Origin of the sequence: Ensifer sp. ENS08 (assembly GCF_014852195.1) — a bacterium.
Taxonomy (GTDB): domain Bacteria; phylum Pseudomonadota; class Alphaproteobacteria; order Rhizobiales; family Rhizobiaceae; genus Ensifer; species Ensifer adhaerens.
Window position 1 is genome coordinate 1 of the sequence record NZ_JACVBF010000020.1, and the last position, 57,671, is coordinate 57,671.

Genomic DNA, 57,671 nt, shown 5'->3' on the forward strand with positions numbered 1-57,671 from the left:
TGACCCAGGGGGTATCGTCAGAGCCGGAAACCAGCCGGTAATTGATTGGAATCGTGGCCGGCTTCAAATCGGAACGGTGGCCGGATTTTGATCGGAATGCTGGCCGGCTTCAGGTCGGAATCCGCACTCTGCTTCGCGCACGCAACGCGGCGGACTGAGCTCCGGTGTGTCGATGTCGGCGATGCGGATTTTTTGACCGCGAAACCAGAAGGTGTCCCCATCTACGACGCAATTGACGCGCGGGGCGCTGGAGCAGATCGAAAACTGTGCCGAAAGGCTGTCACGCGCCGCGGCATGCGAGACTGCCGGCCCAGCCATACAGAGCAGCGTGCCCGCGATGGCCAACGAGCCTTTGAGAAAATTCATGCTTGCTTCCTATTTCATTTTTTCGAATCTGTTTTCCGCTACGCAACTTTTCATGTCTGCACGGCGAAACCAAATCGCTCGGCCGCAGCGAAGCGGCGGATTGCCAGCAGTAAATACGATCTGCTCGTCGGCTCGCATTTGCAGCACTTCGTGCGGCTGGATCAATGGTCTTGCCGCGAGTTGCTTCGAACGTGTCCGCGAGGATCCCCGTGACTGGAAACTGCGGCTCACCTGATCGATCTCGACAGTCGTCATTCCGCATCGCCGGGAAATGTAGTCGGCGGTTTCAGGATCGTTGATGGCAGCGAAACTGATCCAGCTTACACTTTCGAACCACTTGCTTGCCGCGTCGCGCCCGCCATAAGCTTCTCGCATCTGACCAATCGACTGATAGATCATCGTGAGCGTGATACCGTACTTGCGACCGGCGTCCCTTGCCGTTTCAAGAACGCGCATGTAACCGAGCCGGGACACCTCGTCGAGAAGGAACAAGGTGCGACCGTTCATCTCCCCATTGCGATTGTAGATCGCGTTGAGCAACGCGCCGATGATGACACGGGCAAGACCGGAGTGGCCTTCCAATGTTTTCAGATCCACGTTGATGAAAACGTCCGCGTGTCCGGTGGCAATCTCTCCGGTTGAGAACGTCGAGCCGGATACAAGTGCGGCGTAGTTTGAGTAGGACAGCCAATGCGTTTCCCTAACCGCGTTTGCATAGACGCCCGAAAAAGTCTCCGGCGTCATGTTCACGAAGGCCGCAACGTTCTCCTTCACGAAGTCGGAATCCGAATTGTCATAGATTGTTTGCAACCGCTCGCGAAGCTTCGGCTCCGGTTCGGAGAGGTTCTTGCGTACCTGACGCAAAGTTTGGTCCGCTTTGTCAGTGCGTCCCGACAGGCACACATCGGCGATCAGAGCCGTCAACAACTGTAGCGCTGACGCGCGAAAGAAGTCATCGCGCACGCCACGTACACCACCGCTTTCGCTCATGATCCACGAAGCGACCGACGCAATATCCTCTTCCTTCGTTCCACCAAACCGACCGACCCAATCCAACGCGTTGAATCCTGTCTCCGGGGCCATTGGATCGAGGACGAAGACGTCCCGGTCGGCGTCTCGCCTATGCTTCGAGACCATTGGCGCTACTTCTTTCGACGGATCAAGGATGACTACCGAGCCACCCCATTTGAGTGCCGTCGGGATCGTCACTGACGTCGTCTTGAAGCCGCCGGATCCGGCGAATACGATCCCGTGTGAGGAGCCGAATGACCCGTCGAAGCAAAGGAGCGGCGATTTGCCACCGGCACCCCAGGTGTCGGGACTATCCGCGCGAAACGACTGTGCTGCAGTGCTATCCTTATCGACCCGGTAAAGCTCTCCGACAACGATTCCTCCGGATTCGGGAAAAAGCCTTGCGGCCGATGCGAGCTTCATCCAGTCCGCTTCTCCATGAAGTGCCCGTCTTCCGTTGACACGCTTCGGTTCTGGACGCGCAAAAGCGGCGTTGCCGATCAACACGACCCTCAAAGCGAAAGACGCCGCCATCAGCGCGATCGCAGCGCCGAGCACTGTTGCGGGGTCAAGAGAGGCCGCCAGGTTCTTGCCTGCCGGCATCTTCCCCGCAAACGCGGCAAGACGTACCGCTTCACGCAACGCAGCGATCAGGATTGTTGCACCGCTCCCGGCAACGACACCCCAGCCGGAAAAGCGGACACTTGCCGAACCAGCAGACGCGAATAGGAAGACGACACCCACCGCCGACGCTGCAATATACGGCGCAGAAATTCCAACGCGACCAAGAGCGACCTTTGCCGCTTCCGTGTTTCCGAAGCCTTGAAGCCAAGTCTCCATTCCGGTCGTGACAAAGATGGCGGTCACCATGAGTGCGACCGGTGCGACGACCAACAGGGTCCTAGTCGCCGTCATTGCTGAAGGCCTCCGCACCGATAGCGATCAGCCTGGTTCGCTCGCCTTCATCGTATTTGAGGCGGCGAGCGAGTTCGATGAGCGCGCCCAGGATAAGCGCGCGCTTCTCGTATCGCAGACCTGCTTTGACGATCAGGTCGCCAAGTTCGATCTTGTCGCGCGTGTCCTTTTTGCGCGCCTTTGAAGTCGTAGTGCGGCGCATGCGCTCAAGCCTCGTGACCGCTCCCCGAAGTCGCGCCAGCCGAGACCGTCGCACTTTCCGTCGTGGCCGCGACGCCAACCCCTGCCCGCCCCTTTCCGTTCGATCCGACTTTGCCTCCGCGAAAGTGTTTGGCCATATCCTCGAAGGCCTTCTGAAGATCCGCCTCCTCGATCTCGATTTCACCGAGTCCGGCCTTGAGTGCGATGCGACCGATCCGTTCGGCTTCACGCGTCTCGGCGTGCTTCAGCTGCTCCTGAAGCTTGGCGATTTCTTCGCGGATCCTGGAGGAGGGCTTCTTCATTTACGGTTGTCCCTTTCTGATGTTGTTTGGATTGAACAGCATCAGGTTCCTTCAGATCGGCGTGCCGATCCACTAACAGAAGTGCGAGTTGGCGCAGCCAACGCCTTTGATCATGATCCCGGCCGTTCCGAAGGAGCGGATCCGAAGGGCGCATGAGCGATCGCGTATCTGCGAAAAAGCTCCTCTTGCCGCTCCGTTCCGAGCATCAGCAAACCGCCGGATGCGCCGAACCCCTTTCCGAGCGAAGCCGCGATAATTGTGCTGTCCCCAAGCGGGCCCTCAAGCTGGGAGCGGGCAAAGCCTTGTCCTTTATCGCCAAAGATCGAAATGCCATGCGCGTCATCGATGTAGAGGAACATGCCATATCGGCTCTGCAGCTCTTGGAGGTTTCGGATTGGCGCTGCGCCGCCCATGGAATAGACGCCATCGCAGACATAGGCGACCTTTTTGCCCGTTCGACACACGCGCTCGAGTGCTTCGATGTCGTTGTGCGCTATCGTCAGGACTTCTGTCTCAAGAGCGACCGTCGCCTTATGAAACGCCAGAGTCGCGTGCGCGAATTTGTCGAACACGACAACGGGTTTCTCTCCGTTGGTCAGATGGCCGGAGGCAAGAAGCGGCAAGGCGCCCATGTTTGCAGCGAGGACAGTCGTATAAACGATAACCCGAGCGGAAAATAGCTTTGACAGAGCGTCTTCAAGATCGAATGCGATCTTGAAATTGAGGCGTGTTCTCGCGCATGACCAGTGCAGGTTTCCATATTGTTCGAGCGCTTCGATTGCTCCGGCGACTATCCGCGGGTGGTTGTCCAGCCCGAGATACGAGCATCGAACAAAATCCACGATGTTACGGCCTGCATCGTTTGCTGATTGGAGTTCAATGCCCCGCCCCCGATTTGGGTATGCGGAGACCCCGATCAGGCCGGCCGCCTGTGCCGCCCGGAAACACTCATCGGACGACTGAATAAGCGCGGCAGTGTTCCTTCGGACAGTCTGATCGGTTCCGGCCACGAAATCCGTGAGCATCCTTGCCTCCATCAAGAGCGGTTGTTGCGCCTAAAGGTGGCATAGATCACTTTTCACTCAACGAACGGCGGCAAAAGAACGGAACAAGTTTCTGCAAATTTTCGTATGCCATGGGTGGCATTGTGCAATGATTTTACGAACAAGTTTGACGGCCCTTCTCAGTGGTAGTGCTGGACGGTTAACGGTCAGCGCAGAATCGAACATAGCGGCGTCTAAGGGCGGCGATTCGGTCGGGCGGTGTGAGTCGGAGACGAAATAGTGCCTGTGCACACGTCGAGCCCCGAAAGCCGGAAGGGCATAAGAGGTTCTCCGGTGCAAAACTTGCGGCGGCCCTAATGCGGAGAGTATGCAGGTAAGCTATTGAAAAACAGTGGGAAAATGCGCTCTATTGACTTCATGTGCTGCTGTCGATCCGCTCTGAGTTAACCCTTTGTTAACTCTATATTCCTTGTCAGACGAAAGGAACCGCACATAATAACGGTTAGGATGAGTTCCTGCATGAAAAACCGTTATTTGAGAGCTTCCTTGCAATGAACGCTAATTCGCTGTCGATGGCTCCCGCACAGCCGATGCACTTTGAGGATTTGATCCTCGAACAGGGCGATTTGATTTCAAAGAAGCTGCACCTGTTGAGCATGCAGCAGTTCCCGCCGAATGCCAAGAAACTGCTGCGCCAATTCTCGCTCTCGGAGGTCGCTGATTTCCTCGGGGTGTCCCAAAGCACGTTGAAGAAGCTCCACCTTGAGAGCAAAGGCCCCCTCCCCCAGACGTCTTCGTCGGGCCGCCGTTCCTACAGCGCCGAGCAGATGGAGGAACTGCGCCAGTACCTCGACCAGCATGGTCGCTCCGAAGCGCGCAAGTACGTGCCACGCCGGCGCGCTGGCGAGAAGCTCCAGATCATTGCGGTCGTCAACTTCAAGGGTGGATCGGGCAAGACTACCACTGCCGCTCACCTGGCGCAGTACATGGCACTGACAGGTCACAGAGTGCTCGCCGTCGACCTCGACCCGCAGGCCTCGCTGTCTTCGCTTCACGGCTTCCAGCCCGAGCTCGACATGACGCCTTCCCTTTACGAAGCGATCCGCTACGACGAGCAACGGCGATCGATCACCGATATCATCCTGCCGACCACCTTCCCCGGCCTCGACATCGTACCCGCCAACCTTGAGCTGCAGGAATTCGAGTACGATACGCCCCTCGCGATGACGAACAAGAGCTCGAACGATGGCAAGACCTTCTTCACGCGCATTTCGCGCGCGCTTGTCGAGGTCGAAGATCGCTACGACGTGGTTGTCATCGACTGCCCACCTCAACTCGGCTACCTGACGATCACCGCCCTGACCGCGGCGACAAGCGTACTTGTCACTATCCACCCCCAGATGCTTGATGTCATGTCGATGGGACAGTTCTTGCTAATGCTGGGCGGCATCTTGAAGCCGATCCGCGAAGCTGGTGCCGCCGTCAATCTCGAATGGTACCGCTACGTCATCACGCGCTACGAGCCAACGGACGGGCCACAGGCACAGATGGTAGGGTTCATGCAGACGCTGTTTCACCAGTTCGTTTTGAAGAACCAGATGCTGAAGTCGACAGCGATCTCTGACGCTGGAATTACAAAGCAGACACTTTATGAGGTCGACAAGGCCCAGATGACGCGCTCGACCTATGAACGAGCGATTGGATCCTTGAATGCGGTCAATGCCGAAATCGCTGAACTCGTGCATGCGTCCTGGGGACGTAAGGCTGCACGCTGATCACATCAACCTTCACACTCAGTCGGTTAGGTAGAACGGAGCAGGCACATGGCGAGAAAAAATCTGCTGGCGGGACTGGTAGACGCAGCGGAGATCCCGCAGGCGGATACCGCGCCAGCCTATCCCATGCGTGGTGCGTCAAAGAGCATGGTGCGTTCTCTCGACGAACTCTCTAAGCAGGCCGACAAGTTCCTCGAAGGTGAAGCCGTCGTCGAGCTCGATCCGGATACGGTTGATGGGTCCTTTGTGCTTGATCGTTTGACGGACGATAGCGAGCAGTTTGAAGAATTGAAGGCGGCAATTGCCGAACGCGGCCAGGACACGCCGATCCTCGTGCGCCCTCACCCGTCTGCATCCGGACGCTATCAGATCGTCTTTGGACATCGCCGTGTGCGTGTAGCGCGCGAACTCGGCCGTAAGGTCAAGGCAGTTGTCAAAGCAATCGATGACCGGACACACGTTATCGCTCAGGGCCAGGAAAACTCAGCCCGCGCCAACCTCTCGTTCATCGAACGTGCCAGCTTTGCTTCACGCTTGGAGGCGCTTGGTTACGACCGTGGAGTGATCGCATCAGCTCTTGCTGCGGACAAGACGGCGGTTTCGAAGATGATGAGCGTGACTGAACGGGTGCCGTTGGTAGTCATCGAGCAAATCGGTGCGGCGCCCTCGACTGGGCGCGACCGCTGGCTCGAGCTTTCGCTTCTGGTAGGCAAGGCCGCCAATGCGGAAAAGGTGAACGACATCGCCGGCGATCCGAGCTTCCAATCGCTTTCAAGCGACGAGCGGTTCAACACGCTATTCAAGGCACTGGATACGTCGGGGCGACCCGTCAAAAAGATGTCACTGAAATCCAAGGAAAGCTGGCAGACAAGCGACAAGGCAGTCTCGGCTCAGTATTCGAACTCCGGCAAGGCCTTCGAACTTTCAATGAAATCGAAGAACGCCGGTCGCTTCGGGCAGTATCTCGCTGAAAACCTGGATCGGCTCTATTCCGAATTCCTGGCGGCGAATGACGGGAAGGAAGACTGAACGCTCAAAAGAAAAAGGCCCCCAGACGGTAACCATCGTGGAAGCTCGCTTTAGCGCCTGATGAGCAAGATGGCCCCGCTGTCGTCGTGCCGACGTTATCTACGTAATTGAAAAAAAATAATAAAACTGGAAAATTGTCGGCCGGCAACTTTCTCGACCCCCGGCAAGGCTGATTTGCGCCCAGCGCATAGAGTGACCGTCAGCGCTAACCCGGTGTTAGGGTCAGCACCTCGCTGTTGGTTTTGCGCGAATCGCCGCTACGCCGATGCCGACAACCTGGAACGCCTCATTCAGTTTCGCCCCGGTTCTGCTCACCTTGATCCCGGCGCCGCCGCCGGTGACCACCCACGAGCCGGGACAACGATTGTCCAGCACATGCTCGGCAATCAGGGCAGCATCGTCCAAATGCCCATCGTCGTCTGAAAAGCCGGTGAAGCTTTCGAGTATTTCGACCGCTGGGGGTTGGTCATTGTTTCTATGGTCCAAGCGGCGTTTCCGGCGCCGAAGGTGATACGGCGGCCAATCAAAAATTCTGGCACCAAAGTGCCAACCTTCTTAAACACCGTGGCCGGATCGGCATGGAGGGGAGGGGGGAGTCGGTGCCAAAAGAACCCACCGCGGCGGATGAGGATGCAGGCGCTTGGCTGAAACTGCGAGACGGCGGCATTTACCGTCGGCCGGCGGCGCAGATCGTCAATAGCTTGGAAGACCCTGTCGGCAGAGGAAGCACGCGATCGGTCGCCTGATGAGCCGCGCCTTCAATGGCGGATGAGGCCATATCGGTGGGCTTCGTCCAGCAGGTCGCGGAGGAAGGCTGCCATTTCTTGCCGCCGCGCACAGGCCGTTCTCCCATCTGATCCAAATTGGCGGCAATGTCGCGGAGCGACAGATTGGGATCGGCAATGGCGATCGCCGCTACCAGCTTCATCAGATGGTCTTCGGGCGCACGGCGAGGGGACCGGGCCAGGAGGTCTTTTCCGCGAGCTTGTCGCGCACCAAGCGCGCTCGACGGTCCAGTCGTGACCGCGGCGATTAAGCACCCGCACGACGTTGTCCCAACTGTGGTGAGGCCGCAGTTGCCGCACCATCGGCCGCCAAGTTTGCGCGGATGCAATGAGCTCGTCGAGATAACGCTTTGCGCGTGCTTTTGAGACTGATTTGATGGCCTCCGGTGGCCGTTCTCGCAAGCCCGGGTTTCCCGGGAGCTTGCCACGCGCCTTCGCCGCCTTGATGCCGGCTTTGGTGCGTTCGGCAATCAGCGCCCGCTCGAGTTGGGCGACCGCGCCGAGAACTTGGAGGGAGAACATGCCCTGAGGCGTCGATGTATCGATCGGATCGCGGATCGAGCGGAAATGCACACCGCGCTCTTCAAGATCCTCGATCACTGCCAATAGATGGCTCACGGCTGGCCAGCCGATCGAGGCGAACGACGACGAGGATATCTCCCGCGGTGAGCTCGCCAAGCAATTTGATCAAAACTGGGCGCGCGCGCGATGCCCCAGAACCGTGCTTCTGATAGATGCGGTCGCAGCCGGCAGCTCGCAGCTCATCGATCTGGGCATGGTGGATCTGGCCGTCTGTCGAGACGCGGGCGTAGCCGATCAGCCGTCTTTGAGGCTGTTGGATGCTAACTGTTAGTCGCTTTGCCATCGCGCTTTCACCGGCCTCATCTCAAGCTGGTTTGTACAGATAAGAAATGCGTGAGGAATTGCTCAGTTGCAAGCGTGTTTTATGTACTGAATAGCGGCCCGCCAGACTCAAATCGGTGCCCGGGGCGAGAACGGTGCATCCATATAGGCAAACGCGCGTCAACGGGCTTCTGCGATGAAATGCAGTTGTCGTTATCGCCCAAACTCTGGAATGGGCGGGCAATTCGGCCCGGCGGCTCTCTGCGGGATTTGAGCGCGAGACCGGGTCGACGCTGATTGCGCTGATGCGGCACTCGCCAAGTCTCAAGGCCTTTTGAATGAATTGAGCGTTCGCATTTGGGGTAGTGGCGTAGTGTCAATAATTGCGCAATTCATGTTATTGTGCGATGCTTGTGGGCAAGCGGAAGTGTGACATGAACGTTTCCATTGGTGACCGTTGGGAAGCCTTTGTATCCAACATCGTGAAGGACGGCCGTTACGGTTCGGCCAGCGAAGTCGTGCGTGAAGGATTGCGGCTGGTCGAGGAGCGCGAGCAGAAGTTGAGGGCTCTGACCAGCCTGCTCAACAAGTCGATCGCCGATGGCGGCGAAGCATCCGGCGCAGATATTGACGCGGCGCTGGAAGCCAAGGCCGCTCAACTGACCAAGGAAGGCTTCTAAGGGTGCTGCAGCTTCGGCGTAATCGTTTACAGACCGAAGCGTGGGTTGCCTTACGGGTCAGACAGAATTGTGCTTCCACGAGCCCTCCAAGCCTTGTTGCTGTGATGTTCACTTTTTGGGCCATAATGATCGCATAATGTATCGAGTGGAATGGCCGGCCCGATGTAAGTTTAACCGGTCGATAAGTTTAAGCAGCGGTTGTTCCAACTTTGGTTGTTGCCGCAAAAGCCGCAGCTGATGTGGCGCTACAGGTTTGCTATGTGGTTGTTCAGTCGTCATTGACTGAAACGGTTTGCTGGCAGCCCGTAGGTGCCCGGCCGCAGCGCGAAGACCGCACCCTCATGTGGGTTGCGAGCAAGATGCTCGTCGCTCATCGTGAAGCGCGCCGACGTGACAAACAGGGTTTCAAATTGGGGGCCGCCAAACGCGCAGCTCGTCGGCCATGAACATGGCAGGTCGACAACGCGATCTATCCTACCATCGGGCGAAAATCGGACCACACAGCCGCCGCCTGCGACGCGGCAGTTCCAAATGAAGCCTTCAGCATCCATACAGGAGCCGTCCGGAAGACCCCGATCGAAGCCCGAAAGGATCGATCGCCTGTCGTGAAGCGCCCAGGAATTGGCATCGAGCGCATAGCTGTAGATCACATTGTCTTCCGTGTCTGCCGTGATGAGCCGGCCATTGTCGGTCCATATTAGCGTGTTTGTAATTCCGAACCGATCATCCGAAACCGAATGCAATGCCCCGTGCGAATACCGGTAGAGTCTCCCGGCTTTTGCAGTTGTCGCCTGGGGCGTGTCATCGGCTGCGATATTGTCCTGCATCGTGCCAATCCAGAAAGCCCCGTCTGGTCCGACGATGCCTTCATTCAGTCGATTGCCCGGAAACTCTGGTTCGATCTCGGTCACGACATGAAGCCCACCTCCAAATTCCCATAACGCGATTGATTTCCGCAATCCGACGATCGCGCCGCCGTCGTTGCGAAGACCGATTGAGGTGATCAGGTCGGGGAAACTCCACTTTTCATGCTTGCCCGACCTGGGGCAGAGCCGATGGATCGATTTTCCGACGATGTCGACCCAGCAAAGCTTGTTTTGCCGCTCATCCCATACGGCACTCTCTCCAACGACGTTTTCCGCCGCGAATACCACGTCAACTTCGATTTTCATAAGCCCTCCGAGCTGTTCTCAAATTGGTTCTTGACACACAGCTTGTCCATAAACTATGACTCGGTTCAATTCAACCTGTCCGACAGGTTTTATAAAACTGGGAGACGGAAATGAGTTTAACTCCAGTCGACGAAGAACAGTTTGCAGGAGGCAATCTCGTCAGCACCGCGATCGGCGCTATCACCCAGCACATTCGGGAGAACGAACTTGGTCCGGGCGATCGACTGCCGAGCGAGGCCACCCTGTCTAAGGAACTCAGCGTGTCCCGCTCGGTGGTGCGTGAGGCTTTCAGGTCGCTTGCGACCATGCGGCTGATTGATCTCAATGTCGGGAAGCGTGCCACGGTGGCTCAACTCGACCACGGCGCAATGTCCTTGATGATCGAGCATGGCGTGCATACGGCCCAGATCAACATCAACCAGGTCTATGATGTACGCCGAACCATAGAAATGCGGACATCGACGCTGGCTGCGCTTCGTCGAAGCGACGCGGAAGCCCACACCATCCTTGCCCATGCAAGAGCGATGGAGACAAATTTCGCGGATGCGGACAAGGTTATGGAGAGTGATCTCGCCTTTCACCTGGAGATTGCTCGCGCCTCCAAGAACCCGATCTTCTCGATCATTGTCGGCGCATTCCAGGGGGTCTCCCGCCAGACCTGGCCGATCGGGTGGCGCAGCCGCGCGTCCGACGCCGACCGGCACGCCATGAACCAGATACATATCGACTTGGCCGGAGCAATTCTGGCTGGCGACCCCCAAGCCGCCAGCCAGCTCATGGCCCGCCATTTCGACGAAAGCGCAAAAGCACTGCTCGCGGCTGGAATCGCATAGGGGAAAACCTGATGAAAATTACGAGACTTGAGACGGTCCGCATCGCGGAACGGCCGAACCTGCTTTGGCTGCTGGTCCATACCGACGAGGGGTTGACGGGGCTCGGAGAAACCTTCTTCGGCGCAGAAACCGTCGAGACCTACATCCACGAGTACGTCGCCCCTCGTGTCATCGGGCGAAACCCGCTGCAGATCGATCTTCTCGCATCTGATCTGGTCGGTTATCTCGGGTTTCGCTCTTCCGGCGCCGAGGTGCGTGGAAATTCGGCATTCGACATTGCGCTCTGGGATATCTTCGGAAAGGCGACGGGCCAGCCGATAGCACAGTTGCTCGGCGGCTTCAGCCGCAATGAAATCCGCACCTACAACACCTGTGCGGGCACGGAGTACATCAAGAAGGCAACCGGTCAGACGACCGCAAACTACGATCTGTCGTCCGCCGGCGCCCGCAACTACGACGACCTCAACGGCTTCCTGCATCGCGCCGACGAACTGGCACTGTCCCTCTTGGAAGAGGGCATTACGGCGATGAAGATTTGGCCGTTTGATATCGCGGCGGAAAAGTCGCGTGGTCAGTATATTTCGATGCCCGACCTGAAATCGGCGCTGGTGCCGTTCCAGAAGATCCGCGACGCCGTTGGCGATCGCATGGACATCATGGTGGAGTTCCACTCGATGTGGCAGCTCTTGCCTGCAATGCAGATTGCCAAGGCGCTCGCACCGTACCAGACGTTCTGGCACGAGGATCCCATCAAGATGGACAGCCTCTCCAGCCTCAAGCGTTATGCAGCCGTCTCGCCTGCGCCGATCTCTGCATCGGAAACATTGGGTTCGAGGTGGGCTTTCCGAGACCTCCTGGAGACCGACGCTGCTGGCGTGGTCATGCTGGATATCAGCTGGTGTGGCGGCTTGTCGGAGGCGCGCAAGATCGCAGCGATGGCGGAAGCGTGGCATCTCCCCGTGGCACCGCATGACTGCACCGGGCCGGTCGTTCTTTGCGCATCGACGCATCTGTCGCTCAACGCACCCAACGCGTTGGTCCAGGAGAGCGTGCGGGCCTTCTACAAGACTTGGTATCGCGACCTCGTTACGGCGCTTCCGGAAGTTCGAAACGGGATGATCACGGTTCCGCCAGGGGCCGGTCTCGGCATGGAGCTTAATCCCGAGCTCGAAAAGGCATTTACGGTGTCCCGTCGAACTTCGAGCGGGGGCTAAGACCGGGTTCTTTCGCAATTTTGCAGCTTAAGGAGGAGCAAGCATGCGAACAGTATTGATTGGGAGTGCATTGGGGTTGGCGCTTTTTGGTTCGACCGCGCTCGGCGCGTCGGCAGAACCGTTGAAGATCGTCTTCACGCATCACTCGTCGGCTTCAAACACATTCTGGCAAGCGGTCAAAAAAGGTTACGATGACGCATGCGAGAAGATCGGCGCAAATTGCCAGATGGTGTTTACCCAGACCGAGGGTTCGGTTGAGCAGCAACTCTCCAATATGGAAGCTGCGTTGGCGAGCAAGCCTGACGCCCTTCTGACCTCCATCGTCGATGACAAGGCGTTTGACGACGTCATCGCTCGGGCCGCCAAGGACGGCGTGGAGGTCATCGGCGTCAACGTCGACGACAGCGAGGGGGCGAAAGGAAACGCGCGGGTTGCTTTCGTCGGACAGGGTTTCCGGCGCGCCGGATACTCCCTTGGGAAGGCCATGTCCGAGAATTTTCCGAAGGAGGGACCGATCAAAGTGTTGGTCGGAATTTCCGCGCCCGGCCAGAACTGGTCGGAGGCACGCGGGCAGGGCGTCATGGATTTCCTTACGGAACTCAAGGCCGCGAACCCCGGTCGAGAAGTGTCCTGGGAACGGATCGACAGTGGCACGGACCTTGCCGTGACATCAGATCGTGTCGGCGCCTATCTCAATGCGCACCCCGACACCACCGCCTATTTCGATACCGGATTCTGGCATGCCGCAGTGGCAAGAGTTCTGAAGGATCGTGGGGTCGCGCCGGGTCAGGTGCTTCTGGGTGGCTTCGATCTGGTGCCCGAAGTCGTCCAGCAAATGCAGACGGGCTATGTTCAGGTCCAGGTCGATCAGCAGCCATACATGCAAGGCTTCATGCCTGTAATGCAGGTCTATCTCGCCAAGAATTTTGGCCTCGCCCCGGCTGACATCGATACGGGGCAAGGGATCGTCCGCCCGGCTGATGCCGACAACATCATGGACCTTTCAGCACAGGGCCTGCGGTAGACGCGTTTCTGCGAAAATCGGAGGGTTTTCGCAGAAAGAGCCTGTTGATGGAAGCATGTGCTTTGCGCGTCGAACACGGCGCGCAAAGCAATGAATTTGGCCGGCAGGCCCGCGAGATGCGCTGCCCTGCCGCACGGGAGCATGCGATGAAAAGAATGCTGAAAATCTACATGGAGAAGCCGGAACTCGCGGCGCTCCTTCTCCTCTTTCTGCTCGTAGTTCTCTTCCAGATCCGGTCTGGAGGCGTCTTCTTGAGCTTTGAAAACCTGCGAGGCTTCTTTGGGATCCTCCCGGAGATGGCGCTGGTTGCCATCGGTGTCACTATTTTGATGATCTGCGGAGAATTCGATCTTTCTGTCGGCGCCGTTTTCGCGCTGATGCCGATGACGATGGCTGTCTTGATGGCCAGTGGGATCTCGTTCCCGATGGCACTAGTCGCGGGCCTTCTCGTTTGTGTAGCGATAGGACTGCTCAACGGCTATTTGACCATCCGTTTTGCGATCCCAAGCTTTATTACCACGCTTGGCATGATGTTTGTGGCCAGATCGCTTACGGTCGTCATCTCGGGGGGCTTTCCGCCGCTCTTGCCGGCCGATCTTCCCACGTGGCTCTTCACCAGTTTTGTTGGGTCGGGCCAATTGTTTCGTATGTCGTTCATCTGGTTCCTGGTCATTGCCGTTCTGGTGTCGCTGCTCCTTAGCCGGACAAATTTCGGCAACTGGATCAGAGCGACCGGCGGTTTCCTACCGGCAGCCGATGCCCTTGGGATCCCGACTGCGCGCGTCAAAATAGCTTGCTTCATTCTTTGCTCGGTGCTGAGCGGCTTTGCCGGGCTCATTCAGGTGCTTCGCCTCGGGTCGCCACTGCCTTCGATCGGCGAGGGCATGGAACTCCAAGCGGTTGCCGCGGCTGTCATTGGTGGTACCGCGCTCAATGGTGGTGTTGGGGCCGTCTTCGGCGGCATCATTGGCGTCATTCTCATTCGCGTGATCGACAACGGTCTCATCCTCAGTCAGGTCGACGCCAATTGGTTCAAATTTGCGATCGGCTCGCTGACGATCTTCGCGGTCGTCGCCAACTCCTGGCTTCGCAAGCGGGCAAAATCGATCAAGGTGGAGGTCTGAGCCATGAACGGTCCTATCGTATCCGTCCGGAACCTGCACAAATGGTACTCAGGCGTTCATGCTCTGAGAGGCGTCTCAGTCGAATTCGCACGCAATGAGGCCGTTGGACTGATCGGCGACAACGGCGCCGGCAAGTCCACACTCATCAACATCCTTTCCGGCGTCCAGAAACAGGACGAGGGCAGTATCTTCGTCGAGGGAAAAGAGGCTGCGATATCGAGCCCGCGCGACTCCATGCGGCTCGGGATCGAGACCATCTATCAGTACAACTCCATGGTCCCGACCATGTCTATCGCGCGCAACCTGTTTATTGGTCGCGAGCCGGTGAAATATTCGCTCTTCGGCCTCGGGGTTCTGGATTTGCGCAAGATGCGCGAGGAAAGCGTCCAGGCCATCGCAGACGTCGATCTTCATCTGCGCTCACCTGACGCCTTGGTCGGCGAACTCTCAGGCGGGCAACGACAGGGGGTCGCGATCGCCCGTGCCATGCATTTCAAGTCGAAGGTGATGATCCTCGACGAACCGACGAACCACTTGTCGGTCAAGGAAACGAACAAGGTCATCGGTTTCGTTCGTTCGTTGAAGGAACAGAATGTTACCGGCATCTTCATCAGTCATAACATGCATCACGTCTTCGAATCCTGTGACCGGGTGGTCGCCATGGCGCGTGGGCAGATTGTGCTCGACAAGCGTGTCAGCGAGACGTCGATCGACGAAGTCCAGTCCGTACTTTGAGGGGAACGCAGATGAAACCACTTCAGGGAAAAGTGGCGCTTGTCACGGGCGGCCTTGGCACACTCGGTCGAGCGCAGGTCCGCAAGCTCACAGCGGAAGGCGCCACTGTCATCGTGCTCGACCGTCCTGGCCTCCAGGTAGATCTCACGGAAAATCTCGGCGAAAACGCGCGCTTTCTCGGATGCGATCTGAACGACCTCGCGAAAACCGAGGATCTCATCCGGTTGGAGGCCGAAGCCTCAGGCGGCATCGACATTCTGATCAACAATGCCGCCCTCATAATCAATAAGCCGTTCCAGGAGTTCAGCTTGGCGGAGTACGAGGACCAGATCCGCGTCAACTCGTCGGCTGCGTTTGCAGCCGTTCGAGCCTGTGCCGACCTAATGAAACGCAAAGGCCGCGGCAAGATCCTCAACTTTGCTTCCATTACGCTCAATGGCCAATGGGACGGCTATGTGCCCTATGTCGCATCGAAGGGCGCAATGATCGGGCTGACGAAATCGTTGGCCCGCGAACTTGGACCGTTCGGGATCAACGTCAACGCGATTTCACCGGGAGCGGTGGTTTCTGAAGCAGAGAACCGGGTATTTGCCAACCGGCTTCAGGAATACAACGACTGGGTCCTCGAGCGGCAATGCCTCAAAACACGTGTTAAGCCTGAGGACGTCGCGGAGCTCGTCTATTTCCTTGTCTCACCGGCTTCGGACATGATTACCGGACAGAACTTCGCCATCGACGGCGGTTGGTAGATGATTGTCGAGCGGATCAATGTCGAAAACAGCAAGGCGCACTTGCAGCTAATCCCGACGCTTGGCGGTGGTATCGCACATCTTGATGTACGGCATCCGTCCGGCGCATGGCTTCCTGTGTTCAGGCCGTGGAATGGCCGAATGGAAGATGGTCCGTTCGAACTAGGGTGTAATGTGCTTGTTCCATTCTCGAACCGCATCTCAAGAGGCGGTTTCGAATATGAAGGTGTGTTTCATCCCATTCCAGCCAACCTTGTCGGCGAGCCATTCCCCATTCACGGGGACGGCTTCCAGCGGCGCTGGCGATTGCTTGCTCGCAGCTGCGAAACCGTCGAACTCGAATGCGATGGGGAGATCGGTCCATTTCGCTATCGGGCAAGGCAGGTCTTCACTCTTGGGCCCGAAAAGCTGGAAATAAAGCTCACGGTTCAAAACTTGTCAGGCCAACCACTACCCTTCGGCATCGGGTTCCATCCCTGGTTTCCGCGAAATGCGGGCACTCGGCTGCAATTTCGCGCCACGGAGGTATGGCTGGAGGACAGGGAACACTTGCCGACAGGTCGGCGAAAGCTTTGCGAAGTCCCAGATTGGAATTTCGACCAAGGGCGGGTGTTACCTGACCAGTGGATCAACAATGCCTTCGGCGGGTGGGCTGGAGAGGCGGTCATCATGCAAGGAGAGGGAGCGGTCTCCGTTAGGATCTCGGCCTCCGACAATCTTGCTTATGCGCTGATCTATTCGCCGGACGCCAAGGCGGACTTCTTTTGTTTTGAGCCGGTTTCCCACCCAGTAGACGCACATAACCTCGTGGGCCGGCCAGGCCTGAAGATACTTGAAGACGGCCAGGAGCTGACTGGTTCAATGAATTTGGAATGGGAAGAGACAAATGGAACTCGATAGGAGCGGCGCCTTCGTCGGTCGTGTGTGGTTGTCGGAGGAGAAGGGGCCGGTCCTGGTGACAGTCAGGGCCGGCGTGGTGTTCGACATCACGACAAAAGAAGCGCCAACGATGCGTGATCTCTTGGAGATGGATGATCCTGTCGGGTTCGCCCGGGCACGAGAGGGAAGGGCGATCTGCGAGCTGGCCGAGGTTCTCGGGGCAGCTCCGAGGGTCTCCGAGGCGCCCCGGCTACTCGCGCCATGCGATCTTCAGGCAATCAAAGCCTGCGGCGTGACATTCGCCCGCTCGATGCTCGAACGGATGATCGAGGAGCGGGCCGCAGGAAACCCCGACCTCGCCTCCAAAATCCGCGAACGCGTGACGGTGCTTGTCGGGGACAGTCTGCGCAACCTCAAGGCTGGTTCGCCGGAAGCGGCCAAGGTCAAGGAAGCCTTGATCGAGGAGGGCGTCTGGTCGCAGTACCTCGAAGTCGGAATCGGTCCTGACGCCGAAGTCTTCACCAAAGGGCAGATTATGTCGGCAGTTGGGTATGGTGATGAGGTAGGGCTACACCCGATATCGAGGTGGAACAACCCGGAACCTGAGGTCGTCCTCGCCGTGGATAGCAAGGGCTGGGTAAAGGGAGCGACGCTCGGCAACGATGTGAACTTGCGCGACGTTGAAGGACGTTCGGCGCTTTTGCTTGGTAAAGCCAAGGACAATAATGCCTCCTGCGCGCTCGGGCCGTTCATTCGGCTGTTTGATGAGAGCTATTCGATCGACGATGTGCGCAATGCCGACCTCGATCTGCGGATAGAAGGCGAGGATGGCTATGTGCTGATGGGCAGGAGCTCGATGAAAGAGATCAGTCGCGATCCACTCGATCTGGTACGTCAGACCATCGGCGCCCATCACCAATACCCCGATGGCTTCATGTTGTTCATGGGCACGCTGTTTGCTCCCGTCGAAGATCGGGACGTCCCGGGCCAGGGCTTTACTCACAAGCTCGGTGATGTCGTGACAATCTCAAATGCCCAGCTGGGATCACTGGTCAACACGGTGCGATTGTCGACCGAGTGCAGTCCCTGGACTTTTGGTGCATCGCACTTGATGCGCAATCTTGCGGCGCGTCAGTTGATCTGAATGGAACCGACCATGACTTTGCACCAGAACCTGATAGCCGGCGAATGGGTCGGCGGTGACGGGGTTGCCAACATCAACCCGTCCAACACCAACGACGTGGTCGGCGAATACGCCCGCGCGTCGGCGGACGATGCGCGCTCAGCGATCGCTGCCGCCAAGGCGGCGTTTCCGGCCTGGTCGCGCTCCGGTATTCTCGAGCGCCACGCGATCCTGAGGAAGACCGCCGACGAGATCCTTGCGCGCAAGGACGAACTCGGGAAGCTCTTGTCGCGTGAGGAAGGCAAGACCTTGGCCGAAGGCATCGGCGAGACGGTGCGCGCCGGCCAGATCTTCGACTTCTTCGCCGGCGAGTGCCTGCGGTTGGCGGGCGAGGTGCTGCCGTCGGCAAGACCCAATATCGGCGTCGAGATCACCCGCGAGCCGGTCGGTGTCGTCGGCATCATCACGCCCTGGAACTTCCCGATCGCCATTCCCGCCTGGAAGATCGCGCCGGCGCTTTGCTACGGCAACACCGTCGTCTTCAAGCCGGCCGAACTGGTGCCCGGCAGTTCCTGGGCGATCGTCGACATTCTTCACCGCGCCGGCCTGCCGAAAGGCGTCTTGAACCTCGTCATGGGCAAGGGCTCGGTCGTCGGCCAGGCGATGCTCGACAGCCCCGACATTCACGCCATCACCTTCACCGGCTCGACCGGCACGGGCAAACGCGTGGCGCTCGCCTCCGTCGAACACAATCGCAAATACCAGCTGGAGATGGGCGGCAAGAATCCGTTCGTCGTGCTTGACGACGCCGATCTTGCGGTCGCGGTCGAGGCGGCGGTCAATTCCGCCTTCTTCTCGACCGGCCAGCGCTGCACCGCATCTTCCCGGCTCATCGTCACCGAGGGCATTCATGATCGCTTCGTGGCGGCCATGGGCGAACGAATGAAGGGGCTTGTTGTCGACGACGCCTTGAAGGCCGGCACCCAGATCGGTCCGGTGGTCGATGAGAGCCAGCTCAACCAGGACACCGACTATATCGCCATCGGCCGACAGGAAGGCGCAAAGCTTGCCTTCGGCGGCGAGCTTCTGAAGCGCGACACGCCCGGCTTCTACCTGCAGCCGGCGCTGTTTACCGAAGCGACGAACGCCATGCGCATCAGCCGGGAAGAGATCTTCGGGCCGGTCGCATCCGTCATCCGCGTCAAGGACTACGATGAGGCGCTCACGGTCGCCAACGACACGCCCTTCGGTCTGTCCTCGGGCATTGCCACCACCAGCCTGAAGTACGCGACCCATTTCAAGCGCAATGCCGAAGCCGGCATGGTGATGGTCAACCTGCCGACGGCGGGCGTCGATTTCCACGTGCCCTTCGGCGGCCGCAAGGGCTCGTCCCATGGCTCGCGCGAGCAGGGGCGCTACGCCGCCGAGTTCTACACCACCGTCAAGACGGCCTACACGCTCGCCTAAGGGGTGATGTTTCGGGGAATTGAACCATTTGGACTTCCGCTTTCATTTTCCAGTCAAGGAAATGCGGGACCTACGGTTCGATTCCCTTCAAGGCGACAGAATTTATGGCGCTGTCTTGGCTGAAATCAGCCTCATGGGTTAGTCGGCAAATACTTTGCCGATGTGATCGAACGCGCGGGCGACGGTTGCACGTGGTGGTGCGTGTGCAGGATCCTGTTCGGCTTCGACGACCAGCCATCCTCGATAGCCACTGTTCCGAACGAAGCGAGCGATCGGAGTGAAGTCGACGATACCGTCGCCTGGCACCGTGAACATTCCGCTGCGCACGCCGGCATTGAAGCTCAGGTCGCCGGTCCGAACCTCCCGCATCACCGATTTGCGGACGTCCTTTAGGTGGACGTGCACGATGCGATCGGAGAAACGCTCGATGAGCTGCGTATAGTCGAAACCAGCTGCGACCGCGTGGCCCGTGTCGAGCAGCAAGCCAACTTCCGTGCCGGTCTTGTCGAAGATGTTGGAAATTTCATCGAAAGTCTCTGCGACCATCATCAGGTGGTGGTGATAGGCCAGCGCAAGCCCGTACTCGCCCGCAAGACGGCTGGAGAACTCCGTCAATCGCGCTGCATAGGCTGCCACGTCCGCCTTGGGCAATACTAACCGCTGCGCCATCGGTGCGTCCAGCGGGGATCCTGGTGTCATCATTGCAACCTCGCCGTAGACCATGACCTTGCAGTCCATGGCCCGGAGGAGGTCGGCGTGACGGGCAACAGCTCGCATCTCTTCGTCGACGCCGCGTTCGGCCAGTTCCCCTGAATGCCATCCGGACGCCAGGTCGAGACCGTGGCTTGCGAGAAGCGGGCGCAAGGCCGCTGCGTCCCTTGGGAATTTCCGGCCGAGCTCGACCCTCTGATAGCCAACCTCAGCCGCATCGGTGAGGCAAGTATCGAGTGGAATGTCTGCCCCAAGATCCTCAAGCACATCGTTCGCCCACGAAAGGGGACTTACCGCAAGGCGCACGCCGTCGGGCAAAGTAATGGCTTTCTGAGACATGATGAGTTCTCCACATTGGGATAGGTTCTCGGTTGCGAGTGTTCGACGTCCTTGAGAGGCGAAGACCTCGAGGATGAAGGTCCGTCAGGTGGAATTGCGGACCACAAGCTTGCCTGGCAGCGTCACCGTCTCCGGCTCCAGACGTCCTGCAATCATCCCAACGATGACCTGGATCATCTCCTGCCGCGGCTGCTCATATGTGGTCAGGCTGTAGGCGGGCGACCCGCAGAACTCGTAGTTGTCGAAACCGACAACGGCGATGTCTTCGGGGATCCGCAGACCGAACCGGCTGCGGATTTCATCCATCGCCCCAAGAGCCAGAATGTCATTTTCGCACATGAGAACGTCGACCCTGTCGGCGGGGGCGGTCTGTTCGAGATAGCTGCGCACCGCTTCGGCTCCCGCTCCGGCACTGTACTTTTCAGCCGAAAGCAAAGCGATCTCGTCCACACCCTTCTGCTTCCAGAAGTCGGTGAAATGATGCCGACGCCTCAGGGCGGTGGATAGCGCAGGGGCACCCGTCATGAAGCCAGGCCGGCGATATCCTCTTTCATGAAGATGATCGACGATCTCCCGTAATGCCAGTTCGGCATCACACACGACCGCCGGAACGCCTTCGATCTGGCTGTCTCTCGCAAGCACAAACATCGGTGGCGTTCCGCGACCAAGCTGCAGATCGCTCAGCGTCTCACTGCGAAACGCTGTACCGAAGAGGATAACGGCATCGACCTGGCGCTGATCTGCGTGAAGCAGCGCGTGCACGTGATCGAAGTGAGTGTTGATGTTGATCAGGACCGCGACGAGCCCCTCGGCCTGCAGTCTCTCGGTCAAGGTCTCAAGGAAGGGCAGTTTCTGAGGATTGGCGAAGTCATCGACAAACACAGCCACCTGATGGGTGGAATTCGTCGCAAGACTGCGTGCTAGCAAGTTCGGCGAGTAGTTGAGCGCTGCGGCCGCTTCCAGAACCTTGCGCTTGCTTTCCTCGGCGATCGACGCGCCCGGGGTGAACGCACGGATGACCGTCCACTTCGAAACACCTGCAGCATCCGCCACTTCTTTCGCCGTCGCTCGTTTGCGCATGAAGACTCCCTTGAAATGGAACGCATATTCCATTTTGAATTCAAGATGAAATGAATGCTTGCTTTTAATTCATCCCAGCGTAATATGCACCTGTTTGCACCCGGTAGCAACAAAAATGCACCCGGTAGCAATCGTTTTTCTCGCCATCCTGTGGAGGGTGTGGCGATTGGAGGAGGAGCAGATGAAATCCATTCTGAAGAAGCTCGCATTCGGCGCGGTCGTGCTCGGCGTCGCCACCACGGCCGCCATCAGCGCGAAAGCTCAGGAGCCCACCATCATCGCGGTGACGCACGGGCAGGCGTCCGACCCGTTCTGGTCGATCGTGAAGAACGGCATCATGCAGGCCGGCCAGGACAGCAACGTCCAGGTCGATTACCGCGCGCCGGAAACCTTCGACATGGTGGCGATGGCGCAACTGATCGAAGCTGCCGTGAACCAGAATCCGGCGGGCATCGTTATTTCGAACCCTGACCCGGACGCGCTCGGCCCGGCGATCGAGAAAGCGGTTGCCGCGGGCATTCCGGTAATCTCGATGAACTCTGGCATCTCTGCAGCTGAAAAACTGGGTATCAAGCTGCATGTCGGACAAGACGAGCTTCCGGCCGGCGTCAAGGTGGGCGCTAAGCTCAAGTCGCTCGGCCTTAAGCACGTGCTCTGCGTCAATCAGGAAGTTGGCAACGCGGCTCTTGACCAGCGCTGCGCCGGCACGGAGCAGGGGTTTGAAGGCGGCAAGGTAACGATCCTGCCGACGACGGCAGACCCCGCCGAGATTGAGGCGAAAATCCAGGCGGCATTGACCTCCGACCCGTCGATCGATCTGGTGCTCGGGCTGTCCGCCCCGCTGGTCGGCGAGCGCGCCGTCGCCGTCGTTGAGAAGATGGGCGTTGGCGATAAGGTGAAGGTCGCTTCCTATGATCTCTCAGCCGGCTTCCTCCAGTCCGTCGCTGACGGCAAGGCGCTGTTTGCGGTTGATCAGCAGCCCTATCTGCAGGGTTATCTGCCGGTGACGTTCCTGGCACTCAATGCGCGCTACGGCACCATTCCTGCCGGCAACGTGGCATCCGGTCCGAGCTTCGTCGAGAAGGACGCGGCCGCATCCGTTATCGAAAAATCCTCCCAGGGCATCCGCTAGGCGGATCCGCGGCAGCTCCCGCGCCAGTGGGAGCTGCTCTCATCGCCCGACCGCTCCGCGCCACCGCGTGAACGGGACGGATGGCGCACGGATAACAATTACACTGCTGAGGTACGACCATGACCCTAGCCAACGAACAGAACGGGTCTGCTGCCAGATCCGACGAGCGGCTGAAGAAGGTATCGACGTTAACTGGCATACTACGCCGTCCTGAACTCGGCGCCGTCGCCGGTCTGGTGCTCGTGACCGTCTTCTTTCTTCTGACCGCGAACCCCGCGATGTTTACATTGGCGGGTGTCGTAAACTTCATGGCGCCGGCCGCCCAGCTCGGCATTCTCGCCGTCGGCGCGGCGCTCCTAATGATCGGCGGCGAGTTCGATCTGTCGATCGGATCGATGGTCGCTTTTGCCGGCCTCGTTTTCGGTGCGGCTCTTGTCGTCTGGCAGGTTCCGCTTAGCGTGGCGATCCTTGTCGCGATCGCATTCGCAGTCTTCATCGGAGTGATGAACGCGCAGCTCACCATGCGCACGGGTCTCCCGTCGTTCATCGTGACGCTCGCATTTCTCTTCATCCTGCGCGGTCTGACGCTCGTCGGTCTCAAATGGGCAAGCGGCGGCGCAACGCAGCTTCGCGGCATGAAGGAAGCCGTGGCCGGCAGCCCGCTCGCGCCGCTCTTCTCCGGCGATGCCTTTCCCGGACTGTTCACGTGGCTTGCGGAGGCTGGCATCATAGACACGTTCCCGAATGGCACACCGAAAGTCCCAGGCATTCCGATCGAGATCCTGTGGTTTGTCGGGATCGCACTTCTTGCTACATGGATTCTCCTGCGCACGCGCTTTGGCAACTGGATCTTTGCATCCGGTGGCGATCCGCGCGCCGCACGCAAGTCGGGCGTACCGGTCGCTCGGGTCAAGACGACGCTTTTCGTCGTCACCGCTCTTTGCGCCACGCTGGTCGCCATACTGACCGTGCTCGACGCCGGCTCGACCGACGCTCGCCGCGGTTTCCAGAAGGAGTTCGAGGCGATCATTGCGGCCGTCATCGGCGGCTGCCTGCTGACCGGTGGCTACGGCTCGGCTATAGGGGCATTCTTCGGATCGATCGTCTTCGGCATGGTGCTGATTGGCCTGACTTACACGTCGATCGACCAGGATTGGTATCTCGTCTTCCTCGGCGGCATGCTGCTGACCGCTGTCGTCTTCAACAACGTCATCCGCAAACGCGTCACGGGAGAACGCTGATGAGCACATCTCAGACGCCCCTCGTCGAGGTGAGGAACCTCGTCAAGCATTTCGGCTCGGTCATCGCGCTCAACGGCGTTTCCATGAACGTATATCCGAACGAGGTGCTCTGCCTGCTCGGCGACAATGGTGCCGGCAAATCTACCCTGATCAACACGCTTGCCGGTGTGCACAAGCCGACGTCGGGCGACTTCCTGGTCGACGGTCAGCCCCGGTTGTTTTCCGGGCCTCGCGACGCGCTCGATGCCGGCATCGCCACGGTCTACCAGGACCTTGCGATGATCCCGCTGATGTCGGTGACCCGGAACTTCTTTATGGGACGCGAACCCCTCGTCGGATTTGGTCCGTTCAAGCGCATGAACATGGACGAGGCCGACAACATCACACGCGACGAGATGCATAGGATCGGCATCGACGTTCGTGACCCGCAGCAGGCGGTGGGCACGCTTTCCGGAGGCGAGAGGCAATGCGTGGCGATCGCCCGTGCCGTGTACTTCGGCGCCAAGGTGCTGATCCTTGACGAACCGACGTCGGCACTCGGCGTGGCCCAGACCTCGATGGTGCTGAAGTACATCAACCAGGTTCGCGCCAAAGGCCTGGGCGTGATCTTCATCACCCACAACGTCCGCCACGCCTACGCGGTCGGCAACCGCTTCACCGTGCTCAATCGTGGCAAGACGCTTGGCACCTATACAAAGGACGCCATCGGCATTGATGAGCTTCAGAACCTGATGGCAGGCGGCAAGGAGTTGCAATCCCTGTCCGAAGAGCTCGGCGGAACGATCTGATCGAATTCACATCCCAGCCTGTCGGTGCGGCGCCCTTTGCGCCGCTCCACCCATCGTCATGTCCAAAAAAAAATATGGAATCCACCATGAGTGCGTCCACGATTTCTTCTTTCCCACTTGCCGCCTGCGCAGAGATGCTCTGGCGCGACAAACCGATCGAATGGCGTGCTTCGCGCCTCAAGGAAATGGGTTTCGGCGTCGGTCTTTGGAACTGGCCGGATCACGATCTCAACAAGCTGGAAGCGACCGGCGCCGCCTTCACGATCATGAACGGCTACCTCACCGGCCGCCTGACGGACGACGAGGGTGCAACAGAACTCCTGAGGACTGCGCGCGAAACCGCTCAGATCGGAAAGCGGCTCGGAGTCCAACGGCTCAATCTGCACGGCACGGGCCTTGGAGACAGGGGCCTGCCCATCCAGCCCATCGAAGTCGTTACAGGCGCCATGTGGCTGAAGGCGCGTGACACGCTTTGCCGCATCGTGGACATGGCCGAGGAGGAAGGCGTCACGTTTACGCTCGAAAACCTCAACCTCCCGGTCGACCACCCAGGCGTACCCTTCGGCCGCGCTGAGGACACACTGGCGCTGGTCTCCAGCGTCGATCATCCGCGTCTCCGTCTCAATCTCGATCTCTACCATGCCCAGATTGGCGAGGGGAACCTGATCGAACTCTGCCGCAAATGCTTGCCGTGGATTGGCGAAATTCAGGTGGCCGATGTGCCGGGCCGCTTTGAGCCCGGTACCGGCGAGGTCAACTGGAACGGGATTGCCAGGGCATTGAATGCCATGGGCTATTCCGGCCCGATCGGCATGGAGGCCTGGGCCGCAGGCGACCCCGAAGTGGCGCTCGAAGCCTTCCGCGCCGCATTCACCCTCTGACATTTTTCAACCTCTACAGGATCAATCCCATGCCCAAGAACAAACCCGTCAATGTCGGCCTCATCGGCGCCGGACGCATCGGTTCCTTCCACGGTGAGACCGTCGCACGCCGCCTCGTCGATGCCGAACTCGTCGGCATCGCTGACCCCGCGCCAGGGGCTGCCGCCGCGCTCGCCGGCAAGCTCGACGTTGAGAGCTCGTACACCGAAGTCGCGGACCTTCTTGCCCACCCGGATCTCGATGCCGTGATCATTGCCACACCGGCGCGGTTCCACACGAACGTCCTCGTGCAGGCTGCCGAAGCCGGCAAGGCGATCTTTTGCGAGAAGCCCATGGCGCTAACGCTTGAGGATGCCGATCGGGCGATCGCTGCGGCGCGCGCAGTCAGCGTTCCCCTCCAGGTAGGCTTCAATCGGCGTTGGGACCAGGCTTTCTCGGAAGGACGCGCGGCGATCGATGCCGGCAAGGTCGGTGCGCCGCAGCTTCTGCGCTCGCTGACTCGCGATCCCGGCCCCTTTGGCGCCGATCCCGCCAAGATTCCGCAATGGACGATCTTTTACGAAACGCTGATCCACGATTTCGACACGCTGCTTTGGCTGAACCCGAATGCAAAGCCGATAGAGGTCATGGCCGTAGCCGACGCGCTCGTGCGGCCGGATTTCCGCGACAAGGGCTTCCACGACACAGCGGTCGTCACGATCCGCTTCGACAATGGCTCGATCGCGGTCGCAGAAGCGAATTTCTGCGCAATGTATGGCTACGACATCCGCGGAGAGGTCTTCGGCTCCGGTGGCATGGTGACGATGGGGGAGGTCCGGCGTTCCAGCATGACGCTGTTCGACAAGGACGGCACCACCAATGATACCTGGCGTCGTGACACCGAGCACTTCGTTCACGGCTACACCGCTCAGCTTGCTTCCTTCGTGAGAGCTGTTCGCCGCGGCGAAATGACTGAAGGGCCGGGCGGTGCTGATGCGCGCAACGCGCTTGCGATCGCCCTTGCCTGCATTGAGTCCGTTTCGAAGAAGGCACCCGTGTCGTTGCGATAGCGGCCCGACTGGGTTGGTGAAGCATCGGCGAGCAAGGGAGAAGCGGTGATGAAGGTCAGCGAGGCAACCCGGCGTCCTGGCGATGTGACGGAGCTTAGGGCAATGGTTGCATCCAGAGCCCTCAGGCTTCCGAGACAGCTGGAACAAGTCGCTCGAAAGGCACTGGCAAGACCGGATCTTATCGCATTCGGAAGTGCCCGCTCGGTCGCGAGCGCGTGCTCTGTTTCACCAACCACGGTCACACGGCTTGCGACAGTCCTTGGCTTTGAAAGTTTCCGGGATTTCAAGACGTTTTTCCAGCAACATCTGAGGAAGATGTCTCACTCATAGATCGCGCATTATTCTAGCCAATGGCCGTGGATCTCCACGGCCATTGTCGTTGAAAGGGCCCTCGCGCAAGGTTCCCCGATGTTGCCCTGCGGCCGAAGTAGTTCCAAAACCGCCTTCCGAATTCAGTATATGTTCTCGATTTGTGCGTCCAAAGTCGCATAATGTATCGACTGGAAGATGCCGTACTTCCGGCTACGCTGCCCTATCGATTTCCGGAATCAACTCCAGTTCGCCATGGAGCGCTACTTCCTCTGTCTTGAGGTTGAAGCTGGTCTGCATGTTCATCCAAAATTCCGGTGTTGTCCGGAAATACTTGGCGAGGCGCAGGGCGGTATCTGTCGTTACCGGTGTTTGCTCTGCTGCAAGACGTTCGATGCGGGTGCGTGGGACATTGAGCTTTTTCGCGAGTGCACCAGCACTCATGTTGAGAGGAAGCAAGTACTCCTCGCGGAGGATTTCGCCAGGATGGATCGGCGGAAGGATATGGGTCATCTCAAGCTCCCTGTCTGTTACGCTCGGCCTTCAATGGTAATCAACTATTTCAACGTCCTCGACACCGGCATCAGTCCATACGAAGCATATGCGCCACTGATCATTGATCCGGATCGAATGTTGGCCTTCTCTATTCCCCTTAAGCGCTTCTAGTCGATTGCCGGGAGGAGAACGCAGGTCTTCAAGAGCTGCAGCGCTGTTCAGGATTGTCAGTTTGCGGACGGCCGACCTCACGATGTCTGAAGGAAAGCCTTTCGGCGCTTTGCCGCGGGCAACGGCTTCGGTTTTCGCATCCTTAAATGACCTGATCACGCTTGGCTCTTAATGTTTGTATCATATGGCGATACTGGTGAAAGTCAATCAAAATGTATCATTGCATGATACAGATTCGCAATCGCCTTCCTGTTTACGCGATCTGAACGTGGTCGATCTCCGGTTCGAACCTGTTCAAGGCGATGAATAGGAGTCGACGTCCCGGCCGGGGCGACAAGTTGCGGTCTTCCGATCGTCGGGTGGTAAGCCTAAGTCTAGGCCCAACGCGCCAACCACAACTTTGCGCGCTGCTGACCGACATGGGGCCGGGACTCGACCGGCAGGATTAGAGCCTCAGCCAACTGGGAGCTGGCATTCTATCGTGCAAGAGGTGGACGAATTTTGATTGAACGTTTCCGCTTCCGTCAAGCATGGGTTTGTCTCCCCAACTACCAGGCCGCGAAGCTTGGCCAGCATTTGCGAACTGTTAGATACATCGATGCTGGCGGTCTCGAGGGTGGTAGCGTGTCCAGTAATGAGGTAGCGCGCGTGAACCGCGTCTTCGGCGCCAAGGCCCGGATGGTGGGGATAGAGTAGCGTCAGGCGTGGCGCGCGATAGAGCTGGGCATAGGCCATCATCTGATAGACATCGGCTTGCGAGACACCCTGCTTGGGATCATCGATCCGCGCGGATATTCGCTTCCACTTGGTGTCGATAACATGAGTGACCGTGCCCCCCTGGCGGATCAGAATATCGGGCTTGGTCTGGAATAGGGCGCGCCCGCTGTCCTGTGCGCTCAAACAGAACAGACGCCCTGCCTGTAGAGAGACGGTGAGCCCGGTCCCGGCCAGTGCGCGGACGATCAACCGGCCGACATACTCCTCAAACAGCGCGTTCATCTCGAACAACATCGCGGTGCCCTCGCCGAAGCCACCCGTGGTCGTTTGATAGCGATCCTGCAAGAAGAGCCGGGCCATGGCGAAGAGCTCCTGCCAGGACCGATTGGTACGGTCAATCACAACCTGATCCCAGCGCAGCGCGGAAACCGGCTCCTCGGTAATGTCGGCGTAGAGGAAGGCGAGCTCACGCAGACGTTGCTGGTTGGCGGAGCGCCGTGAGAGCCGCGCCAAGCGCACCACGGCCGCTTTCATGATCCGGTTGAGCGGCGTGTCTTCCGACAGAAGATCGAAGCGGCATGCAAGTCGCGAAGGGTCGACCGCATGGCGGGTGAACTGACGGGTGACGTTGAGCTGCCCGCGCAAGACCGACAAATCCTCATCTCGGGTGACATAGCGGCGTGGCATGCCCTTGCGAAGGGCTTCAGTCAGTTTGTTGCAAAAGATGCGGATCAGGATTTCAAGGAGAGTTTCGCGCTGCCAGGCGAGATCGGTTATGACGCCGAGGTCGATTTTCAGATCCAGCGCGACAGCCAGCATATGCACCAGACGCTTTCGGATCGCCGCGTTCTCGTGATCGGGCGTTTCACCGGGCGCCACATCGATCTTGGGCAAGATCTCCAGGCTCGCATCGCCCGCCGTCAGAATTCCGACCACGCCGCGGGCGCGCAAGGCATGCCGGCCATGTTCGAGAACGCCGTCACCGCCGCGGCCGGCAAAAGCCGAGCGTGCCGCCAGCGCTGCCAGCCTAATGGCATGGCTGTCAGGAATCTGACCCGCGCCCTCGCCGTAGGTGAGCTTGTCCCATTCGCGAACCGTATAGGCGGGCATCAGGCGGCAAAGTCCGAAAAGTCGAAACGGGGCTTCACGCTCCAGCGCATCTTGCCACCTCCCAGTTCATCGTCGGCAAACCCGGCCGGCGCCGTCAATCGTCTGGCTTCGAGAAAATGGGCGCCCTTGGTGCCGTCGCCATCGCCCAGCACCGCGGCAACCTTCGACCAATCCTCGTAGAAATACTCGGCCAAGAGCGGGATGATTTTGTGGCGCATCACCTCCTCGACATCGACGTGGCTGCGGCAGCCGGTGAAATAGGCATGGCCAATCTGGTGTTCGCGATCGAAGAGATATTCGATCCGCTCATTGATTGTGAGCAGCAGCTTGCACAGATCGATCCCATCGAGATTTGCGGCATCAAGCTGCCGCGCCGCCAGCGCCCGGCGCAGTTCTTCTATATCGGGCATCAGCTCGCGGAAGGTAAAGCGGCGGCGTAAGGCGGTGTCGAGCAGTGCAATCGACCGGTCCGCCGTATTCATCGTGCCAATGATATGCAAATTCGCCGGCACGCCGAATTCATCTCGCGAGTACGGGAGATGCAGCTTAAGCGCGTTAGGCTGGCCCAGGCGCTTATCGGGTTCCAAGAGCGTGATCAGCTCACCAAAGACTTTGGAGATGTTAGCCCGGTTGATTTCGTCGATGATCAACACGAAGGCCTCGCGCTCAACGTCGGCGTCGGCCTCCTCGGTCGCGCTGTTCATGTATCGCTCAAGAGCGGAGATGTTGAGGCGCTCCCTGTTCAGCAAGTAGAGCGACCGCATCGTGAAATTGCCATCATAGAGTTCGGTGACGGGAACGCCCGCGGGATCGTGCCAGAGCCAGCGGACGGCACGTCTGTGACCGAATTTGCCGTCCGGTCGCGGTTGATATTCATAGGAGCCAGTTACCTCGCCTATGGCTCGGATCAAGCTGTTCCCCTTCGAAACAACGATGATATCGCGGCTCTTTAGGCGATTGCGAAACGTATCGGTGATCGACACTTGCCCAGACTGCAGGGTGACCGGACCTTCGATCTTGCCTTGTACTTCGCAGGTTTTCAGGATCTCCCCGGCGTTCTCGTATTTTGGGTCGCTCCAGTCGATGTCTTCCCAATTAAGGAGGGTATACCCCCCTTCAATCGCTTCCTCGAAGAGCTCCTGGTCGCCAGCATCCCTGCTGGAGCCCACCGACATCTTGTAAATCTGGCGGTCTTCCGTCGTGAGCCGATTACTGATCGCTTTCTTGGCGAGCCCGGTCTCGGCTCGTTTCGCAATGCGCCGGAATATCCCGGGCACAGTTTCGAGGCGGAACCCTACGGAGGCGCCGTCTTCGCCTTCGTCGGATCCGGTTGTGGGCTGACGGCCCTCGACGAAATCCTCATAGGCCATCGACTGGTGGAATGTGACGAATTCGATCCGCCCTTCACCGACAAGGCGGCGATATTCAGCCATTAGGGCATCGCGGTCATCGCGCAGCGGTATGACCCGGGCGTCGCCCAGGCAAAGCCGCACCGCTTCCCAGGCCGTCGCATAAGTTTTGCCGGTTCCCGGTGGCCCGTACAGGATCAGATTGGTGGTGGCGGGCATCGCGGCGGCGGGTTCGAGCGTCATAATCTGGTGCCCTTCGGGTGCGGCGAGTTGGTAGGTGAAGACTGTAGAGCTGCTGGGATTGGGTAGGGTGTGAGTCGGTACAGGGACATTGGCGAGCTTCTGAAATTTCTCGCCGCCGAGGGCGCTGCAAATGGCCGGGAACAAATCGCGAAGACCCATGTCTCGGCTCAGGTCGCTCACGCGGATCGCGACTTCTGCCGCGCCGTTCTCACGCGCCGGTTCGAGATAATAGTTGCGCGCGCACAGCCGGATGCGATCAGCGTTACTGACCAGATGCTCATAGCGTTCGGGTGGGGTGATCGGCGCGTTATCGGCATCGACGATGATGTACCCGGCATTGTGGAGCCGGGCTGCGGCATCGGCCTTCTGCCCCCAGCCGCCATTGAGTTGCGTCTTGCCGCGGAGGAAGCCGACGATCGGCTTGGAGGGATAGATTCGGTTCGGCCGCTCGCGTGTAGTGCGCACCCAAAAGTCGCGCGGCTCGCCGAAGGCCCCGAAGACGTCAGCGTGCTCACCCGACTGGCGATAGCAGTCATAAGCGTCCATCGCCATTTCCACTTCCAAACGAGTTAGCTGTCCAGGATGCCCGGAAGGCTCTCGTGTTGCGGCAGAGTTCTCTTGCCAATGACCGCCATTGCTATTTCCGTCTATCACGATGCCAGCCGCCAGACTCTGGCTGCTGAAAAGATAATCCGTGTTAAAGCGAAATAATGCCGGATTCTCATCGGGAACGAGCACGCCTTCCCGGACTAGCCTATCTCGCTCCCCACGATTTCGTTTTACTGTCGGTGATCCGTCGCGCATGGCTGTTGAGCCAGCCCGAACAAGAAAACCCGATGGAACTGGTTTTCCAAATGCCAGTGCCAATTCTTTCTGAATTACCAGCCAGTCAGTACTCTCGAGTTGCACAAAAATTCTCCTGAATATTCTAGAGGCTTGTAAGCGCACATAGCGTGTTCACAAGGCGCATCTGTTCGACGGTGTCGCATTTTGCTTCGCGCAGCCGCGGCGCGCCGAAAACGAGCGCAAGGCCCTTGGCGCGCGAGACAGCGACATTGATGCGGTTGAGCGAGAACAGGAAATCCATGCCGCGGGGTGTATCTTCGACCGACGAGGCGGTCATCGATACCAGGCAGACTGGTGCTTCCTGCCCCTGGAATTTGTCGACCGTGCCGACACGAATTGCAGCAGGCAGGGCGTCCAACAGGGCATTGACCTGCGCATTATAGGGCGCCACGACGATGATATCGGCGGGACGAAGGGCGCGCGTTGTCCCATCCTTATCTGTCCAGGTTCCCGAGAGTAAATCGTCAATCGTCGCTTGGATGGCAGCGACTTCCTCGACGGCGATCTGGGCATTGCCCCCGTGGGCGACGGGCACCCAGAAAGCGCCAGCTTCGGGCCAGCCCGTCCCGCGCACCGCCTGGACGGCCGTTTCGGGAGAGCTGATGAGCCGGCCGTCATAGAGCTGCCGCGAAATAAACCCGCAGACATTAGGATGCATGCGCCGCGAGACCGGTAGGAAGATGCCGCGATCAGGCGGGACGGTGGCGTGATCGCCCAGCATCCACTCAAGACAGGAAAGGTTGGCCGGATCGGGATGCGCACCCTGGATGACCTGTGGCAATTGACGTGGATCGCCGACCAGCACGATGTTGCGCGCGCAGCGGCCCATGGCGACCATGTTGGCCAGCCCCACTTGCCCGGCTTCATCGACGAATAGCCAATCGAGCGCCTGCTCGTGTTCGGGCCGCGCGAAGAAGAAAGCGGTACCGCCAATTACCTGAGCGCGGTCCCACAGGGAATCTTCATTGGCGGTCGAGCGGATAATGCCGGTACAGCTTGCCGGATAACCATCCTCGCCGCCGCTGACCTTGTGGCCGATGCACAGACCGGGAACGGGATCGCTATCACCCTGCGCGGCAAGACACCCCATCAGCACATTGCGAATTGCCTCGTGGCTGTTCGAGGCCACGCCAACGCGATGACCTTGGCGTACCAGTGCCAAGATCGCACGCGCGGTGACATAAGTCTTACCGGTTCCTGGCGGTCCTTGGACGGGCAAGACTGTGCTGTCCATGGCGGTGATCGCCGCGATCGTGCCGGTCAAAGGATCAGCGCCACCGAGCAGATCGGTCCGTGGTCCCGTCACAAGGCGCGGGGCTGCGCGCGCAAGCAGATCATCGAGTGCGGTAAAGCGGCGCGCACCACACTGATCGTCGATCACGTCGCGCAATGCGGCGGCAATGACGTCAGTGTTGAGCGGCCAATCGGGATGCAGCGTCAGACGATCGGTTAGTAGGTGTTCTTTGGCTGGCCCGGCCTTGACTGTGATGATGCGCTCAGTGCGATCGAGCTCTTCGATGCCAACACTGGCTGGTGCCCCATCGACGACCGGGACAGTCGCGTTGCGACCCGCGCGCAGCTTGGTCTCCTGAGCAGGAAAGCGGTAGCGCCGCAGCACCGAGCGCTTAACTCGTGATGCGGGGCCGAGCGCCTGCAGACCTGCCAGCGCATCGAGATCGTCGATCAGATCGTCTTCGTCCTTACCAACGCTGTCGAAGACCGCCCATTGCGCCGGCTTGGCCTCGCGCTTGTGGAACAGGCCGAGATTGAACAGCATCTCCTGTCGCGCCTGCGGCAGGCCGGATTTGGCAAGCCCGGCGCGCAGGGCTTGCGTGTCGGCGTCTTCCTCGATTTCCTTGCCGCTGGCATCGGCCGCCAACACCGGCCAAGGCGCGGCAGGCCGAATGCTCACCAACCAGTCGCGTAATTCTTCGGTCGAGATACAGTCGATGCGATTATAGTCCTCGATTTCATCGAGGATCGATTGTTCTTCGGTTTCACGCCAACGCTCATAGGCGACGACCGAGCCGCCGGCGGTTTTCACCTCGCCCTCGCGCACCCGGCCATAAAAGGCTTCCATCGACTTGATCGAGTAATTGGCTTCCGAGCCTATAAGCGCGCCGCGGACCACGGCGAAAAGATCGACAAACCGCCGCTCGCGCAGCAGACGATCGAGTAAGGCCTCGCCTATTCCGTATTTGGCGGTTAGTCGCCGCAAGGCAGTAATCTCATAGGGCGCGTAGTGATAGATGCGCGCTTCGGGATAGGCCACAAGCCTTTGTCTAATGAAGTCGAGGAGCTCGGAGAGGGCCTGCGCTTCGGCGCCATGGTCATGCGCCCAGAAAGCCTTGAAGCGCCCATCAAACCAGACGCCGTGAAGATATTCGAGGCCGCCCTCGTAATGTGGGTCGCCCTCGATATCGTAGAAGATGTCGCCTGGCTGCGGCGCGGGCAAGAGATCGAAACCCTTGCCGGGTTCCGGCTCGCGCAGCTCGAAGGCAGGTGGCCCGGACTTGCGTGCATGCTGCAGGCGCGCCTGCGTCACCAGCCGCGCTTGCGTATTATCAGTCATACCACGGATCGGTTGATTGAGCGCGGCCAGCGCCTCCATGGAGGTGATGCCGGCGGCCTCGAGCTTCTTGACCTGCATGCGGGTGATATTGGCGACGTTGAACAGGCTGTCCTCGGCCTGCCACTGGCTTTCGCAATGATCGCCCCAACGGCACAACGCGCAATCGGCGCAAGGGATCGGCCGAGTCGACACCGGATTTTCCAGGAAGGCCTCAAGCCGCTGGCGCGCCATGCGGGCATAAGCCTGATAGTCGGCGAGGCGCAGCCGCGCGCGGTTGCCATTGCCCAGCTCGACATGGGCAAATTCAGGCGCGACGCCCTGAATCTGCGTCAGCAAGTCCGAATACAGCACTAGTTGCAGCACGTGTTTGGGATGGGGACGACGCTTGAGCTTGGTGTCGGTCACTTCATAACTGAACGGGCCAAGGTCGGACGGGCGATCAACGCGCTCGAGGAAATCGGACCAGCCGCCCCATTTGTCGCCAAGTAGCGCCCCTTGAAAGATGACCTGCGGCCCTTCGGCCAAGGCCTCGAGGGTTTCTCCTGCATTGTCGGCCAGATCGGACCGCACGATCTCAAACACCGACATACCTGACGCCTTGAGCTTCGCCAAATGGGCGGCTTCATGGACATCGCCCTGCTTCTGGAGCAAAGCCGCGTCATCGCTATCCTTGCGAGGCATTGGCCCCTTGCCACGCATATAGGCGAGATCGAGTGTGGTCGCGTGGCTACAGCCCATGAACCGCATCAGATCCGATGCGGACAAAAGTACTCGGTCCTCAATAGTTCGCATGCCGCCCCCTGATCGAGCGCAATCCACGACAAGAATTGCATCTCGACAGACTGCAAATTCAGCCATAGCGTGTGTGGGTGTCAATATCTGACATAGTCGAGGCCCAGGAATTTAAATGTGTTCTCAAAGGCTCAAGACCTGATCAGGCTTGCACGGCTGCCCGACTTGCCTATGCGCGGCATGATGGAGCAGTGCAACGGCGTTGCTCAGACAAAACGCGGTCTCGTTTTCACGTTTTTGCCGGCCGTTGGCGTCGCCCGACGAGCCCGGCATTCTGAAACGACTTGTAGTTGTTCACGTAAAGGTTATGTGTTTTAGTGTTTGCTGAACCATGCGCGCATCTGGCACCGGGACACCGACGGATGTTTCTTGTAATGCAAAGGCTTCGCGTGGCCGCGCGCGAACATAAGACTGCAGATCACGTGAGGTTCAACGCTGATTGACCGTCAACGCATTGTTGGGAGGCAATAATGGGACCGTTGTTCAAGCATTCCGGACTGCCAGTTTATCACGAAGCAATGTTGTTTGTGCAAATGAGGCCGCAGCCACAACACGGAAGCTTCGAGTCTGCGCTCGCCGTCGCACGCGCACCGCTGAGCGCGGGACTGCAAGCCCTGGCTTTTTTCGAACGCGCAGGAATGATCAAGAGAGTAACTCCTGTTTCGAGGACGTCCCCGCACTACACAAGCCGCATGCTTGTGAGGCCCTCGACCGAGCGGGGAGCCAGACCAGAACTCATCGGGGTGCTGGGCGACGACCTTGAAGGGTGGTCGGCGCCAACATTAAACTTGAGCGCCGCTTTGGACCAACGAACTCCTGGAGGCGCCACCAGCCTCGTCGAGCTGGCAAGCGATGGGGACGTACGGCAGCTTCAGTTGGCCCTCGCTGCAGATCCGACCGTGGCGTCCGTGTCGCGCGTGCCTACGCGCTATCTGACGGCAAAGTCTGCGGCCCGACCTTCGCGGCCGACCACTAAGAAAGCAAAGGTTGCGCCAGGAAGTCGAATTGCTGCGATGCCACCGCCGGTCCGCACGATGTGGAATCTCCAGAAGATCAAGTGGTCCGAAGCTCGGAACCTGCCAAACTTCGACGACGGCAACAACATCAAGGTGGCGGTCTTGGACACCGGTGTCGACAATGAACATCCTGACCTCAAGGACCAGATCGCCGGCTACACTTATGAACATCCCGATCTTCCGGGGGCCAGTTCAGCCCAGGATTTGATCGGCCATGGCACCCATGTGGCCGGCACTATCGCTGCAACGATCAACAATGATCTTGGGATCAACGGAATTTCGCGAGCAAGCGTCCACGCCTGGAAGATCTTTGACGACCGTCCAGATCTCCTAAGATACTCAGACGGCACCGCGGAGTATGCCTATTTCGTGGATCCGGTGATGTACCTTCGAGCGCTCATCGATTGTGCAGATCAAGGGGTCGATGTAATCAACCTGTCGATTGGCGGCGGCGCTCCTCCTGATCCGACCGAAAGTGCAGCGTTCGAGGCTGTAGTTGCAAACGGAACAACGATCGTCGCGGCAATGGGCAACGAGCAGCGCGACGGAAGCCCCATCTCCTACCCCGCAGCCATCCCGGGCGTGATCGCTGTGGGCGCAACCAACCTGCAAGATCGGATCACCAACTTTTCAAATCGCGGCAATCACATAACGATCGCGGCGCCAGGCGACGCGATTTGGTCGACCCTGCCGACCTATCCAGGTCAGATGGGCTGGAGAGCTGAACGCGGCCCCGACGGCGGGTGGAGGCAGGGGAAAGCAGACGTTCGGGAGACGGACTACGATGCCTGGCCGGGCACGTCGATGGCGACCCCGCATGTCGCCGCCGCGGTGGCGCTTTACCTTGCGAATGGCGGCGACAGGAATCCGACGACAATACGCAACGCCTTGGCCTCAAGCGCCGACAAGGTGCCCGCCATGGGCGGGCGAGACTTTACGCCAGATTTCGGTTATGGTCGTTTGAACTTGGAACAGCTTCTCGCCGGCTTAGGTCAATGACTGATATCATGTTCACCATTCGGGCGGGCGTCAGCCTCAAGGAGCGAGCTCGCGTGCTGAGTAGGATTCAAGATATACCGGGCGTCGAGCTCGCTGCCCCGATCAAGCGTGACACCAGCAACGAAGCCCTCCAGCGGATTCACTTCGCTCGATTGGCTGCATCGTCAGGAGTCACCGAATGCCTGTCGGCCATCAAGGAGATGCCTGAAGTCGAGAACGCGAGCTTGCCGCCTCGGCGAGGGATATAGTCCATCCCGCAGCGACAAACGCCGAAGCGGATCGTCACGAGCTGTGTCGGCGGAAACCAAGTGCCGGTCAGCTCGCAACGGCAGGCAGAGATTTTAAATTGCGGGCCTCGCCTCGAAGACACGGCGAGGCGTGGTTCTTGGATGGCCGCTCTTTCCGCGGCCGTCGCCGCGCCAGACGGACCTTGGGCTTTTTTTCTCGTGGGAAACCCATCCCCTCGTGAACAAGTCGAGTCCCTCGAATGCATGGGAAATTTCCGACGATGCTTTTTGGAGGACTGCGGGCAGGGCAAGCGGTTAAGAGAATTCTTCGCCGGCGGCGAATGGCCATTCTTGCGCTTCGGTCTAAAGAGGCGCTCCTCATGCATGCATTGATTTCGATTGGTATCGGTTTCTTGGTGTGCGTTGCTCTATCGAGAGGCTATCAAGAGCACGTTCCAGAGTTGAATTTGCTTATCGCGCCGATCATTAGCTTTTCCACCTCGGTGAGTGACCGTTTTCCGAACCCCTTCACAATAATCGAATGGGGGTCTCAAAAACTAATTCCGATCGAAGCTCTATGTTTCATCGCCTCATTTATGGTGCTTTTCTTGTCGCTGCTGACGCCTTTGATAATTGCGTCGCTCATAGTCTTCTTTCCAACTGTTATGCTGTCGGTTATCGCTGCCGCTCTGTCTGGAAGAAGGAACCTAGCAATTTTTGCTCCCGTAGCGCTCTTCTTTTCCTTGCTTCTTGCGATTGCCCCGTTCGAGGCCCGGCACCTGCTTCGTAAGATTGGGGAGGACATCACAAACATGGCGCTCAATCTGGTGCTCAACCCGATGTTGGTCCTAGGGGCTCTAGCGTTCGGGGCCTGGCGTGCTGTGTCGCTCGCGCGTTCGAGTACGCGTGATGTCAATCCAGTTACCGAGGGCGCCAAAGATGCTTGGGAATTTGCTACGGGAACGGTGGCGGACGACGCAGTGAATACGCTGCAGGCCGCGGCGACGGACGCATTTCGATCGCCGCCAAGTCGCCGCCACCTGGGAATATTGGGGCTCTTTCTAGGGCTGGCAACTGCGGCCGACTCCTTTCTGAGACTAGACGACAATGAACGCGAAATATTCAAGCATGTGTTTTTGTTGGTGATCACGCTATTCATCGAATTGTTTATAGTGATTGAGCTTGCGTCGTTCATTGTTCATTCAAGACGAAAGCGAACCGAAGCACAGACGAAAACTGAAAGCTAGCGCGAGACCGGCCGCACTTGGATCCAAGGACGCCGACGCAACCTCGGCGCCTTTCAATAGCGCGTTGAAGCCGTTGCGACATGAGGGCGGCGAGCTAGGTGGCGCATGCCACTGCACGAGCAGGGCGGATCTGCCCGCCGGTAGCTGCGAGCGACGTTTCCTTGCCGGCGAACGCCTATTCAGCCAACTTCGCCAAAGCCCTCATGCCCGGGAGCAGGAAGTTGCATACACCGCGGTGGGTGATGAATTTTGGTAGAATCGCTACTCCGTGCTGTTTCCGTCACTAACGGGGAAGACTAATCGCTTGTCCGCCTTGGGTTTCGCACGCGATCCGAAGAGGGCGTCCTGCATTGTCTCTGTATACGGTTTGCGATGCACTTCCTCGGTGAAGCCCGTCTGATTGATCCATCTGAGCGCGGTGGAAGGCCGTCCGCGTCCTCTTTCGAGCGGTGAATGGCGCTCCCGACGGGCGTGGTCGTGAAAAGGCTGCTTCGGTCGAGGCGCGCCCAGGCGGAATGACCGGCATTCTCTGCGGACTCGGGATCCCGCTAGCCGGTACGGGGCCGCCAACGATGCCCGCAGCCCGCGGACGCTCATCGGAGGTCAAGCGCCGACACCGGCGCACCCTTCACATAGATCATGCGGCGTCCGAGCCCTTCAGTCAGCACTGCCATGAAGCGGTGGCGGCTGTCGAAGGGAATGGCATCCAGCCGCCGCGCCGGGTAGTGGTCGCCGACCTTGCCTGCAAAGGCCAAGAGCGCTCCTTCCATCGGATCACCTTCCACGGCCCATTGCCCAGCCCGGTCATGCAGAACCGCGTCGTTGCACAGTGCCGCCGCGCGCGCGAGGCGTGATAGGTCCCCCGCCGGCGTGATCGTAACCGAAGGCGCATAGCCTTCCCCCGTTACCGTGAAGCTGCCTTCGGGGGTCTCGACGGCCGCGACCACCATCTCATTGCGAGTTAGCGTGCCAGTCTTGTCGGTGCAGATGACCGAAACCGAGCCGATCGCCTCGATCGCGGGTAGGCGGCGGACAATGGCATGGCGGCGGGCCATGGCCTGAACGCCGATGGCTAGCGCGATCGTCATCACCGCGGGGAGACCTTCGGGAATCGCTGCCACGGCCACACCCACCACGGCCATGAACATCTCGTCAAACCGGTGGTGCCCCACAAAATCCTATCCGTAGATGAGCAGAAGCGCCGCAGCGAGCAGGATCAAGAACGAAAGCCAGCGCGCAAAATGGTCCATCTGCGCGACAAGCGGCGTGGTCAATTGCTCCACCCCGGCCAGAAGCCCGCCGATGCGGCCAATTTCTGTTGCCGCTCCGGTCGCAACGGCCAGCCCCCGCGCGGTGCCTTGAGTGACAAGCGTGCCCGACCAGAGCATCGAGCGCCGATCGCCAAGGGCCGCATCGGCGGTTACCGGATCCGCATCCTTTTCCACTGGCACCGACTCGCCGGTCAGGATCGCCTCCTGCGCGGCAAGTCCCCGCGCTTCCAGCAAACGCAAATCCGCAGGTACCTTGTCACCGGCTTCGAGCAGTACGATCTCGCCCGGCACAATCTCTGACGCGTCCACGGTCAGGCGCTGTCCGTCCCGCAGCACTGCGGCGCGCGGCGCCAGCATCCGACGGATCGCCGCCATCGCCACCTCGGCCTTACCCTCCTGGATGAATCCGACTACGGCATTGGCCAGTACGACGGCGAGGATCACGGCGGTGTCGACCCAGTGCTGTAGCGTTGCCGTCACCACTGCAGCACCCAGAAGCAAGTAAATCAGCATGTTGTTAAACTGCGACAGAAATCGAAGAACCGGTCCGCGTGATTGCGTCTCGGGCAGGCGGTTCGGCCCCTGGATAGCCAGCCGCCGCGCAGCCTCGGACCCCGTCAACCCTCCGAGCTCGGCATCGAGCGCGAGAAGGCAAGCATCGCCGGAAAGGGCGTGGGGATCTGTCAGCGCCGATCTCATAAAGCACTACACCCGCCGAAGATCACAATTTCGCCTCCGCGCTGATAGTTAGCCGTCGCATAGTTCCTGCTTGCGTGGCACCGTCCGGCGGGCCGAAGTCAACTCGCCGACCGTTCCGAAAGTTCCGGTAAGGCTTTCTCTGTTGGTTGTGTGGCACCCTGTCCACATCGCTCCATTGGCGCAGGATAGTCACGTTTAGTCGCGTTGGACTGATTTAGATCAAACCAGATCAAGATGACATTTGCCAACTGCCGCGATTGGAGTGACATCATTTCGCGCACCCCACGGTCGAGCAGAGACGCCGACATAGGTTCAAAGGGTCAAATGCTCAGGGTGTGCTTCCGCAGCCAGAACCGATCCTCAAAGACGCGCCGATAGATGACGTCAATACGCCTTCGCCTTGATTTCGGGCTGATATTGGCGATCTGGTGGCCCGCTATCGAGATCCAAACCGAGCCTAGAATGACCGCGCAGCGAGAACCCCAATTTTGGATTGCATTATTGAGTCCTAAAACTTCTTTTGCGCGCATCCGAAGAGCGTTGAATCTGAGGGTAGATGCGTGCATTCAGCAGGGTGACTCTACCGAAGGTTTCAATGCATCTCTGCCACGACGAACGGGTTCTTGCCGCCCAGCGTCGGGGACGATCTGCGCTTCGGCGGCGCGCGCCGCTGCACGGAGCGAAAGACCAGTCACCACCGCAGCACGCGCGTCACCGGCCGGAGTGCCGGGTGTGACGTCATCTGGTCGCTGCACGATCACCATGACCGGCGTCTTCTGGGTGTTCGGCAGTCCTTTTTGGCCTCGTCCAGGCGGTGGATCGTCCGGATTTATTCTTGCTCGCCACCGAGATAAAAATGGTCGATCTCCACCGTGCCATCGAGCATGTGCTCGCGCGCCGCCATGAGACGCAGTGCGTGTCCCATCCGCCAGGCCGTCGGCTGGCTCACCCCCAGAGCCTCGGCCAGGCGCACCGAGGACAAACCTTTATCCGACTGCAGCATCAGCCACATGCCCTTCAGCCAGACACTCAGAGGAAGCTTTGTGGAATGCAGCGGCGTGTGTGTCGTCACCGTAAACTGGAACCGGCAATCGCCGCTGGAGCATTGATAGAGACCCGGACGCGCACGCCGCTTGCTCATATCGCGCCCGGCGATTGCGATCGAGCGCTTGTAACCACAGGCGGGGCAAACTCTCCCGGCCGGCCACACCATGCTTTCCAGCAATCGCCGACACTGCTCCTCATCGCGAAAGGCCACGACCATATCTTCCGCGGTCCGAATGTTGGTAAGCGCTGCAAGCATCTCCGACATTCTCATCTCCTTCGGATCATGCCCGAAGAATCGCGTGGTAACCCTTGAGTATCAAGCTTCTTGCTGTCTTTGGTTGATAAAGGCCATGTATCAACTGCAACTGGAGACTGACGGGGACCTGGCAGTGGGCCAGCAGCAAGAAAATTCGCCAACATAACCAAGACGCTTCTTCCCCTCGAACGAATGTACGCTTGACCAGTCTATCAGACCTCACGCTCCCCGCGGTCATCACGCCACAAATCCGCTTGCGCTTGCCGGTAAGCCACGGAAATGGCGCGGAACTTGATGGCTTGCCAAAGGATATAGTCGCGGAGCAGGTCTTGGGAGACGAATAGGTCGCCACGATTACCAGGGAGGCTCCAGACGAGAAGTCCTTCCGATTTCGCCCGGGAAAATACCCTCTGCACATGGCCCCGCGACAGGGTGTGTCGGGTCGAGACGTCACTTGCAGGGAGCGGTCCGAGGGTGACCGGTCGATCAATGCCCTGAAGGCCCGTCGGCACCCGGCAGATGAGCTCATGCAGGATATTGCTTCCCGTTTCCGTGCGGACGAACAGGTCCACGCTCGCCGGCGGCTGTGCCCAGTCCGGATCAAAAACAAGGGCACGAACAGCCAGGGGATGGATGCGCGCAAGCAGGCGCTGGTCGCTGCAGAGCCTGGACGCTCGATCACCTCCATCGAGCCGGTCAAGCGCCGAAAGATGGTTTGCCAGCCATTGGCCAATCATCGTCTCGCCGTAGACACTCAACTGCAATGGCTTAACGCGCCTGTCCCGGCTTTCCTGCGGTACAAGTAAGCCGTAAGCGCCCATTTCTGCCAGATGAGCCGTAAGCGTGTTCTTGCTGAAGGGCTGCTGTTCCGCAAAGAAATCGATAAGCGACCCGGCCGTCAAAGACGGGCGCATTTCATCGTGCTTTCGCTCAAAATGAAGGGCGACGATTGCTTGTGTGATCAGCCACTTCTGCATGCTGGCGACATAACGCACCACTCTTGGCGCGATATCGTGCATCGCGAGCAGCTGTTCCGCCGCATCGCGCAAGACGGCAAAGAATGTGGACTCGCCACTCCATGTCATCGGGTTGAGATCGTCTTTCTGTCCTAAAGGCATAGTTGTGTCTGTCGCACCGTGGGTTATGGGATCGCCTGCGGCATTCCTATCCATCCAGTTTCGCATCGCTATATCGCCGAGTCACCTGTGTGACTCAATTTTGGGTGTACCGAGCCACAGTCCGCTTCTTTTGTTGATCATGTTCTTACCCGCTCGCTATGAGAGGGCAGCTATTTGGGGAAACATCATGAAATCAATTCTTTGTCGTCTGCACGCAGGCTGAGCAACAGCCCTGCTATGTCGTCTGCGGCTGCTGCGCAGGCAACTCGGCTGCCGTTTTGGGAGAATTTGGACGTGCCGATGACACTGCAATCAACGCAGTCGGATCGAGACCCCAGATGAGTCGGTGGAAGGTGACGATCGGGCCGAAACTCAGGGCGGCGAATCTCGACAATCGGAAGACTGAAGCAAAACCTGTCATCCGAGTTCTCACCCGGATGATCGAACTTGGCCGTCCAGAATTCAAGCGCGTCACATGAAAGTGACATGGATGGGGCTGCTCCCATCCATCGTCTGATCCCTGCAACAACGCCCGTTTAGGCAAAATCGAATGTTCAACAGCCTGCCGTTTGCGGCCGTGTTTCTTTCTGTCGCGCTGCCGACGATGATTCTGAGCATCTTACGATCACGTTTCCGTATGCTATGCGCATTGCGGATGCTGGTCGTGGCTGTCGCTGTAACGTGCGGGTCGGTCGGGGGCGCCACGGCAGCTGTTTCGACCATAAGCAGCGTCAGCCCAGCATCCGGCTCACCAACCGGTGGAACCTCGGTTACGATCCCGGGGACTGGATTGGCTGGAGCCACAACGGTCAAGTTCGGCAGCGTCCCTGCGGCAAGCTTCACCGTCAACAGCGACACCCAGATCACGGCGGTCGCGCCGCCAGGAACGGCTGGCCCCGTGGATATCGTGGTCACGACGGGCAGCGGGTCGGTGACACTTCCGAACGGCTTCAGCTATCTGGTTGTCCCACCCGGCGCGCCGACGATCGGCACGGTAACACCGCTCGATCCGGAAGGGGCCTTTGTCTATTTCACGCCGCCGGCCGACACTGGCGGCGGGGCGGTCACTGAGTATATCGTGACGTCCAGTCCGCACGGCAAGATCGGTGTGGGCACCCAAAGCCCGATTGCGGTACACGGCCTTTGGAGCGGTATGCCCTACACCTTCACGGTGGCGGCAAAGAACGCGGCGGGAACTGGCCTCACGTCAGCGCCGTCTCAGGCGGTGACGCCCGGCGACGAACAATTCGGGAATACCGGTGGTCTTCAGTTCCACCACACCGGATGTATGCACGGTGACACCGTATGGCGAGCTGACGTTCCATTCCGTGGGGACCTGCACGATCAATGCGGACGCAGCGGGCAACGAGGCCTATCATCCGGCGCCGACGGCCTCGCGATCATTCCTTGTCAATCCGGCCCTACCCGGAGCGCCGACTATCGGCACGGCAACACCGCTCGATCCGGAAGGGGCCTTTGTCTATTTCACGCCGCCGGCCGACACTGGCGGCGGGGCGGTCACTGAGTATATCGTGACGTCCAGTCCGCACGGCAAGATCGGTGTGGGCACCCAAAGCCCGATTGCGGTACACGGCCTTTGGAGCGGTATGCCCTACACCTTCACGGTGGCGGCAAAGAACGCGGCGGGAACTGGCCCCACGTCAGCGCCGTCTCAGGCGGTGACGCCGAGAAACTATCAGAACATCTTCTTCAATCCCGGTCCCCAGACTTTTGGCACGACGCCGATACTGTCGGCGACGAACAATTCGGGAATACCGGTGGTCTTCAGTTCCACCACACCGGATGTATGCACGGTGACACCGTATGGCGAGCTGACGTTCCATTCCGCGGGGACCTGCACGATCAATGCGGACGCAGCGGGCAACGAGGCCTATCATCCGGCGCCGACGGCCTCGCGATCATTCCTTGTCAATCCGGCCCTACCCGGCGCGCCGACGATCGGCACGGCAACGGCGGGCGATAAACAGGCAGACGTCAGCTTCATAGCGCCAGCCTCCACCGGCGGCGCACCGGTAACCTATACGGTCACGGCAAACCCGGGCGGGGCGATGGGCACCGGTGCATCAAGTCCCGTCACGGTCGCCGGACTGACAAATGGCGTCGCCTACACCTTTAGCGTGACGGCGGCCAACGTGGCTGGAACCGGTAGCGCATCGGCAGCGTCCAATTCGATCACGCCGGCGGCGACCCAGGCCATTACCTTCGTCAATCCCGGCGCACAGAATTTTGGCACCACGCCGATCCTGACGGCGACGTCAGATTCGGGGCTACTACCGACCTTCACGTCCAGCACGACCGGCGTCTGTACGATCACGAGCGGCGGGGCATTGACCTTCGTTTCCGCGGGCACCTGCGCGATCAATGCCCATCAGGCGGGCAACGCGTCCTATCTTCCAGCCGCCCAGGTCAGCCGTTCCTTCACGGTCAATGCGGTGGTACCGAGCGCGCCACTCATAGGCAGTGCGACGGCTGGTGACACGCGGGCCACCATCACGTTCACCGCGCCGACGTCTGATGGCGGGACAGCGGTCACCGATTACACCTTGACGGTCAATCCGGGTGGCGCAAACTTCACCGCTTCATCCAGCCCCATCACCGCCACCGCATTGACCAACGGCACTGCCTACACCTTCACCGTCGCCGCGACCAACGCGGCCGGGATGGGTGCACCTTCCGCGGCATCAAACGCGGTTACACCGGTGGCGGCGCAGTTCATCACCTTCGCAAATCCCGGCTCGCAGACGGTGGGATCTGCCTCTACATTGGCGGCAACGACCAGTTCCGGCCTGACGTCGGTATTCACCTCGAGCACGCCGAGCGTATGCACCATCACCGGGAGTGCGACGTTGACACCGATTGCCATCGGTACCTGCACTATCAGCGTCGACCAACCCGGCAACGCGGCCTATCTGGCCGCGCCGACGGTTACTCAAACCTTTGCCATCAACCCGCAGCTTCCAACTGCCGGCAACGTCCCCGCAACGGTTGCAGCAAACTCTACAGCCAATCCGGTCACGCTATCGCTCTCCGGTGGCACGGCCGACAGTGTCGCGGTCGCAGCCGCCCCGTCGCATGGGACCGCTACTGCCTCCGGCACGTCGATCAGCTATACGCCGGATCCTGGCTATTCCGGTGCGGACAGCTTCACCTATACGGCGACCAACGCGACCGGCACCTCGACACCAGCGACGGTTACCGTCACGGTCAGCGCGCCGACCTTCGCCTTCACGCCCGCGGCCGGCGCACTCGACGGGGGAACGGTCGGAAGGGCCTACAGCCAGTCGGTCAGTGTGGCGAATGGGACGGCACCCTACAGTTACACCGTTGCGGCGGGCGCGCTGCCGGCGGGCTTACGTTTTGACGCATCGTCCGGCGCGATCACGGGAACGCCGACGACGGAGGGCGCATATGGCTTCACGATCGCGGTAAGCGATGCGAACGGGGCGACCGGTTCGGCCGCCTATACGGTTGCGATCGGCCGGCAGATTCCTGTCGCGGACAACGTCTCCGCGACGGTTGCGGCAAACTCGACGGCCAATCCGGTCACGCTATCGCTCTCCGGTGGCGCGGTCGACAGTGTCGCGATCGCCGCTGCCCCGTCGCATGGGACGGCGACCGCTTCCGGCACGTCGATCAGCTATGCGCCGGATCCGGGCTATTCCGGTGCGGACAGCTTCACCTATACGGCGACCAACGCGACCGGCACTTCAGCGCCAGCGACGGTGAATATTACCGTCGCGGCATCGAAGCTCTTTTTCTCGCCAGCGGGCGGCGACCTGCCGGACGCTATGGCGGGAGAAACCTATTTAACACGGGTGACCGCAAGGGGTGGCCAAGGCGGCATTCTCTACAGCCACGCGCGCGGAGAACTGCCGAAGGGCATGATACTGAACGTGTCCACAGGCGAACTAACGGGCCCGCTGCCCGCTGACGCTGAAGTCAAAAGTTATAGCTTGACGATCGCGGCACGCGACGCAATCGGCAATACCGGTGAGGCGAGTTATCGACTGACCGTCAAGGCGCGGGGAGTCACTGTGACAAGCCGGTCTTACACGCTGGAGAAAGGTGAAGCTCCGCGGAACGTCTACCTGAACGCTGGCGCGACAGGCGGACCGTTCACCGCCGCTGGCATCGCCTTTGTCAGGCCCTCCACTGCCGGCAAGGCCGAGATCATTGAAGGCGAACTTGCGGCAAGCGGGGACTTCGTACCGGTTGGTTACTACCTGAAGTTCAGGCCCAATCCCGGCTTCGTCGGGACGGCGGTCGTCGGATACCGGTTGGAAAGCGCGCTCGGCGCATCCAATACGGGCACGATCAGCTACGCGATTGTGCACAATCGGGCGAAGGTCGCGGCAGAGATCGACGGGTTGGTGCGGGACTTCGTCCGAACAAGGCAGAATCTCCTGTCGACAGCGATTGAGGTGCCGGGGCTGATCGAGCGTCGCAAGATGGGCCGCGCGGGCAACGACCCGATCTCGACTAGCATGTCGCCCGCAGAAGACGGAATGACGCTCGGTTTTTCAACCAGTCTGGCTCAGCTTCGCTCCACCGAAGAGGCGGGAGAGGGGGGCGATGGGGGGGCGGCAATGTCGCCGTTCAATATCTGGATCGACGGCACTGTAGCGGTGCACAAACGTGATGAGAATGGCGGACGCTGGGGTACCTTCGGTCTCATCTCTGCCGGCGCCGACTATCTGCTGGCGGAGAAGGCGCTGATCGGCCTGTCGTTCCATTTCGACCGCATGACCGATCCAACCGACGCCGATGCGGAACTGACCGGTAACGGCTGGCTGGCCGGCCCTTATGCCTCATTCGAGCTTGGCTCCGGTGTGTTCCTCGATACCAGCCTGCTTTACGGCGGTTCCTGGAACGACGTCGAAACGGAGTATTTCGACGGTTCGTTCGATACGCGCCGGATGATGTGGGATACGAAGCTGCAGGGGCAATGGCAACTCGGGGATGCAACCGTGCTGACGCCTGCGTTGCGGGCCGTCTTCCTCAACGAGAAAGTCGAGGACTATAGCGTCTCGAACGGCGGCGGTACCAAAGTCGATCTGCAAGGGTTCACCCAGGATCAACTGCGGCTCAGCCTCGGGGCGGAACTGGAGCGGGCTTACCGGCTCGAAAACGGCCTGCTGCTGACGCCCCGCTTCGGTTTCACAGCCGGATTTGCCGCGTTGGACAATAGCGGCGCGTTCGGAACAGTTAGCGCCGGGCTAAACCTCTCCAACGCGATCAACTGGGATTTCGACTTCTCGCTGCTCTATGGCATTGAAAGGGAAGGCGAGCAGACGGTTGGCGCGAAGGCACGTGCTCATGTGCGTTTCTGATGGATGCTTGGTGGCGTTCGGCTTGCCGTCGCTTGTGGCAGAGCCGCTGGGCTGCGCTGCCGCTCGACAAGGTGGCCGGTATGTCTCATTCCTCCGGCTAAACGCAGAGGTGGAGTGAGCCGGGGCAATGGGTAAGTTCCGCGCGGATCTCAGGCCGGGCGCAGTCTGCGGTAAGACCTATTTCAATCGCATTGTAGGCATTGGCCTCAATGAGCAAGAGCCAGAGTTGCCTCGGACCGGAGAATTGGACGCTGGATCTCCGCTGAAGGATTTGGTGAAGGCGCTCAAGCGCCGTTCGTACTCGAGCAGGAGCGCGATCGCGTCGTACAATTCTCGTCACGAATTGTCCGTGATCGGCTGTTTCGCCGTCTCGTCGTTCAGGCCTACGACAAACGCTGTGCAATCACTGTCTTGAAGCTCATCGACGGGGGAAGGGCGCGCTGAAGGACGGATTGACGCCAAGGAAATATCAATCCGGCGAGACGATCATAGTGGTCGCATCTCGAAGATCGGCGATGGCAGTCTCGACGTTTCGAACATCGATGCTGCGGCTGACGAAGATGACGGAACGGTCGCTATAACAGTCGACAGGTCAGCTGCCGACGCTCCGGTGATGCTTCCGGAACCTGCCAGGCCGTCACAGCCACCGCCGACGAAAAGGCGGAGGCGCAGCCGGAAAACGAGCGCCGGCGATGTTGCAGTGGCCGAAGTCGTCGAGTATGGAGATCGCAGTTCCGGTCCCTCACGGCCGCCGATGACTTTCGTCGATGAGATGACCGCACTGGACGAGGACATCAGGCAACTAAGACGCCGGCTTGCAGAAAAGTTGCGGTTGCAGAATACGCAGCTCAAACAAATGCTCGGTCGGTATGACACGCCGTAAACTGATATCGCACCCTTAAACGTTGGAGCCGCATGAAACCGCAGCAGCGAAAGTTTATCGTCGAAGTCAAATCGGCTCGCCGGCGGTCGACTACCAGCCAGTCCTCAATTTGGGGCGATACGGACCTCAAAGCGCTCGTGCGCGCGGCGGAGACAGAAGCACCGCATCTGTTTGCTCCGGCTCAGCGCATGGAACTGCCTTCTCCAGAGACCACTGCAGAAGTTTTGCCAATCGAGGGCGCCGTAATCGAGGCTGCTGACCCAATCGCAGATCTGGCGGACCCGACAGAAGGCGGCACTGGTAGCGTTGATGTTTTTTCCGGTTCTGCTCCGATCCTACCCCTGGAAGTGGATCGCCCGAAGGCTATCCCACAAAAAACGAAGCTGAAGCGCCAGGACTCGGCGCGCCGGGATCGTCCTCTTGACAGCCGGACGGTTATCGTTACTCCCGAAGCAATTGACGACCTTGCGGCGCTCGAGGAAGAAAATCGCTGTCTGAAAGCGCTGCTCGCTGAACGGCTTCGGCAGGAAAACAACCTGCTCCAAAAACTGCTTGAACGGTTCGAAACAAACTGAATTGTGGTTTGCTGACCTTCGCTTCGAAGGCCAGCGAGTCCTTCGTTGAGCCGCGGCTCGCGACGTTCGTCGTTGTCACTGGTGTACAGTTGGCAACTCAGGCTGGCCTGACGTTTTCGGCTCGCGATTTTCCGGTCTTTTGTCGTATCTGACCTTTTGGCCGTCTCGAAGCGGACTGCCGCCTTCAGCCGCGGACACATGGACAAACACGTCCGTTCCGCCGTTCTCAGGTGAGATGAAGCCGTAACCCTTGTCCTGATTAAAAAACTTAACAGTACCGATTGCCATCATCATCCTCGTTCAGTCGTGCGAAGCCTATTCACCCTCTTGGCTCACTGCAATCACGCAAACGGGTGAACATCGATCCGCTCTCGGTTATGGATAATAAGAAACCCCTAAAATTAGAGGGAACAAAAGTAGCCAGGGACCAGAACGAAGGTGCAACCATGCCGGCAGTTCCGATCGTGGAACAACAAAAAGTCGAGTAAATTTGAAGGGAATACCGCCGCCAATTCCAGCCGATTCTAGAGGTCGGGCCCAATTGTACCCGCGTTCGGGGTCTTAGCTGATGCTATGATAGCTGCAACTATTATCCAAGAGCGGAAGCAACCAGGATGCTTAGCGGCCTTCACCCCTGCTCGTAGCCCCCAGTGTCCGCCGACGGTTCCGCCGGCGTCATGCGCTTCAGGAGCCCGATCAGATCGCGCATGGTATCATGCGGTAAGCGTTCAATGAGCCTGGTTAGCGTCCGGCGATCCTCTGCCTCTTCCGGTGTCTTGCCCCACAGGTGGGGAGCGGTTTCGAAAATCATGTCGATCGGCATGAAGCCCATCAATTCACAGAGAGCGGAATAACCCGATCGGCGACACGGCAAACGTGGTGGCCGCGATTGGTGCACTTGCGCGGCTTATCCGATCCGGAGAACAGATTCGGAGATGAACTCGAAGCGGGGGATCGCGAGGTTCTCCGGTGCGGGCCCCTTGCGGACGCGACCGGCAGTATCATAGTGCGATCCGTGGCACGGGCAGAACCAGCCTCCGAAGTCACCCGCCTGCCCTAAAGGCACGCAGCCGAGATGCGTGCAAACCCCGATCATCACGATCCACTTCTCCTTCCCCTCCCCGGCAGAGCGGGCAACGGCGGTCGCGTGCTGATCATCGGCAAGGTTGGCATTCCGAGCCAAGGGGTCCTTGAGATCGTCAAGCGCGGTCGCCCTTGCCGCCTCGATCTCCTTTTGGCTGCGGTTGCGAATGAAAACCGGGCGACCGCGCCATTTGACGGTCAGTGACATACCCTCGACGAGCGAGGATACGTCCACCTCGATAGAGGCCATCGCGCGCGTCGACGCGTCAGGACGCATCTGATCGATGAATGGCCAGGAGGCGGCCCCAACACCCACTACCCCTGCCATGGCTGTCACCAGAAAGAGAAAATCGCGTCGGGTGGGTTCTCGCGTCTCATCCATAACCATCATCCTGCGGCCCTGCCAAGCCTTGCTCGCCCTGGGGGATAGGGGGACAAGCAGTTCTCCCGGCAACCTCCGGGGTGCCCAGATGTAAGAATGGCTCACAATTTTACATCGTCATCGTGAATATTGGAACGTCGGAACTCGTGACCCACCCAGTCATTCATTCCGACCAGCCACTCAGCCTCTGGAATCCGCCTGCAAACAAATTCTCACGGCGAGACCATCAGCCAGGAGAAGATGCGGCTCAACCGCACCGCAGCCTACCGCTCCTCCAGGGCTAAAAGCGGCCGCCGGAACAACAATGAAAAGCGAAAGCTGGCACCGCGCCGTCTGAAGAAGGCATTCCTTCAATGTGAACTGAATTCCCAGTCCGTATATCTTTTACGGGCCGCCTCAATGAGAACCGCCCGTCGGAAAGCTGGCGAGGTGTTGAAGCAGGCGCCAGATAGCTCCGTCAGATATCGTACCGCGAATCGAGCTCTCGCAGGGCAGACCGAACCTCATCGATTGAAACCGGCTCAGGCGTTCCTGGCATATGACGGAGCGCCGGCCTCGAATCTATCGCGTAAAAGTCCGAAGCCCATGCGGCGAGGATGGTCCGTTTATCATCGACAGAAAGTGCAGGAGCAGTCACCACATCCCGTGGACGTCGAAACGGCGACCAGTGAGATGCTAGAACTTCTGGTCCGATGTTCACGGCAGTTGCCGCAATCTGCTTAAACATATCGTCCATCTCGGTTCACCTCAGCTTACGTGCGGATCCCGACTCCACCTCCCATTAGTCGGCATGACGAGGTCGGTTTCCGGCCCCAGCAGATCGTGCTTTTCTGCGAAGGCGGCAAACAAGCCGCGTGCGGTCTCAGCTTCGATCTCGCCGCACAAGGCAGCGTGGCATGCCTTGAGCGCAATCGAATGCGGACCATCCCTGAGCGATATCGGCCACTCGATCAGATAGCGGTAAGCGTCCATCACGCTTCTCACTTCCGTCGGAAATCCAAGGCCGACGAGAATACGCACAGGGTTCTCGAACATATCCGGTTTCATAATTCGCTCCTTTCCAACCAGGTGTGCCCATGGGCGTCATCGAAACGGCGCCCATATCCGATGTTGCGTTTAGGCGGCGCTCTGGGCTTCGATCTGCGGCGCGGCGTCCGGCCGTCCAAGGGCGGAACCGCCTTCAATGCTGACCTTGCGCGGTTTCAATCCCTCAGGAATTTCCCGGACGAGATCGATGGTCAGCAGACCATTGCTCAATCCCGCTCCACGCACCGTGACATGGTCGGCGAGCTCGAAACGATGCTCGAACGGGCGGCCGGCGATGCCTCGGTGCAGATAGGCTTCGGACGGAGGATCCTGCTTCTTGCCAATAACGGTGAGAAGATTGGTCTGGAACGTCAGGTCCAGGTCGCCTTCGGCGAAGCCGGCAACCGCAATCGAGATGCGGTAGCTGTCGTCACCCGTCTTGACAATGTCATAGGGCGGCCAATCGGTGGTCGAACGGTCGCGCTGGGCGTTTTCCAGAAGATTGAAGAGCCGGTCGAAGCCGACGGTAGATCGGAAGAGAGGCGTGTAGTCGTAAGATGTTGCCATAGCCATATCCTCCTGAAAGCAACATGGGTATGGAGCGCCGAAAGACGGCGCTTCCAGCATTGCCAGCCCTGTTGTCAGCGGCTGGCGGCAAATGATCTGGTATTTGTGAAATGCGGCTTCAAGTGCCGCCTTGGAGAATTTTTGCAAATCTCAGTGCAGCTTGAACGCCGGATCAGACACTGATGCGTATAGCGAACGGAATGCAGCGGGCCGTCGAGATTGACTTGCCAGATTTCTGGTAGGCAGTCAGTGTTAGCGGCAGAAGGCTCAGATCGGCAAAATCTTGCACAAGCGACGGAAGCCATCAAATCGGACCGAGCCTATGTCGATAGATAGCGCGACCATTAGACGTATTGCCCGTCTCGCACTCAGCGAAAACTAGGCTGAAAAAATGTGTGGCGAGCTGAACGAAATCTGACCTTCATCGAGCAACTTTTGGAGGTCGATGTCGAAGGCATCCCTCCGATGGCCTCGGTTGTGCCAACATGAAAATGCGCTAGGACGTCGTGACCGAAAGCAATCATGCCGAAGAGATCGTGGCGAATGCTCCTCTCAGTGAGCGCAACTTGGTCCCCAAGATTCTCGAGTAAGCACAGACAGCCGCGGGCTTTGGAGCATTTCACCGGCCGGCGATCGCGCGCCAAACGATGCACCCCTTTGCGTGGCGCGTGTTAGCGAACTTGAGATTTCCGGCCCACATCCGATGCTTCGAAAGCTTGCCGATCTCTATGATGGCCGTGCTGCGGTCGAAGTGTCGAACCTTCGGTGGTGCTCATTGCGCATTCCGGTGAAGTCGGCCGCTTTCCGAAACGAAGCCGGCCACCACTCCGATAGCACCGGCTATCGCCACTATCGCTCCGACCCGGCGATCTGTGGCGACTGCTCGTTGTTGGCCGCCTGCACATCAAACGCCGCTGCGACCCGCGCGGTCACCCGTCATGTCTGGGCCGATGCCCGCGAGCGCGCCGATGCCAACCGCCTGACGTCCTGGGGCAAGGCGATCTACAAACGCCGCAAGGAGACGGTCGAGCGCTCGTTTGCCGACGCCAAGCCGCGTCACGATCATCGCTAGGGTACTGACCAGGGTCGCTAACCCAAGGCCGCCGCCGTGACGACACATACAAGCCGCCGCAATCCACTCGACAGCGCAAAACCCAAAACAAAAACCCGCCGAAAATTTCGACGGGCTAGTCAACAGTTTAAGCCCGCCGCTGAGGCGGCGGGCCATACGCCAGTTCTCTATCATGCATGAGCATGCGGGTTCTGCCGATTGTCCCAAAGCGCCCAGGCCGACACGGCGGCGACGAGCGCTCCAAGGACCACGTGGGTCCACATCGCGTTCACGTTCGCCGCGAATTGAAGCAGCCAGGGCGAGACGATCAGCCAGACCCCGAGCACCAGGCTCGACCACTCTTCCCACTCAGCAAACGCCGACAGCGCGGCAACCGCCAGAGCGGCGAGCAAGATTCCTACAATCCATGCGTTCCACGCCGGTATGGTTTCGCTGGCGAAGCCGAGCACCCAAGGTGAAACGAACAGGGCGACTGCGAGAACCAGATTGAGCCAATCCTGTGCCTTCTTGCTTTCCATCAGTCCATTTTCCATGACAACCTCCACGAATGAAGCTTGATCGACGGTGTTTTCGCGTGCTGCGCACGCTGCGCGAAACGATGTAATTTTGCGAAATACGATCTTCAAGAGCCCGAGCATCTCGTGGGGCCGCAGCAACCACGACTAGGGCGATTGTCATCGACTGTCTCAGCAGATCGACGATCTTTGCGTAGGCGAACAGTGGGGGAACACACCCTTGGAGGAAGGCCCGCGACGAAGATTGGATATGCGGTTGCCAATCCGCCGACGAGAGTAGGGATATTTCGGCGTGCAATCGGATCGCGGCAAAAGGGGGAGGTATCAGCCGCCGCAGGGATAAACTTGTTGCGGTGCCTATGATTCCTCACGCTCATGACGGTCACCGGATGCGCCACCCTGAGCGAAGCCGCTCGCCGGCAGCCGAGCGAGCTCTTGTCACCCGGAAGGCCGGATTCGTTCCAGCGTTGGACACGCTGAAGCGTGGATGCATAATACGCGCTCTACCTCTTGAACTCGCCAAGCCGCGAAAATAAATTCGAAGAGCGCCATCCAAAAGCGCTTTCCTTGTTGAAAACCAACGAGTTCAGTGAGGTAGAAATGCACATGAAGATGTTTGACCGACCAGTTTACCTGCGTGAAAGGAAGGATCTGGTCCTCGAAATCACAAACCTGGAGGACGCGATCGATTTCCTCGAGGAGTGGTCCAAAGGAGATCGCGATATCATCCATGACGCGACGCTGAAGACCTGCTACCTGGCACATGACGGCCACAAACCAGTTCAGGTGGCGCGCGACGCGCTCCGCTCCTTTGCGCACAGGAAGGGCATCCTTGTGAAAGCTCCTGCGGTGTTGCCGTGGATGATCAAGGCCAAGCCCGGCGGCGGTCGAGTACACCCGTAAACCGGTATTCGGGGAGTGGGGGGCCGCGCTCGCGGCCTCCCTAGCCAGCGCGGTAAGCCGCGTTTGTTGCGTGGTTTTCAAGGTGGGGTGGCGCGGGCGGCAGTGAGCCTGCCCCGGAATCCGCTTTCCTCCCATGGAAACCATCGGTAGAGCAGGGCATCAACCAGTAGCGCGAAGGCAGGCGATGCCAAGCGGCGGCTCGGATAGTGGAGGTGATAACGAGCGGACCCAGGTGGTCGCACGGCAGACGGGTAGGCAGCGCCCGTCGAGGGCGGCGTCGAAACCACGTAGTTTTGCGCTGATCTTCAAGAGCCCCGATTGTCTCTGTGGTGGGGCAGTCAACCATGAGCGCCGAGATCTACGCCCCGCACCCTCCGCCCGCACCTTCATGTGAACACGCCATCTTGTGTAGACGCGGATGGATGTAGAAGGCCGTCGCCTCCGGCTCGCCGTTGCCCGACAGCACGTTGCCGTCGAAATCACAGATCGGCAGGCTGGATGCCTGGAGCTTCGAGCTTCGTCGGCTCCGGTAGGCAGGAGAAATCGACTGGTCCGGGCAGACCGCGCTGAAGTTTTATGGTCGCACGGTGGTCGACGAGGACTATAACGGCCTGGCCCTCGATGAACGGGAGGGGGACCGTCTGGCGAGTGTCCTGGGTAACACGGATATTCTCTTCATGAGAAACCATGGCGTCATGGTCTGCGCACAGAACATCGCGGAAGCCCGGGACGATCTTTATCATCTCGAGCGGGTGGCGGAGGTGCAAGTGAACGCGATGCGCACAGGGCGGCCGCTTCTGCCAGCCGATCCCCACATCTCGAAAGCGACCGCCAAACAGATGCCGGAGGGCGCTCCGGAAAGCGCACGGTTGCATCTGAAAAGCCTCAAGCACCGGTTTGGCGCCAAGTCGCCCGATTACAAGTCATTTTGCCTATTTTTTCAGCGCAATCGGTGCTTACCCATGCGATTTATGCATGGGTGCGATGAGCAGTCGTCACTGTTTTGAAACGATTGAAATCACTATATTGGGAATATCGAAATGACGCAGGGGCCAAGAGGTTGCTGACGTCGCAAACCCTCAGGAAAGGGGAATGTCATGAACGTAGCCCGCTCCTTCCATAACTGGCGCAAGTACCGTCAGACTGTATACGCGCTTGATCGGATGTCGAACCGTGAACTGCAGGACGTCGGCATTGACCGCGCGGAGATTCGTAACGTGGCCAGCGCCGCGGTCGCCCGTTAACGCACTGCACCTGGTCTTAGACTTGCTTAACGCCCGCCGACGACGCGGGCGTTATTGCTTGCGCGAGTGAGATTTCAGGAATGCATTTTCGGTATAGCTGCAGTGCAGTATAAGGCGTGGGAACTGTCGAGGATTGGTGTATCATTTCAAATGTCGAAGCAATGCATCTCCTCCCGCATGGCTTCGTAATGCAGGCGGCCTACTCCTCCCAGGGACGCCTGCCGGAACGGCGACGTTCCGTTGTGTTGGAAAGCCTGCCGCATCTCCTCCCGCGGCAGGCTTTTTTGTTTTGGCCGGGAACGTTCTGGGTGGGGAAGCCCACTAGTCGTCGGGTCGGGGCCATGCCCTTCAAGCTGAGACTGCATTTGAGGCTGGGCGGCTATGTTCAGTCGACGGCCGCGCCGAACGAAGGGGCGGACAACTAACGGGTTTGGATCTCGCCATCTCTCGACGTGCCCTACTAACGAGGAGAAACCTTGTGTGACCGGTAAGGGTCCTGACGGTCCCCACCATTTGAGTATCCACTCGAGAGTGCAGCTACCACCAGAATGGTGAGGACATTGATCAGGCGCGACACGTATCCCCAAGCGAACTCTCAGGCCATTAGTGCCTCGTAGCGAATGACCGGATAGTCCGTGTATCCTCGGGCGTAGCCGCCATAGAAGGTATCGCGATCGGCCCTTCCGACGGGCCAAGCATGGCGGAAGCGCGCGACGAGATCCGGGTTGGCAATGAACGGCTCGCCAAATTCCGGAAGGTCGATCAGACAATCGCCGACGAGTTGTTCCGCCATTGCCAGATCAAGACCGCCCGCCAGAAACAGGGTTCCCGAATAGGTCGCCCGGAATTTCGCGAGAAAACCTGCGGGCGTTGGTGACGATCCCCGGCTCGCCTGATCCATGATATGAACACAGGCAAGATCGCGCTTCGAAAGTTCCGTCGCGATATGGAGATAAGTTTCCTCGATCTCAGGGTACAGTCCCATCTGGAACAGCTGCCCATAGGGCGACAGACGGATCGCCACACGGTTCGATCCGATCCGGCCGATGGCCGCCTCGACGGTTTCCAGAAGGAAACGCGTTCGATCTTTGAAGCCTCGAGGCTCCGCAGGGATCGGTGCGGTCGTTGACCGTC

At 59.3% G+C, this 57,671-nt stretch carries 44 protein-coding genes and 12 pseudogenes (1 of these 56 running past the window's edge); 29 read left to right on the top strand and 27 right to left on the bottom strand.

Going from position 1 to position 57,671, the window contains the following annotated elements:
- Positions 1-141: 141 nt before the first annotated feature.
- The 5 genes and pseudogenes from IB272_RS29595 to IB272_RS29615 form a co-directional block, all read right to left on the bottom strand.
- A pseudogene (locus IB272_RS29595) lies at positions 142-318 on the bottom strand (thermonuclease family protein); the annotation flags it as partial.
- Positions 319-375: 57 nt separating this feature from the next.
- Positions 376-2,292 carry a Ti-type conjugative transfer system protein TraG gene (traG, locus tag IB272_RS29600; protein ID WP_029742455.1) on the bottom strand — a complete coding sequence of 639 codons (1,917 nt, stop codon included), beginning with the start codon at positions 2,290-2,292 and terminating at the stop codon, positions 376-378.
- On the bottom strand, positions 2,279-2,494 hold the full coding sequence (locus IB272_RS29605) for a type IV conjugative transfer system coupling protein TraD (RefSeq protein WP_058328780.1): 216 nt from the start codon (positions 2,492-2,494) through the stop codon (positions 2,279-2,281). The genes traG and IB272_RS29605 overlap by 14 nt, the downstream gene beginning before the upstream one ends.
- Positions 2,495-2,498: 4 nt before the next feature.
- Entirely contained in the window at positions 2,499-2,795 is a 297-nt protein-coding gene (traC, locus tag IB272_RS29610; RefSeq protein WP_060520078.1) for a conjugal transfer protein TraC, read from the bottom strand.
- Between the two features lie 149 nt (positions 2,796-2,944).
- Positions 2,945-3,832 (bottom strand): annotated as a pseudogene (locus tag IB272_RS29615) (aminotransferase class I/II-fold pyridoxal phosphate-dependent enzyme); the annotation flags it as partial.
- Between the two features lie 518 nt (positions 3,833-4,350).
- Between IB272_RS29615 and repA the strand changes: the two are divergent.
- Together repA and repB are read left to right on the top strand one after the other, a co-directional pair.
- Positions 4,351-5,574, top strand: coding sequence for a plasmid partitioning protein RepA (repA, locus tag IB272_RS29620; RefSeq protein WP_082566386.1), 1,224 nt, complete (start codon positions 4,351-4,353; stop codon positions 5,572-5,574).
- Between the two features lie 48 nt (positions 5,575-5,622).
- On the top strand, positions 5,623-6,603 hold the full coding sequence (repB, locus tag IB272_RS29625) for a plasmid partitioning protein RepB (RefSeq protein ID WP_029742495.1): 981 nt from the start codon (positions 5,623-5,625) through the stop codon (positions 6,601-6,603).
- 222 nt (positions 6,604-6,825) lie between these two features.
- Here repB and IB272_RS29630 read toward each other — a convergent pair whose 3' ends face one another.
- Positions 6,826-7,089, bottom strand: coding sequence for a hypothetical protein (locus IB272_RS29630; RefSeq protein ID WP_060608254.1), 264 nt, complete (start codon positions 7,087-7,089; stop codon positions 6,826-6,828).
- A 272-nt stretch (positions 7,090-7,361) separates the two neighbouring features.
- A pseudogene (locus IB272_RS29635) lies at positions 7,362-8,253 on the bottom strand (recombinase family protein).
- A gap of 412 nt (positions 8,254-8,665) precedes the next feature.
- Here IB272_RS29635 and IB272_RS29640 point away from each other — a divergent pair.
- Positions 8,666-8,911 carry a type II toxin-antitoxin system ParD family antitoxin gene (locus tag IB272_RS29640; protein ID WP_192445606.1) on the top strand — a complete coding sequence of 82 codons (246 nt, stop codon included), beginning with the start codon at positions 8,666-8,668 and terminating at the stop codon, positions 8,909-8,911.
- Between the two features lie 275 nt (positions 8,912-9,186).
- On the opposite strand, the gene IB272_RS29645 is transcribed toward IB272_RS29640, so the two are convergent.
- Positions 9,187-10,083 (bottom strand): SMP-30/gluconolactonase/LRE family protein, encoded by an 897-nt coding sequence (locus IB272_RS29645; RefSeq protein WP_192445607.1) that lies wholly within the window; start codon positions 10,081-10,083, stop codon positions 9,187-9,189.
- A gap of 110 nt (positions 10,084-10,193) precedes the next feature.
- Here IB272_RS29645 and IB272_RS29650 point away from each other — a divergent pair, with 110 nt between their 5' ends.
- The 9 genes from IB272_RS29650 (at position 10,194) to IB272_RS29690 (ending at position 19,231) form a co-directional block, all read left to right on the top strand.
- Complete coding sequence (locus IB272_RS29650) at positions 10,194-10,916, top strand: FadR/GntR family transcriptional regulator (RefSeq protein ID WP_058330197.1); 723 nt, start codon at positions 10,194-10,196, stop codon at positions 10,914-10,916.
- Positions 10,917-10,927: 11 nt separating this feature from the next.
- Positions 10,928-12,130 carry a mandelate racemase/muconate lactonizing enzyme family protein gene (locus IB272_RS29655; RefSeq protein WP_058330198.1) on the top strand — a complete coding sequence of 401 codons (1,203 nt, stop codon included), beginning with the start codon at positions 10,928-10,930 and terminating at the stop codon, positions 12,128-12,130.
- 43 nt (positions 12,131-12,173) lie between these two features.
- Positions 12,174-13,154 carry a sugar ABC transporter substrate-binding protein gene (locus IB272_RS29660; protein ID WP_060520099.1) on the top strand — a complete coding sequence of 327 codons (981 nt, stop codon included), beginning with the start codon at positions 12,174-12,176 and terminating at the stop codon, positions 13,152-13,154.
- 146 nt (positions 13,155-13,300) lie between these two features.
- Positions 13,301-14,278 carry an ABC transporter permease gene (locus IB272_RS29665; protein ID WP_192445644.1) on the top strand — a complete coding sequence of 326 codons (978 nt, stop codon included), beginning with the start codon at positions 13,301-13,303 and terminating at the stop codon, positions 14,276-14,278.
- Between the two features lie 3 nt (positions 14,279-14,281).
- Entirely contained in the window at positions 14,282-15,013 is a 732-nt protein-coding gene (locus IB272_RS29670) for an ATP-binding cassette domain-containing protein (RefSeq protein WP_060520100.1), read from the top strand.
- Positions 15,014-15,024: 11 nt separating this feature from the next.
- Entirely contained in the window at positions 15,025-15,762 is a 738-nt protein-coding gene (locus IB272_RS29675; RefSeq protein ID WP_060520101.1) for an SDR family oxidoreductase, read from the top strand.
- The gene (locus IB272_RS29680) at positions 15,763-16,662 is read left to right on the top strand and encodes an aldose 1-epimerase (RefSeq protein WP_192358449.1); all 900 of its coding nucleotides are present in this window, start codon (positions 15,763-15,765) and stop codon (positions 16,660-16,662) included.
- A complete protein-coding gene (locus tag IB272_RS29685; protein WP_089045380.1) occupies positions 16,649-17,785 on the top strand; it encodes a fumarylacetoacetate hydrolase family protein in 1,137 nt (378 codons plus the stop codon). Before IB272_RS29680 ends, IB272_RS29685 begins: the two co-directional genes overlap by 14 nt.
- 12 nt (positions 17,786-17,797) lie before the next feature.
- On the top strand, positions 17,798-19,231 hold the full coding sequence (locus tag IB272_RS29690) for an aldehyde dehydrogenase family protein (protein WP_192445608.1): 1,434 nt from the start codon (positions 17,798-17,800) through the stop codon (positions 19,229-19,231).
- A 138-nt stretch (positions 19,232-19,369) separates the two neighbouring features.
- Here IB272_RS29690 and iolE read toward each other — a convergent pair whose 3' ends face one another.
- Positions 19,370-20,281, bottom strand: a complete 912-nt coding sequence (gene iolE / locus IB272_RS29695; protein WP_192445609.1) for a myo-inosose-2 dehydratase — start codon at positions 20,279-20,281, stop codon at positions 19,370-19,372.
- An 84-nt stretch (positions 20,282-20,365) separates the two neighbouring features.
- Positions 20,366-21,361 (bottom strand): LacI family DNA-binding transcriptional regulator, encoded by a 996-nt coding sequence (locus IB272_RS29700; protein ID WP_060520165.1) that lies wholly within the window; start codon positions 21,359-21,361, stop codon positions 20,366-20,368.
- Between the two features lie 181 nt (positions 21,362-21,542).
- Between IB272_RS29700 and IB272_RS29705 the strand changes: the two genes are divergently transcribed.
- The 6 genes from IB272_RS29705 (at position 21,543) to IB272_RS29730 (ending at position 26,782) form a co-directional block, all read left to right on the top strand.
- Positions 21,543-22,493: a sugar ABC transporter substrate-binding protein gene (locus IB272_RS29705; RefSeq protein WP_060520105.1), complete on the top strand. Its 951-nt coding sequence runs from the start codon at positions 21,543-21,545 to the stop codon at positions 22,491-22,493.
- A gap of 119 nt (positions 22,494-22,612) precedes the next feature.
- The gene (locus IB272_RS29710) at positions 22,613-23,734 is read left to right on the top strand and encodes an ABC transporter permease (RefSeq protein ID WP_192358519.1); all 1,122 of its coding nucleotides are present in this window, start codon (positions 22,613-22,615) and stop codon (positions 23,732-23,734) included.
- A complete protein-coding gene (locus IB272_RS29715; protein ID WP_060520107.1) occupies positions 23,734-24,522 on the top strand; it encodes an ATP-binding cassette domain-containing protein in 789 nt (262 codons plus the stop codon). Before IB272_RS29710 ends, IB272_RS29715 begins: the two co-directional genes overlap by 1 nt.
- Before the next feature lie 86 nt (positions 24,523-24,608).
- A complete protein-coding gene (locus tag IB272_RS29720) occupies positions 24,609-25,403 on the top strand; it encodes a TIM barrel protein (protein ID WP_192358517.1) in 795 nt (264 codons plus the stop codon).
- A gap of 29 nt (positions 25,404-25,432) precedes the next feature.
- Positions 25,433-26,452 carry a Gfo/Idh/MocA family oxidoreductase gene (locus IB272_RS29725; protein WP_192445610.1) on the top strand — a complete coding sequence of 340 codons (1,020 nt, stop codon included), beginning with the start codon at positions 25,433-25,435 and terminating at the stop codon, positions 26,450-26,452.
- Positions 26,453-26,554: 102 nt separating this feature from the next.
- The gene (locus IB272_RS29730; RefSeq protein WP_348627384.1) at positions 26,555-26,782 is read left to right on the top strand and encodes a transcriptional regulator; all 228 of its coding nucleotides are present in this window, start codon (positions 26,555-26,557) and stop codon (positions 26,780-26,782) included.
- Positions 26,783-26,974: 192 nt separating this feature from the next.
- On the opposite strand, the gene IB272_RS29735 is transcribed toward IB272_RS29730, so the two are convergent.
- The 5 genes from IB272_RS29735 to IB272_RS29755 form a co-directional block, all read right to left on the bottom strand.
- Positions 26,975-27,274, bottom strand: a complete 300-nt coding sequence (locus IB272_RS29735; protein ID WP_065377029.1) for a HigA family addiction module antitoxin — start codon at positions 27,272-27,274, stop codon at positions 26,975-26,977.
- A gap of 30 nt (positions 27,275-27,304) precedes the next feature.
- A complete protein-coding gene (locus IB272_RS29740) occupies positions 27,305-27,586 on the bottom strand; it encodes a type II toxin-antitoxin system RelE/ParE family toxin (RefSeq protein WP_192445611.1) in 282 nt (93 codons plus the stop codon).
- 294 nt (positions 27,587-27,880) lie between these two features.
- Positions 27,881-29,254 carry a restriction endonuclease gene (locus IB272_RS29745; RefSeq protein WP_192445612.1) on the bottom strand — a complete coding sequence of 458 codons (1,374 nt, stop codon included), beginning with the start codon at positions 29,252-29,254 and terminating at the stop codon, positions 27,881-27,883.
- On the bottom strand, positions 29,254-31,392 hold the full coding sequence (locus IB272_RS29750; protein WP_246810474.1) for an AAA family ATPase: 2,139 nt from the start codon (positions 31,390-31,392) through the stop codon (positions 29,254-29,256). The genes IB272_RS29745 and IB272_RS29750 overlap by 1 nt, the downstream gene beginning before the upstream one ends.
- A gap of 382 nt (positions 31,393-31,774) precedes the next feature.
- The gene (locus tag IB272_RS29755) at positions 31,775-35,056 is read right to left on the bottom strand and encodes a TM0106 family RecB-like putative nuclease (RefSeq protein ID WP_192445613.1); all 3,282 of its coding nucleotides are present in this window, start codon (positions 35,054-35,056) and stop codon (positions 31,775-31,777) included.
- Between the two features lie 470 nt (positions 35,057-35,526).
- On the opposite strand from IB272_RS29755, the gene IB272_RS29760 reads away from it, so the two are divergent.
- The 3 genes from IB272_RS29760 to IB272_RS29770 all read left to right on the top strand — a co-directional run bounded on the left by IB272_RS29760 (position 35,527) and on the right by IB272_RS29770 (position 38,545).
- Positions 35,527-37,071, top strand: a complete 1,545-nt coding sequence (locus tag IB272_RS29760; protein ID WP_192445614.1) for a S8 family serine peptidase — start codon at positions 35,527-35,529, stop codon at positions 37,069-37,071.
- Positions 37,068-37,319, top strand: coding sequence for a hypothetical protein (locus IB272_RS29765; protein ID WP_192445615.1), 252 nt, complete (start codon positions 37,068-37,070; stop codon positions 37,317-37,319). Before IB272_RS29760 ends, IB272_RS29765 begins: the two co-directional genes overlap by 4 nt.
- A 359-nt stretch (positions 37,320-37,678) precedes the next feature.
- Entirely contained in the window at positions 37,679-38,545 is an 867-nt protein-coding gene (locus IB272_RS29770; RefSeq protein ID WP_192445616.1) for a hypothetical protein, read from the top strand.
- Positions 38,546-39,138: 593 nt separating this feature from the next.
- Here the strand turns inward: IB272_RS29770 and IB272_RS35140 are convergent.
- The 4 genes and pseudogenes from IB272_RS35140 to IB272_RS29785 form a co-directional block, all read right to left on the bottom strand.
- Positions 39,139-39,495: a hypothetical protein gene (locus tag IB272_RS35140; protein ID WP_246810475.1), complete on the bottom strand. Its 357-nt coding sequence runs from the start codon at positions 39,493-39,495 to the stop codon at positions 39,139-39,141.
- Positions 39,484-40,515, bottom strand: a pseudogene (locus IB272_RS29775) (HAD-IC family P-type ATPase); the annotation flags it as partial. The pseudogene IB272_RS29775 and the gene IB272_RS35140, both read right to left, overlap by 12 nt.
- 632 nt (positions 40,516-41,147) lie before the next feature.
- Positions 41,148-41,827 (bottom strand): annotated as a pseudogene (locus IB272_RS29780) (IS1595 family transposase); the annotation flags it as partial.
- A 203-nt stretch (positions 41,828-42,030) separates the two neighbouring features.
- Positions 42,031-42,936: a hypothetical protein gene (locus IB272_RS29785; RefSeq protein WP_192445617.1), complete on the bottom strand. Its 906-nt coding sequence runs from the start codon at positions 42,934-42,936 to the stop codon at positions 42,031-42,033.
- A 1,259-nt stretch (positions 42,937-44,195) separates the two neighbouring features.
- Between IB272_RS29785 and IB272_RS35145 the strand changes: the two genes are divergently transcribed.
- From IB272_RS35145 to IB272_RS29800, 3 genes and pseudogenes are all read left to right on the top strand, one after another.
- A complete protein-coding gene (locus IB272_RS35145; protein WP_192445618.1) occupies positions 44,196-48,287 on the top strand; it encodes a putative Ig domain-containing protein in 4,092 nt (1,363 codons plus the stop codon).
- 137 nt (positions 48,288-48,424) lie between these two features.
- Positions 48,425-48,719, top strand: a pseudogene (locus IB272_RS35150) (restriction endonuclease); the annotation flags it as partial.
- 483 nt (positions 48,720-49,202) lie between these two features.
- The gene (locus IB272_RS29800; protein WP_192445619.1) at positions 49,203-49,745 is read left to right on the top strand and encodes a hypothetical protein; all 543 of its coding nucleotides are present in this window, start codon (positions 49,203-49,205) and stop codon (positions 49,743-49,745) included.
- A 97-nt stretch (positions 49,746-49,842) separates the two neighbouring features.
- Here the strand turns inward: IB272_RS29800 and IB272_RS29805 are convergent.
- The 6 genes and pseudogenes from IB272_RS29805 to IB272_RS29825 all read right to left on the bottom strand — a co-directional run bounded on the left by IB272_RS29805 (position 49,843) and on the right by IB272_RS29825 (position 52,803).
- Positions 49,843-50,033, bottom strand: a pseudogene (locus tag IB272_RS29805) (cold-shock protein).
- A 330-nt stretch (positions 50,034-50,363) separates the two neighbouring features.
- Positions 50,364-50,589: pseudogene (locus IB272_RS29810) on the bottom strand (transcriptional regulator); the annotation flags it as partial.
- Between the two features lie 63 nt (positions 50,590-50,652).
- A complete protein-coding gene (petA, locus tag IB272_RS29815) occupies positions 50,653-51,216 on the bottom strand; it encodes a ubiquinol-cytochrome c reductase iron-sulfur subunit (RefSeq protein ID WP_192358537.1) in 564 nt (187 codons plus the stop codon).
- Positions 51,217-51,667: 451 nt separating this feature from the next.
- Entirely contained in the window at positions 51,668-51,946 is a 279-nt protein-coding gene (locus IB272_RS35155) for a hypothetical protein (protein WP_113081016.1), read from the bottom strand.
- 11 nt (positions 51,947-51,957) lie between these two features.
- The gene (locus IB272_RS29820; RefSeq protein WP_192445621.1) at positions 51,958-52,257 is read right to left on the bottom strand and encodes a DUF982 domain-containing protein; all 300 of its coding nucleotides are present in this window, start codon (positions 52,255-52,257) and stop codon (positions 51,958-51,960) included.
- Between the two features lie 69 nt (positions 52,258-52,326).
- Positions 52,327-52,803, bottom strand: coding sequence for an Hsp20 family protein (locus IB272_RS29825; RefSeq protein ID WP_192445622.1), 477 nt, complete (start codon positions 52,801-52,803; stop codon positions 52,327-52,329).
- Between the two features lie 322 nt (positions 52,804-53,125).
- Here IB272_RS29825 and gatC point away from each other — a divergent pair.
- Positions 53,126-53,393, top strand: a pseudogene (gene gatC, locus IB272_RS35160) (Asp-tRNA(Asn)/Glu-tRNA(Gln) amidotransferase subunit GatC).
- Between the two features lie 236 nt (positions 53,394-53,629).
- Positions 53,630-53,872 (top strand): annotated as a pseudogene (locus IB272_RS29835) (transposase); the annotation flags it as partial.
- 173 nt (positions 53,873-54,045) lie between these two features.
- On the opposite strand, the gene IB272_RS29840 reads toward IB272_RS29835, so the two are convergent.
- On the bottom strand, positions 54,046-54,408 hold the full coding sequence (locus IB272_RS29840) for an SPW repeat protein (RefSeq protein WP_065376416.1): 363 nt from the start codon (positions 54,406-54,408) through the stop codon (positions 54,046-54,048).
- Positions 54,409-54,990: 582 nt separating this feature from the next.
- On the opposite strand from IB272_RS29840, the gene IB272_RS29845 reads away from it, so the two are divergent.
- The 3 genes and pseudogenes from IB272_RS29845 to IB272_RS29855 all read left to right on the top strand — a co-directional run bounded on the left by IB272_RS29845 (position 54,991) and on the right by IB272_RS29855 (position 56,537).
- Complete coding sequence (locus IB272_RS29845) at positions 54,991-55,293, top strand: DUF982 domain-containing protein (protein ID WP_192445623.1); 303 nt, start codon at positions 54,991-54,993, stop codon at positions 55,291-55,293.
- Between the two features lie 542 nt (positions 55,294-55,835).
- Positions 55,836-56,216: pseudogene (locus IB272_RS29850) on the top strand (class II aldolase/adducin family protein); the annotation flags it as partial.
- Between the two features lie 174 nt (positions 56,217-56,390).
- Complete coding sequence (locus tag IB272_RS29855) at positions 56,391-56,537, top strand: DUF1127 domain-containing protein (protein WP_192358502.1); 147 nt, start codon at positions 56,391-56,393, stop codon at positions 56,535-56,537.
- Between the two features lie 595 nt (positions 56,538-57,132).
- Here IB272_RS29855 and IB272_RS29860 read toward each other — a convergent pair.
- Positions 57,133-57,671: pseudogene (locus IB272_RS29860) on the bottom strand (hypothetical protein) (it continues 196 nt past the right edge of the window).

Coding starts and splice junctions, on each gene's coding strand:
- traG (WP_029742455.1), bottom strand. CDS start 2,292: ATGACGGCGACTAGGACCCTGTTGGTCGTCGCACCGGTCGCACTCATG.
- IB272_RS29605 (WP_058328780.1), bottom strand. CDS start 2,494: ATGCGCCGCACTACGACTTCAAAGGCGCGCAAAAAGGACACGCGCGAC.
- traC (WP_060520078.1), bottom strand. CDS start 2,795: ATGAAGAAGCCCTCCTCCAGGATCCGCGAAGAAATCGCCAAGCTTCAG.
- repA (WP_082566386.1), top strand. CDS start 4,351: ATGAACGCTAATTCGCTGTCGATGGCTCCCGCACAGCCGATGCACTTT.
- repB (WP_029742495.1), top strand. CDS start 5,623: ATGGCGAGAAAAAATCTGCTGGCGGGACTGGTAGACGCAGCGGAGATC.
- IB272_RS29640 (WP_192445606.1), top strand. CDS start 8,666: ATGAACGTTTCCATTGGTGACCGTTGGGAAGCCTTTGTATCCAACATC.
- IB272_RS29645 (WP_192445607.1), bottom strand. CDS start 10,083: ATGAAAATCGAAGTTGACGTGGTATTCGCGGCGGAAAACGTCGTTGGA.
- IB272_RS29650 (WP_058330197.1), top strand. CDS start 10,194: ATGAGTTTAACTCCAGTCGACGAAGAACAGTTTGCAGGAGGCAATCTC.
- IB272_RS29655 (WP_058330198.1), top strand. CDS start 10,928: ATGAAAATTACGAGACTTGAGACGGTCCGCATCGCGGAACGGCCGAAC.
- IB272_RS29660 (WP_060520099.1), top strand. CDS start 12,174: ATGCGAACAGTATTGATTGGGAGTGCATTGGGGTTGGCGCTTTTTGGT.
- IB272_RS29665 (WP_192445644.1), top strand. CDS start 13,301: ATGAAAAGAATGCTGAAAATCTACATGGAGAAGCCGGAACTCGCGGCG.
- IB272_RS29670 (WP_060520100.1), top strand. CDS start 14,282: ATGAACGGTCCTATCGTATCCGTCCGGAACCTGCACAAATGGTACTCA.
- IB272_RS29675 (WP_060520101.1), top strand. CDS start 15,025: ATGAAACCACTTCAGGGAAAAGTGGCGCTTGTCACGGGCGGCCTTGGC.
- IB272_RS29680 (WP_192358449.1), top strand. CDS start 15,763: ATGATTGTCGAGCGGATCAATGTCGAAAACAGCAAGGCGCACTTGCAG.
- IB272_RS29685 (WP_089045380.1), top strand. CDS start 16,649: ATGGAACTCGATAGGAGCGGCGCCTTCGTCGGTCGTGTGTGGTTGTCG.
- IB272_RS29690 (WP_192445608.1), top strand. CDS start 17,798: ATGACTTTGCACCAGAACCTGATAGCCGGCGAATGGGTCGGCGGTGAC.
- iolE (WP_192445609.1), bottom strand. CDS start 20,281: ATGTCTCAGAAAGCCATTACTTTGCCCGACGGCGTGCGCCTTGCGGTA.
- IB272_RS29700 (WP_060520165.1), bottom strand. CDS start 21,361: ATGCGCAAACGAGCGACGGCGAAAGAAGTGGCGGATGCTGCAGGTGTT.
- IB272_RS29705 (WP_060520105.1), top strand. CDS start 21,543: ATGAAATCCATTCTGAAGAAGCTCGCATTCGGCGCGGTCGTGCTCGGC.
- IB272_RS29710 (WP_192358519.1), top strand. CDS start 22,613: ATGACCCTAGCCAACGAACAGAACGGGTCTGCTGCCAGATCCGACGAG.
- IB272_RS29715 (WP_060520107.1), top strand. CDS start 23,734: ATGAGCACATCTCAGACGCCCCTCGTCGAGGTGAGGAACCTCGTCAAG.
- IB272_RS29720 (WP_192358517.1), top strand. CDS start 24,609: ATGAGTGCGTCCACGATTTCTTCTTTCCCACTTGCCGCCTGCGCAGAG.
- IB272_RS29725 (WP_192445610.1), top strand. CDS start 25,433: ATGCCCAAGAACAAACCCGTCAATGTCGGCCTCATCGGCGCCGGACGC.
- IB272_RS29730 (WP_348627384.1), top strand. CDS start 26,555: ATGGTTGCATCCAGAGCCCTCAGGCTTCCGAGACAGCTGGAACAAGTC.
- IB272_RS29735 (WP_065377029.1), bottom strand. CDS start 27,274: ATGACCCATATCCTTCCGCCGATCCATCCTGGCGAAATCCTCCGCGAG.
- IB272_RS29745 (WP_192445612.1), bottom strand. CDS start 29,254: ATGCCCGCCTATACGGTTCGCGAATGGGACAAGCTCACCTACGGCGAG.
- IB272_RS29750 (WP_246810474.1), bottom strand. CDS start 31,392: ATGGACGCTTATGACTGCTATCGCCAGTCGGGTGAGCACGCTGACGTC.
- IB272_RS29755 (WP_192445613.1), bottom strand. CDS start 35,056: ATGCGAACTATTGAGGACCGAGTACTTTTGTCCGCATCGGATCTGATG.
- IB272_RS29760 (WP_192445614.1), top strand. CDS start 35,527: ATGGGACCGTTGTTCAAGCATTCCGGACTGCCAGTTTATCACGAAGCA.
- IB272_RS29765 (WP_192445615.1), top strand. CDS start 37,068: ATGACTGATATCATGTTCACCATTCGGGCGGGCGTCAGCCTCAAGGAG.
- IB272_RS29770 (WP_192445616.1), top strand. CDS start 37,679: ATGCATGCATTGATTTCGATTGGTATCGGTTTCTTGGTGTGCGTTGCT.
- IB272_RS35140 (WP_246810475.1), bottom strand. CDS start 39,495: ATGGTGGTCGCGGCCGTCGAGACCCCCGAAGGCAGCTTCACGGTAACG.
- IB272_RS29785 (WP_192445617.1), bottom strand. CDS start 42,936: ATGCCTTTAGGACAGAAAGACGATCTCAACCCGATGACATGGAGTGGC.
- IB272_RS29800 (WP_192445619.1), top strand. CDS start 49,203: ATGAAACCGCAGCAGCGAAAGTTTATCGTCGAAGTCAAATCGGCTCGC.
- petA (WP_192358537.1), bottom strand. CDS start 51,216: ATGGTTATGGATGAGACGCGAGAACCCACCCGACGCGATTTTCTCTTT.
- IB272_RS35155 (WP_113081016.1), bottom strand. CDS start 51,946: ATGGACGATATGTTTAAGCAGATTGCGGCAACTGCCGTGAACATCGGA.
- IB272_RS29820 (WP_192445621.1), bottom strand. CDS start 52,257: ATGAAACCGGATATGTTCGAGAACCCTGTGCGTATTCTCGTCGGCCTT.
- IB272_RS29825 (WP_192445622.1), bottom strand. CDS start 52,803: ATGGCAACATCTTACGACTACACGCCTCTCTTCCGATCTACCGTCGGC.
- IB272_RS29840 (WP_065376416.1), bottom strand. CDS start 54,408: ATGGAAAATGGACTGATGGAAAGCAAGAAGGCACAGGATTGGCTCAAT.
- IB272_RS29845 (WP_192445623.1), top strand. CDS start 54,991: ATGCACATGAAGATGTTTGACCGACCAGTTTACCTGCGTGAAAGGAAG.
- IB272_RS29855 (WP_192358502.1), top strand. CDS start 56,391: ATGAACGTAGCCCGCTCCTTCCATAACTGGCGCAAGTACCGTCAGACT.